The organism is Kitasatospora sp. NPDC085895, assembly GCF_040702125.1.
Classification (GTDB): Bacteria; Actinomycetota; Actinomycetes; order Streptomycetales; family Streptomycetaceae; genus Kitasatospora; species Kitasatospora arboriphila.
The window spans coordinates 1-56,154 of record NZ_JBFBJY010000054.1 but is presented as its reverse complement, the minus strand read 5'-3'; the positions used below and the strand labels follow the sequence as shown (position 1 = coordinate 56,154).

At 74.3% G+C, this 56,154-nt stretch carries 54 protein-coding genes (1 of these 54 only partly in view); 31 read left to right on the top strand and 23 right to left on the bottom strand.

Translation table 11 applies throughout. The features are described from left to right. The 4 genes from AB0442_RS28150 to AB0442_RS28135 all read right to left on the bottom strand — a co-directional run. Positions 1-724: the 5' portion of an NAD(P)-dependent oxidoreductase gene (locus tag AB0442_RS28150; protein WP_263103764.1), read on the bottom strand. The gene continues 215 nt to the left of window position 1, outside the view; only the first 724 of its 939 coding nucleotides appear in the window; its start codon is at positions 722-724; its stop codon lies beyond the left edge, outside the window. Positions 725-805: 81 nt separating this feature from the next. Then, positions 806-1,777 carry a hypothetical protein gene (locus AB0442_RS28145; RefSeq protein WP_366166268.1) on the bottom strand — a complete coding sequence of 324 codons (972 nt, stop codon included), beginning with the start codon at positions 1,775-1,777 and terminating at the stop codon, positions 806-808. Continuing rightward, on the bottom strand, positions 1,774-3,420 hold the full coding sequence (locus AB0442_RS28140) for a DUF3492 domain-containing protein (RefSeq protein WP_366166266.1): 1,647 nt from the start codon (positions 3,418-3,420) through the stop codon (positions 1,774-1,776). Before AB0442_RS28140 ends, AB0442_RS28145 begins: the two co-directional genes overlap by 4 nt. A 382-nt stretch (positions 3,421-3,802) precedes the next feature. Next, positions 3,803-4,714: an alpha/beta hydrolase gene (locus tag AB0442_RS28135; protein ID WP_366166264.1), complete on the bottom strand. Its 912-nt coding sequence runs from the start codon at positions 4,712-4,714 to the stop codon at positions 3,803-3,805. 206 nt (positions 4,715-4,920) lie between these two features. On the opposite strand from AB0442_RS28135, the gene AB0442_RS28130 reads away from it, so the two are divergent. The 3 genes from AB0442_RS28130 (at position 4,921) to AB0442_RS28120 (ending at position 6,425) form a co-directional block, all read left to right on the top strand. Further along, on the top strand, positions 4,921-5,577 hold the full coding sequence (locus tag AB0442_RS28130; protein WP_344628422.1) for a TetR/AcrR family transcriptional regulator: 657 nt from the start codon (positions 4,921-4,923) through the stop codon (positions 5,575-5,577). Positions 5,578-5,701: 124 nt separating this feature from the next. Continuing rightward, a complete protein-coding gene (locus AB0442_RS28125; protein ID WP_263103768.1) occupies positions 5,702-5,929 on the top strand; it encodes a DUF3107 domain-containing protein in 228 nt (75 codons plus the stop codon). A gap of 205 nt (positions 5,930-6,134) precedes the next feature. Then, positions 6,135-6,425, top strand: coding sequence for a hypothetical protein (locus AB0442_RS28120; protein WP_366166262.1), 291 nt, complete (start codon positions 6,135-6,137; stop codon positions 6,423-6,425). Positions 6,426-6,669: 244 nt separating this feature from the next. Here the strand turns inward: AB0442_RS28120 and AB0442_RS28115 are convergent, their stop codons facing one another. Next, complete coding sequence (locus AB0442_RS28115; protein WP_366166260.1) at positions 6,670-7,407, bottom strand: ferritin-like fold-containing protein; 738 nt, start codon at positions 7,405-7,407, stop codon at positions 6,670-6,672. A 584-nt stretch (positions 7,408-7,991) separates the two neighbouring features. Here AB0442_RS28115 and AB0442_RS28110 point away from each other — a divergent pair. The 6 genes from AB0442_RS28110 to AB0442_RS28085 all read left to right on the top strand — a co-directional run bounded on the left by AB0442_RS28110 (position 7,992) and on the right by AB0442_RS28085 (position 13,976). Then, complete coding sequence (locus AB0442_RS28110; RefSeq protein ID WP_366166258.1) at positions 7,992-9,782, top strand: DEAD/DEAH box helicase; 1,791 nt, start codon at positions 7,992-7,994, stop codon at positions 9,780-9,782. Positions 9,783-10,020: 238 nt separating this feature from the next. Beyond that, on the top strand, positions 10,021-10,878 hold the full coding sequence (locus AB0442_RS28105; RefSeq protein ID WP_366166257.1) for an alpha/beta fold hydrolase: 858 nt from the start codon (positions 10,021-10,023) through the stop codon (positions 10,876-10,878). 392 nt (positions 10,879-11,270) lie between these two features. Then, on the top strand, positions 11,271-11,417 hold the full coding sequence (locus AB0442_RS28100) for a hypothetical protein (protein ID WP_263103774.1): 147 nt from the start codon (positions 11,271-11,273) through the stop codon (positions 11,415-11,417). Between the two features lie 237 nt (positions 11,418-11,654). Beyond that, complete coding sequence (locus tag AB0442_RS28095; protein WP_344626746.1) at positions 11,655-12,293, top strand: DUF6758 family protein; 639 nt, start codon at positions 11,655-11,657, stop codon at positions 12,291-12,293. Positions 12,294-12,434: 141 nt separating this feature from the next. Next, on the top strand, positions 12,435-13,283 hold the full coding sequence (locus tag AB0442_RS28090) for a PHP domain-containing protein (RefSeq protein WP_366166255.1): 849 nt from the start codon (positions 12,435-12,437) through the stop codon (positions 13,281-13,283). 87 nt (positions 13,284-13,370) lie between these two features. Next, on the top strand, positions 13,371-13,976 hold the full coding sequence (locus AB0442_RS28085) for a MarC family protein (protein ID WP_366166254.1): 606 nt from the start codon (positions 13,371-13,373) through the stop codon (positions 13,974-13,976). Between the two features lie 22 nt (positions 13,977-13,998). Here the strand turns inward: AB0442_RS28085 and AB0442_RS28080 are convergent, their stop codons facing one another. After that, positions 13,999-14,646, bottom strand: a complete 648-nt coding sequence (locus tag AB0442_RS28080; protein WP_366166252.1) for a suppressor of fused domain protein — start codon at positions 14,644-14,646, stop codon at positions 13,999-14,001. A 405-nt stretch (positions 14,647-15,051) separates the two neighbouring features. Between AB0442_RS28080 and corA the strand changes: the two genes are divergently transcribed. After that, positions 15,052-16,164, top strand: coding sequence for a magnesium/cobalt transporter CorA (gene corA, locus AB0442_RS28075; RefSeq protein ID WP_263103779.1), 1,113 nt, complete (start codon positions 15,052-15,054; stop codon positions 16,162-16,164). A 24-nt stretch (positions 16,165-16,188) separates the two neighbouring features. Here the strand turns inward: corA and AB0442_RS28070 are convergent, their stop codons facing one another. After that, entirely contained in the window at positions 16,189-17,037 is an 849-nt protein-coding gene (locus tag AB0442_RS28070; protein ID WP_366166272.1) for a DMT family transporter, read from the bottom strand. A 232-nt stretch (positions 17,038-17,269) separates the two neighbouring features. On the opposite strand from AB0442_RS28070, the gene AB0442_RS28065 reads away from it, so the two are divergent. The 4 genes from AB0442_RS28065 to AB0442_RS28050 all read left to right on the top strand — a co-directional run bounded on the left by AB0442_RS28065 (position 17,270) and on the right by AB0442_RS28050 (position 21,249). Continuing rightward, on the top strand, positions 17,270-17,809 hold the full coding sequence (locus tag AB0442_RS28065) for a hypothetical protein (protein WP_344626743.1): 540 nt from the start codon (positions 17,270-17,272) through the stop codon (positions 17,807-17,809). A 277-nt stretch (positions 17,810-18,086) separates the two neighbouring features. After that, positions 18,087-19,361: a CBS domain-containing protein gene (locus AB0442_RS28060; protein ID WP_366166250.1), complete on the top strand. Its 1,275-nt coding sequence runs from the start codon at positions 18,087-18,089 to the stop codon at positions 19,359-19,361. Further along, a complete protein-coding gene (locus tag AB0442_RS28055) occupies positions 19,354-19,989 on the top strand; it encodes a DUF1003 domain-containing protein (protein ID WP_366166248.1) in 636 nt (211 codons plus the stop codon). Before AB0442_RS28060 ends, AB0442_RS28055 begins: the two co-directional genes overlap by 8 nt. A gap of 99 nt (positions 19,990-20,088) precedes the next feature. After that, positions 20,089-21,249 carry an Mrp/NBP35 family ATP-binding protein gene (locus AB0442_RS28050; protein WP_363548459.1) on the top strand — a complete coding sequence of 387 codons (1,161 nt, stop codon included), beginning with the start codon at positions 20,089-20,091 and terminating at the stop codon, positions 21,247-21,249. Between the two features lie 110 nt (positions 21,250-21,359). Here AB0442_RS28050 and AB0442_RS28045 read toward each other — a convergent pair whose 3' ends face one another. From AB0442_RS28045 to sigE, 4 genes are all read right to left on the bottom strand, one after another. After that, complete coding sequence (locus AB0442_RS28045) at positions 21,360-22,037, bottom strand: hypothetical protein (protein ID WP_366166246.1); 678 nt, start codon at positions 22,035-22,037, stop codon at positions 21,360-21,362. Positions 22,038-22,273: 236 nt separating this feature from the next. Further along, a complete protein-coding gene (locus AB0442_RS28040) occupies positions 22,274-22,693 on the bottom strand; it encodes a sec-independent translocase (protein ID WP_366166245.1) in 420 nt (139 codons plus the stop codon). A gap of 161 nt (positions 22,694-22,854) precedes the next feature. Further along, on the bottom strand, positions 22,855-23,880 hold the full coding sequence (locus AB0442_RS28035; RefSeq protein ID WP_366166243.1) for a zf-HC2 domain-containing protein: 1,026 nt from the start codon (positions 23,878-23,880) through the stop codon (positions 22,855-22,857). Beyond that, positions 23,877-24,704, bottom strand: a complete 828-nt coding sequence (gene sigE, locus AB0442_RS28030; protein ID WP_363548446.1) for an RNA polymerase sigma factor SigE — start codon at positions 24,702-24,704, stop codon at positions 23,877-23,879. Before sigE ends, AB0442_RS28035 begins: the two co-directional genes overlap by 4 nt. A 185-nt stretch (positions 24,705-24,889) precedes the next feature. Between sigE and AB0442_RS28025 the strand changes: the two genes are divergently transcribed. Then, positions 24,890-25,546, top strand: a complete 657-nt coding sequence (locus tag AB0442_RS28025) for an O-methyltransferase (RefSeq protein ID WP_263107973.1) — start codon at positions 24,890-24,892, stop codon at positions 25,544-25,546. Between the two features lie 174 nt (positions 25,547-25,720). Here AB0442_RS28025 and AB0442_RS28020 read toward each other — a convergent pair whose 3' ends face one another. Continuing rightward, entirely contained in the window at positions 25,721-25,888 is a 168-nt protein-coding gene (locus AB0442_RS28020) for a DUF3117 domain-containing protein (RefSeq protein ID WP_014137929.1), read from the bottom strand. A gap of 324 nt (positions 25,889-26,212) precedes the next feature. Between AB0442_RS28020 and AB0442_RS28015 the strand changes: the two genes are divergently transcribed. After that, complete coding sequence (locus AB0442_RS28015; RefSeq protein ID WP_366166241.1) at positions 26,213-27,013, top strand: enoyl-CoA hydratase-related protein; 801 nt, start codon at positions 26,213-26,215, stop codon at positions 27,011-27,013. Here the strand turns inward: AB0442_RS28015 and AB0442_RS28010 are convergent. Both AB0442_RS28010 and AB0442_RS28005 read right to left on the bottom strand, forming a co-directional pair. Further along, complete coding sequence (locus AB0442_RS28010; RefSeq protein WP_366166240.1) at positions 26,998-27,591, bottom strand: DNA-3-methyladenine glycosylase I; 594 nt, start codon at positions 27,589-27,591, stop codon at positions 26,998-27,000. The genes AB0442_RS28015 and AB0442_RS28010 overlap by 16 nt on opposite strands. Next, positions 27,588-28,103 carry a DivIVA domain-containing protein gene (locus AB0442_RS28005; protein ID WP_366166238.1) on the bottom strand — a complete coding sequence of 172 codons (516 nt, stop codon included), beginning with the start codon at positions 28,101-28,103 and terminating at the stop codon, positions 27,588-27,590. Before AB0442_RS28005 ends, AB0442_RS28010 begins: the two co-directional genes overlap by 4 nt. A 159-nt stretch (positions 28,104-28,262) precedes the next feature. Between AB0442_RS28005 and folP the strand changes: the two genes are divergently transcribed. Continuing rightward, positions 28,263-29,075, top strand: coding sequence for a dihydropteroate synthase (gene folP, locus AB0442_RS28000; protein ID WP_363548473.1), 813 nt, complete (start codon positions 28,263-28,265; stop codon positions 29,073-29,075). A 16-nt stretch (positions 29,076-29,091) separates the two neighbouring features. On the opposite strand, the gene AB0442_RS27995 is transcribed toward folP, so the two are convergent. Both AB0442_RS27995 and dapE read right to left on the bottom strand, forming a co-directional pair. After that, positions 29,092-29,904 (bottom strand): TIGR00730 family Rossman fold protein, encoded by an 813-nt coding sequence (locus AB0442_RS27995; protein WP_363548438.1) that lies wholly within the window; start codon positions 29,902-29,904, stop codon positions 29,092-29,094. Positions 29,905-29,967: 63 nt separating this feature from the next. Then, positions 29,968-31,044: a succinyl-diaminopimelate desuccinylase gene (gene dapE, locus AB0442_RS27990; RefSeq protein ID WP_366166237.1), complete on the bottom strand. Its 1,077-nt coding sequence runs from the start codon at positions 31,042-31,044 to the stop codon at positions 29,968-29,970. 122 nt (positions 31,045-31,166) lie between these two features. Between dapE and AB0442_RS27985 the strand changes: the two genes are divergently transcribed. Together AB0442_RS27985 and AB0442_RS27980 are read left to right on the top strand one after the other, a co-directional pair. Continuing rightward, positions 31,167-32,159, top strand: a complete 993-nt coding sequence (locus AB0442_RS27985; RefSeq protein ID WP_366166270.1) for a hypothetical protein — start codon at positions 31,167-31,169, stop codon at positions 32,157-32,159. Positions 32,160-32,479: 320 nt separating this feature from the next. After that, entirely contained in the window at positions 32,480-33,202 is a 723-nt protein-coding gene (locus AB0442_RS27980; RefSeq protein WP_366166235.1) for a hypothetical protein, read from the top strand. 73 nt (positions 33,203-33,275) lie between these two features. Here the strand turns inward: AB0442_RS27980 and dapC are convergent, their stop codons facing one another. Further along, complete coding sequence (gene dapC, locus AB0442_RS27975; RefSeq protein ID WP_363548432.1) at positions 33,276-34,421, bottom strand: succinyldiaminopimelate transaminase; 1,146 nt, start codon at positions 34,419-34,421, stop codon at positions 33,276-33,278. A gap of 26 nt (positions 34,422-34,447) precedes the next feature. Continuing rightward, positions 34,448-34,774, bottom strand: a complete 327-nt coding sequence (gene fdxA / locus AB0442_RS27970; RefSeq protein WP_030275917.1) for a ferredoxin — start codon at positions 34,772-34,774, stop codon at positions 34,448-34,450. Positions 34,775-34,973: 199 nt separating this feature from the next. On the opposite strand from fdxA, the gene AB0442_RS27965 reads away from it, so the two are divergent. Together AB0442_RS27965 and AB0442_RS27960 are read left to right on the top strand one after the other, a co-directional pair. Beyond that, positions 34,974-35,921: a GNAT family N-acetyltransferase gene (locus tag AB0442_RS27965; protein WP_366166232.1), complete on the top strand. Its 948-nt coding sequence runs from the start codon at positions 34,974-34,976 to the stop codon at positions 35,919-35,921. A gap of 37 nt (positions 35,922-35,958) precedes the next feature. Beyond that, entirely contained in the window at positions 35,959-36,828 is an 870-nt protein-coding gene (locus AB0442_RS27960) for a transglutaminase-like domain-containing protein (RefSeq protein WP_344626727.1), read from the top strand. A 42-nt stretch (positions 36,829-36,870) separates the two neighbouring features. Here AB0442_RS27960 and AB0442_RS27955 read toward each other — a convergent pair whose 3' ends face one another. The 5 genes from AB0442_RS27955 to AB0442_RS27935 form a co-directional block, all read right to left on the bottom strand. Further along, complete coding sequence (locus tag AB0442_RS27955) at positions 36,871-37,476, bottom strand: response regulator transcription factor (RefSeq protein ID WP_366166230.1); 606 nt, start codon at positions 37,474-37,476, stop codon at positions 36,871-36,873. Then, entirely contained in the window at positions 37,473-38,714 is a 1,242-nt protein-coding gene (locus AB0442_RS27950; RefSeq protein ID WP_366166228.1) for a histidine kinase, read from the bottom strand. The genes AB0442_RS27955 and AB0442_RS27950 overlap by 4 nt, the downstream gene beginning before the upstream one ends. An 8-nt stretch (positions 38,715-38,722) precedes the next feature. Next, the gene (locus AB0442_RS27945) at positions 38,723-39,445 is read right to left on the bottom strand and encodes an ABC transporter permease (RefSeq protein WP_344626725.1); all 723 of its coding nucleotides are present in this window, start codon (positions 39,443-39,445) and stop codon (positions 38,723-38,725) included. Beyond that, positions 39,442-40,410, bottom strand: a complete 969-nt coding sequence (locus tag AB0442_RS27940) for an ABC transporter ATP-binding protein (RefSeq protein ID WP_366166226.1) — start codon at positions 40,408-40,410, stop codon at positions 39,442-39,444. Before AB0442_RS27940 ends, AB0442_RS27945 begins: the two co-directional genes overlap by 4 nt. Positions 40,411-40,537: 127 nt before the next feature. Continuing rightward, positions 40,538-42,661, bottom strand: coding sequence for a prolyl oligopeptidase family serine peptidase (locus AB0442_RS27935; RefSeq protein WP_366166224.1), 2,124 nt, complete (start codon positions 42,659-42,661; stop codon positions 40,538-40,540). Between the two features lie 299 nt (positions 42,662-42,960). Between AB0442_RS27935 and AB0442_RS27930 the strand changes: the two genes are divergently transcribed. The 10 genes from AB0442_RS27930 (at position 42,961) to AB0442_RS27885 (ending at position 56,099) form a co-directional block, all read left to right on the top strand. Further along, positions 42,961-43,155, top strand: coding sequence for a DUF2304 family protein (locus tag AB0442_RS27930; protein ID WP_030275935.1), 195 nt, complete (start codon positions 42,961-42,963; stop codon positions 43,153-43,155). A 28-nt stretch (positions 43,156-43,183) separates the two neighbouring features. Beyond that, positions 43,184-44,071: an N-acetyl-1-D-myo-inositol-2-amino-2-deoxy-alpha-D-glucopyranoside deacetylase gene (gene mshB / locus AB0442_RS27925; protein WP_363548420.1), complete on the top strand. Its 888-nt coding sequence runs from the start codon at positions 43,184-43,186 to the stop codon at positions 44,069-44,071. Further along, entirely contained in the window at positions 44,068-44,523 is a 456-nt protein-coding gene (locus AB0442_RS27920) for a DUF6113 family protein (RefSeq protein ID WP_366166221.1), read from the top strand. Before mshB ends, AB0442_RS27920 begins: the two co-directional genes overlap by 4 nt. Before the next feature lie 322 nt (positions 44,524-44,845). Further along, entirely contained in the window at positions 44,846-47,302 is a 2,457-nt protein-coding gene (locus AB0442_RS27915; protein ID WP_366166219.1) for a peptidoglycan binding domain-containing protein, read from the top strand. 308 nt (positions 47,303-47,610) lie between these two features. Then, positions 47,611-49,326: an ABC transporter family substrate-binding protein gene (locus AB0442_RS27910; RefSeq protein ID WP_366166218.1), complete on the top strand. Its 1,716-nt coding sequence runs from the start codon at positions 47,611-47,613 to the stop codon at positions 49,324-49,326. A gap of 489 nt (positions 49,327-49,815) precedes the next feature. Beyond that, a complete protein-coding gene (locus AB0442_RS27905; protein WP_030275945.1) occupies positions 49,816-50,859 on the top strand; it encodes an ABC transporter permease in 1,044 nt (347 codons plus the stop codon). Positions 50,860-50,963: 104 nt separating this feature from the next. Continuing rightward, the gene (locus AB0442_RS27900; protein WP_366166216.1) at positions 50,964-52,733 is read left to right on the top strand and encodes an ABC transporter substrate-binding protein; all 1,770 of its coding nucleotides are present in this window, start codon (positions 50,964-50,966) and stop codon (positions 52,731-52,733) included. A gap of 139 nt (positions 52,734-52,872) precedes the next feature. Beyond that, on the top strand, positions 52,873-53,859 hold the full coding sequence (locus tag AB0442_RS27895) for an ABC transporter permease (protein ID WP_030275949.1): 987 nt from the start codon (positions 52,873-52,875) through the stop codon (positions 53,857-53,859). Positions 53,860-53,923: 64 nt separating this feature from the next. Then, positions 53,924-54,994 (top strand): ABC transporter ATP-binding protein, encoded by a 1,071-nt coding sequence (locus AB0442_RS27890; RefSeq protein WP_366166215.1) that lies wholly within the window; start codon positions 53,924-53,926, stop codon positions 54,992-54,994. A gap of 19 nt (positions 54,995-55,013) precedes the next feature. After that, complete coding sequence (locus AB0442_RS27885) at positions 55,014-56,099, top strand: dipeptide ABC transporter ATP-binding protein (RefSeq protein ID WP_366166213.1); 1,086 nt, start codon at positions 55,014-55,016, stop codon at positions 56,097-56,099. The last annotated feature ends 55 nt before the right edge of the window (positions 56,100-56,154 follow it).

Below are 56,154 nucleotides of genomic sequence, written 5' to 3'. Positions count from 1 at the left end.
AGCCCGAGGCCCGGACGAGCAGGTGCGCCGCGTCCCGGGCCCGCACCGCGTGCCCGCTGCCGATGTTGATCACCCCGGTGGCCGCCGAGACCGCGGCCGCCTGGACGGCCCGCGCGACGTCCCGGACGTCGACGAAATCCCGGTATCCGGACAGGTCCGGCATCCGCACCTGCAGCTCGTCGTGGACGAGCGCCCGCCGCAGGCCGTCCGCCAGCCGTCCGAACAGCGAGGCCGGCGGCGCGCCCGGGCCCACCACGTCGAAGACCCGCAGCACCGCGGCGTCCAGCCCGGAGGCCAGCACCAGCTCGGTGCCGGCCAGCTTGGACACCCCGTACGGCCCGACCGGCCGGGGCTCGGTGCCCTCGCCGATCGGCGCGCCCGGCTGCATGGGCCCGTACTCGGCGGCCGAGCCGATGTGCACCAGCCGGGCGGGCTCGCGGCTGCGCCGGATCGCCTCGCAGACGGTGGCCACCGCCAGGGTGTTGGAGCGGATCAGCGTCCGCGAGCTGCCGTAGGTGGCGCCCGCGCAGTTGATCACCACCTGCGGGGCGACCGCGTCCAGGAACCGGGACAGCGCACCCGGGCTGCCCGCGGTCAGGTCGAACCGGATGTCGGCCGAGTCCCGCCGGCCGAGCACGGTGACCTGCAGGTCGGGCTCGGTGAGCAGGCGGTCGGCGACCCGGCGGCCGATGAAGCCGTCGGCGCCCAGCAGCAGCACCCTCATCGGGGGTGTCCTTCCACGAGGCCCGGCCGCGGGGCCGGGCGGGACTACGGAATGCGTACGGATTGCGTGGGTGGCGGCCCGTCAGTCCTCCGGCGGGCCGCCCGAGGACTCCGTGCAGCCGGTCCTCGGATCGGCGAGGACCAGCCAGGTGTACGGCGCCAGCAGCGCCGTCGCCGCGACGCACACCACCGGCGGCGGCACCGGCCCGGCGGCCGCGAGCAGCGCCAGCACGGCGCCGACCGCGGCCGGGGCGGCCACCGCCACCACCGTCCGGCCGCTGCGCAGCAGCACCGCGGCGAGCAGCAGCAGAACGGCCAGCAGGGCCTGCACCGGCCCGGCGGCGGCCGGCACGTCCGCGGCGAGGGGCAGCACGGCGGCGGCCGTACCCGCAACGGCGAGCTGGACGACGGCCGCGACCGGCAGCAGCGGCCGCATCCGGGCCCGGTACTCGGCCAGCGTCGGCGCGGAGGCGAGGTGCCGGCGGGCCGCGTCGCGCAGCCGCCGGGAGGCGAGGTCGGCGGCGCCGGCGGCGAGCGCGAGCACGGCGGCCGGGCCGAGCCCGCCGGCGGCGGCGGGCGCCATCAGCAGTCCGGCGCCCAGGCCGTAGCCCGCCCGGGCCACCGGACCCGTGGACGGCGCGGCCAGGGTGAGCCAGCCGACCGCGAGCAGCGCCGCGGGGACGGCCGCGACCGGCCCGACCACCTGGGACAGCCAGGGCACCGCGGCCAGCATCCCGGCCGCCGGCAGGTGCAGGGCGGCGGTGCCGAGTGCCCGGGCGGCGTCCGGGGCCCAGGGCGCGGCGGGCGCGGCCGGGGCGGGCGGCTCGGGACGGCGCTCCACCCGGGCGTGCATCTCCTCGGCGAGCGCGAAGAGGTCGGCGTGCCGGTAGCGGGCCGCGGCGCCGTCGGAGAGCCCGGCGTCCTCCAGGCCGGCGGCGATGTCCAGCGGGTCGACGGCCTGTTCGCAGAGCCGGCGGTGCTCGGCCATCAGGGCCCGGACGGGGTCGCCGGGGCGGGTGTCGGGGGGTGCCGGCGGGCGGCCGGGGCGGCTCATCGGCTCGCCTCCGCGAGCGCGCCGGGTTCGGCCCGGCCGCCGTCCGGGGCCGGACCGTCCGGCGCGGCGGCGTCCGCGGCCCCGGACGGGCCGCTCTCCGGCGCCGCCGGGGCCTCCCGGCGGGCCTGCGGGGCGGGCACCGGCGCCCCGGCGACCCAGTACTCGGCCGGGCGGGCGAAGGGCCGCATCCGCTCGGCGGCGGCCGGGAAGGCCGGCCAGCGGGAGACCACTTCCAGGTAGATCTCGCGGAAGGCCGCGGCCTCCGGCTCCAGGGCGAAGCGCTCCTGGGCGCGCAGCCGACCGGCGAGGCCGAGCCGGGCGCGCCGCTCCTCGTCCCCGAGCAGCGCGAGGCAGGCGTCGGCGAGGGCGCGCGGACTGCGCGGCGGGACGACCAGCCCGGCCGGGCCGAGCACCTCGGGGACGATCCCGACCTCGGTGGCGATCACCGCGCGGCCGCTGAGCATGGCGTCGGCGAGCAGCCGGGGGCTGCGCTGGGACAGCGCGGTGAAGACGACGGCGCTGCCGGCCGCCCAGGCGTCGGCGGTGGCGGGCGGCCGGCCGGCGAAGTCGACCGCGGCGTGGACGCCGAGGCGGCGGGCGATGGCGCGGCAGTGCGCCAGGTAACCGGGCGCGGCCTCCTCGCCGTACATCCGCAGCCGGGCCGTGGGCAGTTCGGCGCGGACGCGGGCGAAGGCGTGCAGCATCAGCTCCGGGTCGCGGCCGGGCTCCAGGGCGCCCGCCCAGACCAGGGTGGGGCGTTCGGGCTCGGCGCCGGCCGGCTCGCGGCCGGCCTCGGGGGTCGACTCGTGGACGACCCGGATGCGCTCCGGGTCGGCGCCGCAGCGTTCCTGCCAGCGCCGGTCGTAGCCGCTGCCGGGGGTGAGGACGGCGGCCTGCCGGGAGGTCTCGGCGGTGAGCTGCCGGAAGAAGGCGAGCAGCAGGGCGCGCACCGGCCAGCGGTACGGGGCGGTGCGGTAGCCACGGTACTGCTCGCGCAGGTGCAGGCCGTGCTCGGTGAGCACGAAGGGCACCCCGTGCAGGTGCTTGGCGACCAGGGCGGGCAGGACGGCGGGGCCGCCGCCGGCGACGTGGCAGAGGTCGGCGGAGCCGAGGCCGCTCGGCCCGGTGCCGTACCAGGGGGCGGAGAGCGGGCGGAGCAGCTGCTCCAGCAGGTCGCCGGCGACCAGGACGTCGCGGACCAGCGGCTGGCCGGCGGCGGTCTCGGCGCCGGGGGCCCGCCAGACCCGCTCCAGGGTGCGGTGGGCCCGGCCGGAGCCGAGGAAGGCGGGCAACGCGCCGTCCTCCCGGGCGAGTTCGGCGAGGCGGTAGAGCGCGGGGCCGAAGCGGGCCCGCTCGTCGGGGTGGACCAGGGAGCGGACGAGGTCCTCGTAGGCGGTGGCGTAGCAGCGGCGGCGGTGCGCGGCGGGGCGTCTGCCCGCCGGGCGGCGGCCCCATATCGGCAGCTCGTGGACGGCGAGCAGGCCGCGCGGGGGCGCGCCGGCGAAGTCGGCACCGCCCCCGGAGCCGAGCAGGTAGAGCTGGAACTCGTGCTCGGCCAGCGCGCCGGCGAGCCGGCCGCACCAGCCGCCCCCTGTGCGCTGGGCGACGGAGAGGTTGCCCTCGGTGAGCAGAGCGATGCGCACGACGACCTCCGGAACGGTGCGATGGACCTGGAATTCGACGACGGGACAGGGAGCCTGGTCACCCGGTGACGGCAATGCTCGGAAAGTCGGCTGCGGCACACCCGGCCCGCCGTGCGGCCGGTGGCGGGCCGCTCGGGGCCCGGCGCCGGCGCCTCTCCCCCACACCTGTTCGGTCCGACAGCACGAAGGTAGAGCGGATCGCCGACAACTCCAGGAGTGCCCGCCGCCATGCCACCTGATTGAGTGAAAGGCCGTGACCTGTCGCCGCCCGGCGCGTTGTGCGGGGCGTTCGGAACCGCGCGCCCGCGCGCGACGGGCCCCCCGGGCCGGCCGGAGTCCGGAGGTCGTCGGGGTCCCCGGTGGTCGCCGGGGACCGCGGCCGTCAGGCCTCGGCGAGCAACTCCCGGACGGCCCGGGCGACCTGCGCGGGGTGCTCCATCATCGCGACGTGCCCGGAGTCGGGCAGCACCAGCAGGCGGGCGTCGGGGAAGGCCTCGCAGGCCCGCTTCGCGGAGCGGTACGAGACCAGCTTGTCCTTCATCCCGTACACCAGCAGCACCGGCGCCTTGACGTGGGCGGCCTGCCGCCAGAGCGACTGCTCGCCGCGCTCGGTGTAGGCCGAGACGATGCCGCGGGCCGAGCCGATGCTGGCCTGCAGCGCGTACGGCAGCCCGAGGCGGCGCCGGTACTCGGTGACCGCGCGGTCCCGGCGGTCGGCGGGGATCCCGTCGACGTCGGCGTAGACCAGGCGCAGCAGTTCGTCGGTGGCCTGCTCGGCGTTCTTGCCGTGGGTGGCGGCCCGGCGGCGCAGCAGCGCGGGGACGCCGGGGACGGCGAGCGCGGCGGTCGGCCAGGCGCTGAGCTGCGGGGGCAGCTCGGGCAGGGCCGGGGAGATCAGGGTGAGGCTGCGCACCAGGTCGGGGCGGAGCGCGGCGAGCCGGACGGAGACGGCGCCGCCCAGCGAGTTGCCGAACAGGTGCACGGGCCCGCGGGCGGTCTTCTCCAGGTAGCCGATCACCGCGCGGACGTGGCCGCTGAGGGTGAGGTTGCCGTCCTGCGGCGGTGCCGACCAGCCGAAGCCGGGGAGGTCGATCGCCTCTCCGGAGACCTCGTCGGCCAGTTCGGCCATGAGGTCGGACCAGTTGTCGGCGGAACCGCCGAGGCCGTGCACGAAGAGCGCGGGCGGCAGGCCGTCCGCCGCGGGGACGCGCGGTCCGACCGCGAGCACCGCGCCCGGCACCTCGACCGTGCGGTGGGGCCCGGGCTCGCTCTGCACCTGCTGATCAGCGCTCATGGAGGACGATCGTAGTGAGCGCAGGTGCCGTTTCCCCAGTACCCCGGCCCGTCTCACCCTGTGGACGGGGCGCACGCGGGTCGTATTGTGGGCTCCCGACAAGTCGATTTCTGCGCTTTACTCGGCTTTCCCAGGCGCAGATCCGGTTACCGAAAAGTAGACTCGGGGCCTGCCGGAGACGCCCAGATCGTGAAGTGAGGACCGCCGTGACGGCCATCCAGGAGGCGCAGGAGCGTCCGCGCGGTGCCCGACTGCCGCGAAGCGCCCGCCGTGAACAGCTGCTCGGAGCCGCTCAGGAGGTGTTCGTCGCGCAGGGCTACCACGCCGCCGCGATGGACGACATCGCCGACCGGGCCGGCGTCAGCAAGCCGGTGCTGTACCAGCACTTCCCGGGCAAGCTGGAGCTCTACCTCGCGCTGCTGGACAAGCACTGCGACGCCCTCGTCGACGCCACCCGCACCGCGCTCGAGGCGACCAGCGACAACAAGCACCGCGTCGCCGCCACGATGGAGGCGTACTTCCACTACGTCTCCAGCGAGTCGGGCGCGTTCCGGCTGGTCTTCGAGTCGGACCTGACCAACGAGCCGGCCGTCCGCGAGCGGGTGGAGCGCGCCTCCGACCTGAGCGCGACGCTGGTCAGCAAGGTCATCGCGGAGGACACCGACCTGCCGGAGGCCGAGGCCAAGCTGCTGGCCGCCGGCGTCTGCGGGCTTGCGCAGATCACCGCGCGCTACTGGCTGTCGCAGGGCCGGGAGATCCCGCGCGACGAGGCCGTCCGGCTGGTCGCCAGCCTGGCCTGGCGCGGCCTGAAGGGCTTCCCGATGCACCCCGAGACGGGCGAGCGCCCGGCGGGCGCCGAGTAGCGATCCCACGACCTTCGCCGCACGGCCGGGCCGGTGCTCTAAGGTGAAGCCGTACGGCGCGGCGATCTCGGACGCATGTTCGAACAACGCGCGTGGATGGCTGCAACCCGGAGGGACGGAAGCCGTGGAGGTCAAGATCGGCGTGCAGAACGCGCCCCGAGAGATCGTTCTCGAGAGCCCGCAGACTGCCGACGAGGTCGAGGGTGCCATCGCCAAGGCGCTGGAGGGCACCTCCAAGCTGCTGGTGCTGGCCGACGAGCACGGCCGCCGCGTGATCGTCCCGGCCGAGCGCCTGGCGTACGTGGAGATCGGCGAGCCCAGCGTCCGCAAGGTCGGCTTCGGCACGCTCTGAGCCCGAGGCCCTGCCCGCAGGGCCACCAGCGCCCCGTCCTCCTCCCGAGGACGGGGCGCTTCGCCGTTCCCGGGCCTCGCGGTGGGGCCGGGGCGGGCGCGGGCCGGGGCCGAGCGGGGGAGATCGCCCGCCGAGCGCGTACGCACCGGCGGCCCCGGGTATGGGCCGGGTCAGGCACACGCCGTACGACCCCGGGAGGCCGCCCGTGCTGGTGGAGACGATCGCCTACGCGCTCATCGGCCTGGCAGTGGGGGCCGGCGCCTTGCTCCTGCTGCCCGAGTACTTCCCGGCGGTCCGCACCCTGACGGTCTCGACCGCCGTGGTCTCGGCCCTGCTCGCCGGGCTGATCGCCCGCTTCACGCTGAACGAGCAGGCGCCCGGCGTCTCGTTGGCCCTCAGCGCGGTCTGCTCGGTGCTGCTGGTCTCCGTCCTGGCCCGGCCCGACCTGGTCGACCGGACCGGCGGCCGGCACCCCGGCCGGCACCGGCCGGCCTGAAGGCACCGCCGGACACCCGACGGGGGCCCCGGCGGGGAAACCTGAGGCGCGGGTCCGAAGGCCAGGGGTGCACCACAAGGGGCGGAGGAACTGCGCGATTCGGATGCGGGCCACCGTCCGGACCAGGGGCGCGCCGGATTCGTCAGGAGCAACCCCTCCCGGACTGTGCAGTTCTCCCCCGGCCTTCGGCCGGGAGGTGCCCCACGCGCCCCCGTGTGGCATCCGACGTCTTCGAAGAAACGTCCTAGGACGCGAGGCCGAGGGCCGCCATCCGCCGGGTGTGGGCCTCGGTGATCCTGGTGAACATCTTGCCGACCTCGACCAGGTCGAAGCCCTCCACGCCCGACCCGCCGACCAGCAGGTTCGACAGCGCGTCGCGCTCCGCCACCACCCGCTGGGCCTGGCTGAGCGCCTCGCCCATCAGCCGCCGGCCCCACAGCGCCAGCCGCCCGCCGACCCGCGGGTCCTCCTCGATGGCCTGCCGCACCCGCTCGACCGCGAACTCGGCGTGCCCGGTGTCGGCCATCACCTTCAGCACGAGGTCCCGGGTGTCGTCGTCCAGCCGGACGGCGACCTCGCGGTAGAAGTCGGTGGCGATCGCGTCGCCGACGTACGCCTTGACCAGGCCCTCCAGCCAGTCGGAGGGGGCGGTCAGCCGGTGGAAGGCCTCCAACGGCTCGACGAACGGGGTCATCACCTCGGTCGGGTCCGCCCCGACCTCGGCCAGCCGGTCGTGCAGCTGCTGGTAGTGCTGGAACTCGGCGGACGCCATCCGGGCCAGCGCGGCCTTGTCGACCAGGCCGGGCGCGAACTTCGCGTCCTCCGCCAGCCGCTCGAACGCGCTCAGCTCGCCGTACGCCAGCGCGCCGAGCAGGTCGAGCACCGCGGCCCGGTAGCCCGGGTCGGCCGAGCAGGACGCCCAGTCGCCGATCGAGGTGGTCGCGCCGATCGAGGTGACATCGCCAGATTCCTGAGACTCCATGGCTCGCCACCCTAGCCGGGCCGGTCGGGAACGGAGTAAGGCGCGTCACGTGTTCGAGTCGTCGCGCCCCTGTATGGTGGTAGTGAGGCCTGGTGTGATCGCGCGGCCCGCCACTGGTGGCAGGCCGCGCAGACGTGCACAGCACCGACACGCACCCGGCACTCACGTACGCGGATGCCCGGTCGGAGAGCCGATCGGCTCCGACCTTGGCCCGGACTTCGGGCCCAGGCACCGCATCAGTGGCCGAGCGAGGGCCGCCGCGGACCGCGCCGCCCGGCGCAGGTCCCGCGCCAGCCCCTCACGGGAATCCTCCCCGGCGCCGCCGACGACGCCCCGCGACGGGGCGCCGGCCGGCCGCCCAGGGGCGGGCGCGGTTGTGCGACCCACGCAGTGACGGGCCCGAGGCCCGAACGCGCGGGGCCGCCCGCTGCACCTGACTCGCCCTCGGCCCCCACCATGGAAGAGGCAGCACCCTGTCCACCACCGAGACCCCCAAGACCACCTTCCGGGACCTGGGCATCCTCCCGGAGACCGCCGAGGCCCTCGAGTCCGTCGGCATCGTCCACCCCTTCCCGATCCAGGAGATGACCCTGCCGGTCGCGCTGACCGGCCACGACGTCATCGGCCAGGCGAAGACGGGCACCGGCAAGACCCTCGGCTTCGGCCTCCCGCTCATCGAGCGGGTCGTCGTGCGCGCCGACGTGGACGCCGGCCGCGCCACCGAGGACGACCTGTCCGAGAGCCCGCAGGCCCTCATCGTGGTGCCCACCCGCGAGCTGTGCACCCAGGTCACCAACGACCTGCAGACCGCCGGCAAGGTCCGCGACGTCCGCGTCCTCGCCGTGTACGGCGGCCGCGCCTACGAGCCGCAGGTCGAGGCGCTGCAGAAGGGCGTCGACATCGTCGTCGGCACCCCAGGCCGCCTGCTCGACCTGGCCGGCCAGCGCAAGCTGGACCTCTCCAAGGTCCGCGCCCTGGTCCTCGACGAGGCCGACGAGATGCTCGACCTGGGCTTCCTCCCGGACGTCGAGAAGATCATCACCATGCTGCCGGCCAAGCGGCAGACCCTGCTGTTCTCCGCCACCATGCCGGGCCAGGTGATCAGCCTCGCCCGCCGGTACATGAGCCAGCCGACCCACATCCGCGCGGCCGCGCCGGACGACACCGGTGCCACCGTCGCCAACATCGAGCAGCACATCTTCCGCGCCCACTCGCTCGACAAGGTCGAGCTGGTCTCGCGCATCCTGCAGGCCGACGGCCGCGGGCTGGCCATGATCTTCTGCCGCACCAAGCGCACCGCCGCCGACGTCGCCGAGCAGCTGACCAAGCGGGGCTTCGCCGCCGGCGCCGTCCACGGCGACCTGGGCCAGGGCGCCCGCGAGCAGGCGCTGCGGGCCTTCCGCAACGGCAAGGTCGACGTGCTGGTCTGCACCGACGTCGCCGCCCGCGGCATCGACGTCGAGGGCGTCACCCACGTCATCAACTACCAGTGCACCGACGACGAGAAGACCTACCTGCACCGCATCGGCCGCACCGGCCGGGCCGGCGCCTCCGGCACCGCGGTCACCCTGGTCGACTGGGACGACATCCCGCGCTGGCAGCTGATCAACAAGGCGCTGGACCTGCCGTTCAACGAGCCGGAGGAGACCTACTCCACCTCGGCCCACCTGTACGAGCTGCTCCGCATCGCCCCCGGCACCAAGGGCGTCCTGCCGCGTTCCGAGCGCACCCGCGCCGGCCTGGACGCGGAGGAGGTCGAGGACCTCGGCGAGACCGGCGGCCGCGGCGCCCGCTCGCGCGGCCGCGGTGGCCGTGCGGCCGCCGCCGAGACCGCCGAGCCGGCCGAGAAGCCGGCCCGCCGCCCCCGTGAGCGCCGCCGCACCCGCGGCGGGGCCGGTGCTGCCGTCGAGGCGGCCGCCGAGGCCGTCACGGCCGAGACCGCCGCTCCCGCCCCCGTCGCGAACGGCGAGGGCGACACCGATGCGGCCCCGCGCCGCCGTCGCCGCCGCACCCGCAGCGGTGCCGGCGAGGCCGCCGCGGTCACGGCTCCGGCGGAGGGCGCCGTCGCGACCGCGACCGTCGAGGTTCCGGCCCAGCAGGCCGCCGAGACCGTGCCGGCACCCCGCCGGCGGACCCGTGCCGCGGCCGCCAAGCCGGCGGTCGAGGACGCCGCTGCCGAGGCGACCGACGGCGGACCCGTGGCGACCACCCCGGCCCCGCGTCGGCGGACCCGCAAGGCCGCGGCTCCGGCTGCTGCCGCGGAGGCGGGCACCGAGGCCGCTGCCGAGGCGACCGCGGAGGGCGAGGCCGCGCCGCGCCGCCGTACGCGCACCCGCCGCCCGGCGGCTGCCGCCGAGGCCGTGCAGGAGAGCTGACACGACGCACCGGAGGGCGGGCCCGTTTCGAACGGGCCCGCCCTCGGGCATGTCCGGGGCCGGCGAACGGGCACGACGCTCGGGCCGCCGTACTCGACGGGGCCGGGGCGGTGCGGCGCACGGGTGCGGCCCCGGCCCTCCCGTCCGCGCCGTTCCCCGCGCCCCTGGCGGGGGCGCCGTGGCGGCGGCGCCTAAGCTCGGAGGACGAGATCCGCCGCCCCGTCTGGAGCCCCTTGCGATGAGCACTCCGCCGTTCCTGGCCCTCCCCCGGTGCGCCCGGGCGCTGCGTCTGGCCACGGCCCGCGGCGAGTTCGCCGCGCTGCTGGCCGAGCCGGAGGGGCCGGTGCGCGGCACGGCCCTGCTGGTGCCCGGGTTCACCGGCAGCAAGGAGGACTTCATCGCGTTGCTGGAGCCGCTGGCCGCGGCCGGGTACCGGGTGGCGGCGGTCGACCAGCGCGGCCAGTACGAGACCGGCGGCCCGGCCGACCCGGAGGCGTACCGGATCGGGGAGCTGGCCCGGGACGTGCGGGCGCTCTCGGCGGAGCTCGGCGGCCACGGGCCGCTGCACCTGCTCGGTCACTCGTTCGGCGGACAGGTGGTGCGGGAGGCCGTGCTGGACGCCCGGGGTCCGCTGCCGTGGCGGTCGCTGACCCTGCTGTCGACCGGCCCGGGCGCCATCGACCCGGCCGAGGCGGCCCGCACCAAGCTGCTGCTGGACGCCCTGCCGGTGATGGACCTGGAGGCGATCTGGCAGGTCATGAAGCAGATGGAGGAGGGCAGCGGGGCCGGTCCCGCGCCGCGTCCGGAGATCGCCGGGTTCCTGCACCGCCGGTGGGTGGCGAACGTGCCGCAGGCGCTGTCCGCGATGGGCGGCCATCTGGTGGCGGCCCCGGACCGGGTCGCCGAGCTCGCCGCCGCGCCGCTGCCGGTGCAGGTGGTGTCGGGCGTGCGCGACTACGCGTGGCCGGTCGAGGAGCAGGCGGCGATGGCCCGGCGCCTGGACGCCCCGTACACGGCGGTGCCGGACGCCGGGCACTCCCCCAACGCCGAGCAGCCCGCCGCGACCGCCGCCGCGCTGGCCTCCTTCTGGGGCTGAGACCCAGGCCCCTGAGACCTGGGCCCGACCCGGCCCGACCCCCTGCCCGCCGGGCCCTGCCGCGCCCGGCGGGCAAAATCAGGGACAAAATTGTTTAGTTCGGGTAATATTTGAGTCTGTCCGGGAATCGTTGCGCCACGAGCCCGGTTGCCCCTCACTGCGGCATACGCCGAAACCGGGACTTTACGGACGGGCAACCAGCAGGAATCAGCGGTGCGGGACTGTGAACCCATGAGGCGATGTCGCCTCGGCTGCACAGGCCGCACGGCGCGCGAGGGGGGACGATGCGAGCAGCAGCCGGACGACAGACCCAGCAGGTGCCGGCCGACGACCGGGTGGTCGGCGGCCTGCCGCATCCGCCGCGACCCACGGGGCGGAGAAGGGAGAGGCCCATGCGTTTCGAGATCCTCCGACTGGACGACGCCTCCGGTGTCGCCACCGATCGACTGATCGTCGACGCCGAGACCGTCGGGCAGTACGTGAAGGATGCCGCCGCGACCGGCGAGCGCCTGTACATCCGGCCGTGCAAGAACGTGTGAGCGGAGCCGGACGGGCACCGGCCGCGTCCGACGTTCCGAGACCCGCTGACGCCCCGTCATCCCGAACAGGGACGACGGGGCGTCAGTGCGCCCCCGGACACCCGGTGCGACCAGGGTGGTGTTTGCCGCCGCCCGGGACGGGACATTTCCCAACGGGGCCGAGCGCCCCGACGCGAGGCACCCCGTACGGGTGATCGTCCTTGACGCGGCGGTCCGGAGGGAGGAGCGTTGTCGGCTATGAGGGGCGAACCCAGCTGCCCGAGGTGCGCCGGTCGGGTCCGCGCCCCCGGGCTCTTCTCCGACACCTGGCAGTGCGACCAGCACGGTGCGGTCCACCCGATGCAGCCGGTGCTGCCGCCCAGCGTCGAGGCCCTGAACGTCGCGGTGGCCCGCTCGCAGGTGCCGGTCTGGCTGCCCTGGCCGCTGCCGGTCGGCTGGCTGTTCACCGGGATCGCGCACGTCGGTGACGACCTCTCGGGTGCCCGCGCGACGGCGGTCGCCTGCGCCGGCCCGGCCCCGCTGGGCGGCTTCGGCGAGCTGGTGCTCGTCGCGGAGGAGCTCGGCGTGGGCCTCGGCGCCCGCTACGCCGGCCTGGACGGGCCGGACCCGGGCGAGAGCGTCTCGCTCTACAAGCCGGCCGACGCCAAGCTGATGGCGGCCGGCCGGCCGACGCCGATGTTCCACGTGCCCGACGCCCCGGTCGACCGCGCGGTGTACGTCGGCGAGGCACGCGGTCTGTGGCTCTGGGCGGTCGCCTGGCCCGAGCAGTCGGCGCTGCTGATGCACGACGAGCTCGTCCTCACCGACCTGAGGGACGCCGGCGCGGAGCTGGGCCTGCTGCCCTGCGGCGCGCTGACCCCGCGACTGCTGGGCTGACGCACGGGCGGCCACGCGGCCGGCCGTCGGGCCGGTCCGCGGTTCGCCGCCCGGCCCCCGGCGCGCCCGCCGGGCGCACTAGGCTGGGCCGGGCCAGCAACACGCACCACCACGCCCCACCGGCCTCCTGGAGCCCCTCCCGTGCGCATCGACCTGCACGCCCACAGCAACGCCTCCGACGGCACCGACAGCCCGGCCGAGCTGGTCGCCGCGGCCGTCGCCGCCGGGCTGGACGTGGTGGCCCTGACCGACCACGACACGGTCGCCGGGCACGCCGAGGCCGCGGAGGCCGTCCGGGGCACCGGTCTGACCCTGGTGCCGGGCGCCGAACTCTCGTGCCACGTCGACGGCATCAGCATGCATCTGCTGGCCTACCTGTTCGACCCCGCCGAGCCCGCCTTCGCCGCCGAGCGGGAGCTGGTGCGCACCGACCGGTTCCGGCGCGGGCGGGCGATCGTCGAGCGCTGCCGCGAGCTCGGGGCGCCGATCGACTGGGAGCAGGTGGAGCGGATCGCCGGGGCGGGCTCGGTGGGCCGTCCGCACATCGCCAGCGCCCTGGTCGAGGCGGGCGTGGTGGCCACGGTCTCCGACGCGTTCACCGCCGAGTGGCTGGCCAACGGCGGGCGGGCGGACGTCCGCAAGCACGAGACGGACCCGGTCACCGCCGTCCGGCTGGTGCGGGCGGCGGGCGGCGTCCCGGTGTTCGCGCACCCGGGCGCGGTCAAGCGCGGCCGGACGGTCTCCGACGAGGTGATCGCCGACCTGACCGCCGCGGGCCTGGGCGGCCTGGAGGTCGACCACACCGACCACGACGGGCCGACCCGGGAGCACCTGCGCGGCCTGGCGGCCGAACTCGGCCTGTTCACCACCGGCTCCTCGGACTACCACGGGCACCGCAAGACCGTCCGGCTCGGCGAGTACACCACCGACCCGGCCGCCTACGAGCAGCTCGTCGACCAGGCCGCCGGGGCCGCACCGATCCGCGGCTGACCCCGGGCACCCCGGGGCCGGCGGCCCGACCCGCCGTCAGGCGCGCCGAACCGGGGGCACGACACCCCGGAACCGGACAATTCACCCATGGATGCCAGGGTGTTCGGGTCGCTCTTCGTGACCCTCTTCGTGATCATGGACCCGCCGGGCACCATCCCGATCTTCCTGGCGCTCACCTCGGGGCGGGCGCACCGGGTGCAGCGACGGATGGCCTGGCAGGCGGCGCTGGTCGCGCTGGGGGTGATCACCTGCTTCGGGCTGTTCGGCCGGCAGATCCTGGACTACCTGCACGTGTCGATCCCGGCGCTGCAGGTCTCCGGCGGCATCCTGCTGCTGCTCATCGCGCTGGACCTGCTGACCGGCAAGATCGAGGAGCCGACCCAGACCAAGGAGGTCAACGTCGCGCTGGTGCCGCTGGGGACGCCGCTGCTGGCCGGGCCCGGCGCGATCGTCGCGGTGATCCTGGCGGTGCAGAAGGCGGACGGCGCCGCGCAGTACGCGGCGGTCTGGGCGGCCATCGTGGCGATCCACGTGGTGCTGTGGCTGACGATGCGTTTCTCGCTGGTGATCATCCGCATCATCAAGGACGGCGGTGTGGTTCTCATCACACGCCTGTCCGGCCTGCTGCTGTCGGCGATCGCGGTGCAACTGGTGGCGAACGGCGTGTTCGCCTTCGTCGACCAGGCCACCTGACCGCCCGTCGGACGGCCCCCGGTCAGTCGAGCGGGACGGCCCGCCGGTTCGGGTCGCGCAGGTCGGTGCCGTGCCGCAGCCACCGCTCCTGGAGCTCGGCGGCGCCGTGCACGCGCTTGTGGCCGGCCTCGTTCGGGGTCATCGGGAGCAGCGGCAGGAAGCGCACCGGCTCGGCCGGTCCGGCGAGTTCGACGTCCTCGACGAGGCCGCCCGGCTCGGCCACCAGGACGGAGGTGAAGGGCGCGCCCTCCCACAGCGGGGCACCCAGGTCGAGGGAGCCGCCGGGAGCCACCACCAGGCCCTCGACCTGCGGCGTTGCGGCGAAGGTGGCCAGCGCGCGGAGCACGTCGTCGCGCCCTCCGCGGACGGTGAGCACCAACTCGGCGCGGGGGCCGCGCACCGGGTCGGCGACCACCGCGGTGGGGTCGGCCATCGGGCTCGCGGCCATGCCGAGGGTGGCGTAGCGGACGAGCCCCTCGGCGTCCGGGCCGAAGCGCAGCACCTCGATCCGCTCGGTGCCGAGGAAGGTGACCGAGGCCCGGCCGCTGCTCTCGCCGAAGGTGGTGAGCAGGCGCGCCTCGACGGCCGCCAGCACGGCCGTGCGGGTGAGTTCCGCGGAGCCGCCGGAGGGATCGGAGAAGTCGCCGAACAGCGGGAAGTCGTGGGCCATGCACGCGACCTTAGCGCCCGGGGGGTTGTCGCTTCGCGCACACCCCAGCGGCGGCACGCCGACAACTGTTAGTGTGGGGGGCTGGCTACCGGGGATGCTGACCCTTGGGGCCGCGGCATGAAGGAGGTGGTTGCGGTGGATACCAGCCGACCATGCAGTACCGGCAGCTCTGCCCGGCCTGTCCTTCTCCGCCGCACCCACCCCTGACGAGGTAGTTGAGGCGGCGTCACACCCGGCCGGGAGAGCACCTTCCCGGGGGCCGGGGCACCCAAACCGAAGTCTTGCCGATTCTTTGGCGATTTCTTGGTGAGCCCCGTCCGACCTGGGCGTCCATCGGTGTTCCTCGCCGTCGCACCACGGCCGTCACCGCCTGCCGTGCGGCGGCTCCTGCCCCAGGAGCCTGCCATGTCGATGATCAACAACCTGCGTGCGGCCGTCCGCCCGCACCGCCGCCGCGACACCTCCTTCGACACCCTCCGTCCGGGCCACGCCCCTTCGGCCGTGGTCGACTGCGCCGTCTACCAGGACGGCAAGCGGGTCGGCGAGAGCTGCAGCCCGCGCGAGGCCGTGGCCCGGGTCAAGCTGTGCCGCCAGCAGGACGCCGGCTCGTTCAGCTGGATCGGCCTGCACGAGCCCACCGAGGCCGAGTTCGAGGGCATCGCCCAGCGCTTCGGCCTGCACCCGCTGGCCGTCGAGGACGCGGTGCACGCGCACCAGCGTCCCAAGGTCGAGCGGTACGACGACGTGCTGTTCGCCGTCTTCAAGACGATCCGCTACGTCGAGCACGACCAGCTCACGCCGACCAGCGAGGTCGTGGAGACGGGCGAGCTCATGGTCTTCGTCGGCCAGGACTTCGTCATCACCGTGCGGCACGGCGGGCACGGTTCGCTGCGCGAGCTGCGGCGCCGGCTGGAGGGCGACGCCGACGGCTCCGGCCTGCTCGCCAAGGGCCCGTCCGCGGTGCTGCACGCCATCGCCGACCACGTGGTCGACAACTACCTGCTGGTCGCCGAGCGGCTGCAGACCGACGTGGACGAGGTCGAGTTCGACGTCTTCGCCGGCAAGGCGGGCCGCGGCGCCGACGTCGGCCGGGTCTACCAGCTCAAGCGCGAGGTGCTGGAGTTCAAGCGGGCGGTGGCGCCGCTGCTGCGTCCGATGCAGCTGCTCTCCGAGCCGATCCAGCGACTGATCGACCCGGACATCCAGAAGTACTTCCGGGACGTCGCCGACCACCTGGCCCGGGTCACCGAGCAGGTGCACGGCTTCGACGAGCTGCTGAACTCGCTGCTCCAGGCCAACCTGGCGCAGGTGTCGGTGGCGCAGAACGAGGACATGCGCAAGATCACCGCCTGGGCGGCGATCTTCGCGGTGCCGACCATGATCACCGGCATCTACGGCATGAACTTCGACTACATGCCCGAGCTGCACCACAAGTACGGCTATCCGATGGTGCTGGGCAGCGTCGTGGTGATCTGCATCGCCATGTACCGCGGGTTCCGGCGCAACGGGTGGCTCTGACGACCGGTCACGCCGGGCGGCCCGTCAGCCGCCCTTCCGGCCGCCCCGGGCGACCAGCACCAGTCCGAGCAGGATCAGGCCGACCGCCGGGTACGCGGCCACCGGCGGCCACTGGCCGAGCCACACGGCCGCGATCAGGGCCGCACCCGGGGTCTCCAGCAGGATCGCCGTCGAGGTGACCGAGGGGCCCAGGGTGCGGACCACCCGGTTGCTCAGCGAGTGCCCGAGCAGCTGGGCGGCCACCATCAGCAGCACGATCTGCCACCACACCCCGGCCGGCCAGCCCGACAGCGGGGAGCCCGCCACCAGGCAGACGCCGAACAGCGCCGTGGCCGTGGTGGTGTAGCAGACCAGCGTGTACGCGGTGGTGCTGACGGTCCGCCGGACCTCGGCGCCGAGCAGCACGTAGCCCGCGGCCGCCGCCCCCGCGCCCAGCGCGAGCGCGTCGCCGAGCAGGGCCCGCGGGGAGAGCGACAGGTCGACGCCGGTGAGCACCAGCACGCCCGCGAAGGCGACCGCCACGCCGATCCGCACCGGCCGCGGCGCCCGCTCGCCCATCAGCCGCAACAGCAGGATCGTCCACAGCGGGGTGGTGGTGACCAGCGCGGTCGCCGAGGCCACCGAGGTCATCCGCAGGCTGGGCATCCACAGCGCGAAGTGCACCGCGAGCAGCACGCCGGCGGCGACCGCGAGCAGCAGCGCCCGGCGCCCGATGCCGCGCAGTTCGGCGCGGTGCCGCAGCAGCGCGTACGGGCCGAGCACGCCGACCGACATGAAGTTGCGCCAGAAGGCGATGGCCAGCGGCGGCGCGGCGGTGGCGCTGATCAGCGGGGCGGAGAGCGAGATGCCCGCGATGGAGACGGCGAGCAGCATCAGGTCGACCTGCGGCAGCGCCGGCCGGCCCGGTGCGGGGGCGGCGGGCCGGAGGTCCGCGGGGGCGGCGGTGGCGGCGGGCCGGGCGGGCACGGCTCTCCTTCGAACGGGTCGGGTGCGACCGTCCTACGGTAAGGCCTCAAATGCACTGACGGCGCTGTCGTCCCGGGTGGTGGGACGAAGCGCCGAGCGGCCTCGGGCCGACGGCCCGCCAGGCCGTACGCTGTGGGCCATGGAGCGTACGACGACCCCCGCCGAGGACTTCCTGGACCGCGCCCTGTTGGAGGAGGCGGCGAAGAAGTCCGGACTGCTCTGGGTCCGCCCGGAGGGCGTGCCGAACGGCCGGGCGCTGTGGCACGCCTGGCACGACGGGGCCGTGGTGGTGGTCGGCGACGGCGGCGAGCAGCCGCTGCACGGGCTGGCCGCGGGCGGCCGGGCCGAGGTGACCGTCCGCAGCAAGGACAAGGGGGGACGGCTCACCGGCTGGCTCGCCGACGTCACCGAGCTCGCCCCGCGGAGCGAGGCCTGGCAGGGCGCCGTCGAGGAGCTCAAGTCCAAGCGGCTCAACGCCCCCGACACCGACACCATCGGCGACCGCTGGGCCCGCGAGTGCCGGGTGCTCCGGCTGGAGCCCGCCGGCGCCCTCACCGAGCGCCCCGGCGCCATGCCGGACGGCTCCCACGCGGCCGTGCCGATGCCGACCGGGGCCACCACCCGCCGCCCGATCCCGGCCGGCCTGCCCAAGCTGCTGCTGGGCCGCCGCAAGGGCTGACGCGCCGACGGCCGGCCGGTCCGACCGCCCACGGGGTCCGCGGACCGCCGGGCGGGGCGGACGCGCCGGGCTGCGGCGGGCCACCGCGGGCTCCGGCCCACTCCCGCAGGTATCTTTGGCGCCGGAGGACGCGCCGGGCGCAGCCGTGCGGACGCGGTCGTACGGGCGACGGCGCGACGGACCGCGACCCGTACCGCGACCGCAGGCCCTACGCGGCCGCACCGTCACCAGCGCACCGGCCCGCACCTCGCGGGCCCCGTCCGGAGAGAGGGAGCCGATGGCAGGCGCAGGCAGCCGGGTCTTCATCTCGCACCTCTCCGGGCTCCCGGTCTTCGACCCCAACGGCGACCAGGTGGGCCGCGTCCGCGACGTGGTCGTCTCGCTGCGGATCGGCGGGCGCCCGCCCCGGGTGCTCGGCCTGGTGGTCGAGGTGATCGGCCGCCGGCGGATCTTCCTGCCGATGACCCGGGTGACCAGCCTGGAGTCCGGCCAGGTGCTCGCCACCGGCGTGATCAACCTGCGGCGCTTCGAGCAGCGCCCCTCCGAGACCCTCGTCCTCGCCGAACTGCTGGACCGCACCGTCGTCCGGACGAAGACCGGCGAGGAGGTCACCGTCCTCGACGTGGCCATGGTGCAGGCCCGGCTGCGCGAGTGGGAGATCCGCAAGGTCTTCGTGCAGGTCGGCCGGGTCGGCCGGCTGCGCAAGGCGCGCGGCGAGACGCTCACCCTCGACTGGTCCGAACTCACCGGCTTCTCCCTCACCGAGGAGGGCCAGGGCGCCGCCAACCTGCTCGCCACCTTCGAGCAGCTCCGCCCGGCCGACCTCGCCAACGTGATGCACCACCTGTCGGCGAAGCGCCGGGCCGAGGTCGCCGCCGCCCTCGACGACGACCGGCTCGCCGACGTCCTGGAGGAGCTGCCCGAGGACGACCAGGTCGAGATCATCGGCAAGCTCAAGGAGGAGCGGGCCGCGGACGTCCTGGAGGCGATGGACCCGGACGACGCCGCCGACCTGCTCTCCGACCTCCCCGAGGAGGACGCCGAGCGGCTGCTGCGGCTGATGGAGCCGGAGGACGCGGCCTCGGTGCGCCGCCTGCTCTCCTACGAGGAGGACACCGCCGGCGGTCTGATGACGACCGAGCCGATCGTGCTGGAGCCGGACGCGACCGTCGCCGAGGCGCTCGCCCGGGTGCGGATCGCCGAGAACAAGCCGGCCCTCGCCGCGCAGGTCTACGTCTGCCGTCCGCCGAACGAGACCCCGACCGGCAAGTACCTGGGCACGGTGCACTTCCAGCGGCTGCTGCGCGAGCCGCCGTTCACCCTGGTCGGCTCGCTGGTCGACGACGACCTCGACCCGCTGCCGCCGGACACCCCGCTGCCGCTGGTCACCAGCTACCTGGCCGCCTACAACCTGGTCGCCGCGCCGGTCGTGGACGAGGCCGACCACCTGGTCGGCGCGGTCACCGTCGACGACGTCCTGGACCACCTGCTGCCGGACGACTGGCGCGAGGCGTCCCTGCACGCGGCCGAGAGCGAGACCGTCCATGGATGACCGCAAGCGGGAGGACCGCAAGGGCCGCCGCGACGACAGTCCCCGCCAGCGCATCCAGGGCGAGCTGCGGGAGCTGCGGCAGCTGCGCGAGCTGCGGGCCCGCGAGGGCGTCCGCCCGCAGCGGCCCGAGGGCACCGCCGGACGCAGCCGGCTGGACCAGCCGCGCACCGGCCGCCGCGCCCTCATCCCGATGCCGACCTACGACCCGGAGGCCTTCGGCAAGCTCTCCGAGCGGATCGCCCGCTTCCTGGGCACCGGGCGCTTCATCGTCTGGATGTCCGTCGTCATCGTCGCCTGGGTGGTCTGGAACACCCTGCTGCCGCCGACCGTCCGCTTCGACGAGTACCCCTTCATCTTCCTGACCCTGATGCTCTCGCTGCAGGCCTCCTACGCGGCGCCGCTGATCCTGCTCGCGCAGAACCGCCAGGACGACCGGGACCGCGTCAACATGGAGCAGGACCGCGCCCGCAGCGACCGCAACATCGCCGACACCGAGTACCTGACCCGGGAGGTCGCCGCGCTGCGGCAGGGCCTCGGCGAGGTCGCCACCCGCGACTTCGTGCGCTCCGAGCTGATGGCGCTGCTCAAGGAGCTCGACGACCGGCGGGAGAGCCGCGACCTGGTGTGAGGCCCGGGCGCCGGGTGCCGGCGCCTGCCGTGACCTCGTGTGACGGGCAGCACGCTACCGGCGAGTCGGGGTCCGTCCGCGGCGCCGTACCATCAAGGCATGGCCAACGAGACCGAGATTGCCGCAGGCGTGACGGAGGAGTCCGTCCGCAAGGCGCTGGCGACCGTCAACGACCCGGAGATCAACCGCCCGATCACCGAGATCGGCATGGTGAAATCCGTCGAGATCGCCGAGGGCGGCGCCGTGAAGGTCGGCGTGTACCTCACCGTCTCGGGCTGTCCGATGCGCGAGACGATCACCAACCGGGTGACCGACGCGGTCGCGAAGGTGCCCGGTGTCACCGGTGTCGAGGTCGAGCTCGACGTGATGAGCGACGAGCAGCGCAAGGAGCTCTCGCAGCTGCTGCGCGGCGGCGCGCCCGAGCGCGAGATCCCCTTCGCCAAGCCGGGCACGCTCACCCGGGTCTACGCGGTGGCCTCCGGCAAGGGCGGCGTCGGCAAGTCCTCCGTCACGGTCAACCTGGCGGCGGCGATGGCCGCGGACGGCCTCAAGGTCGCCGTGGTCGACGCCGACATCTACGGCCACAGCGTGCCCCGCATGCTCGGGGTCGAGGGCCGGCCCACCCAGGTCCAGGACATGATCATGCCGCCGTCGGCGAACGGCGTGAAGGTCATCTCGATCGGCATGTTCACCCCGGGCAACGCCCCGGTGGTGTGGCGCGGCCCCATGCTGCACCGCGCGCTGCAGCAGTTCCTGGCCGACGTGTACTGGGGCGACCTCGACGTCCTGCTGCTGGACCTGCCGCCCGGCACCGGCGACATCGCGATCTCGGTGGCCCAGCTGGTGCCCAACGCCGAGATCCTCATCGTCACCACCCCGCAGATGGCCGCCGCGGAGGTCGCCGAGCGGGCCGGCACCATCGCGCTGCAGACCCACCAGAAGATCGTCGGCGTCATCGAGAACATGTCGGGCATGCCCTGCCCGCACTGCGACGAGATGATCGACGTCTTCGGCACCGGCGGCGGCCAGACCGTCGCGGACGCCCTCACCCGGAGCGTCGGCGCCACCGTTCCGGTGCTCGGCTCGATCCCGATCGACGTCCGCCTGCGCGAGGGCGGCGACGACGGCCGCCCGGTCGTCCTGTCGAACCCCGAGTCCCCGGCCGGCGCCGCCCTGCGGTCCGTCGCGGGCAAGCTCGGCGGCCGTCAGCGCGGCCTGTCCGGCCTGTCCCTGGGTCTCACCCCCAAGAACAAGTTCTAGCGGACGCGCAGGGGCGCGGGGCCGCACCGCGGGAGGCACACCGTGCCGTCCCGTCGTGCGGACCCCGCGCCCTGCGTGCTGCCCGGATGCCTCGGCCGGCCGGTGGCCGGTCAGCGGCCGTCGTAGGCGGTGAGGTCGGGGACGACGGCGAAGCCGACCCCGTAGGCGCTGATGCCGCGGCCGTAGGCGCCGAGCAGGACGCCCGGGGCCTCGCCGGCCAGCACCCAGCCGTACTCGGACTCGCGGTAGCGGAAGGGCTGCGGCAGGCCGTTCACCGGCAGGGTGAGGGAGGACCAGCCGGGGCCCTCCAGGTCGTCCGCGAGGTCCCAGGCGAGCCCGGTCTGCTGGTCGAGCCAGTCCTGCCGCAGCGAGCGGTCGAGCTGGCCCGGCGGCACGGTGGCGATCAGGCCGGAGCCGGCCAGCCAGGCGGCGGAGGAGGCGGAGGTCGCCTCCAGCGTGCCGGTGTTGTCGGCGCTGCGGCGGCCGGGGCGGCGGGCGACGGTCACCACCACGGCGAAGCGGCCGGCCTCCCGCGACCCGTACGGTCTGGCGGGCTCGTCGCCGTGGCCGAGCGAGCCGTAGTCGGTGCCGGCGCCCTGGCCGGCGCGGCCCGCGCCGACCGGGAACGGCCAGCGGCGGCCCGTCCAGCCCTCGTCGAGCCCGTACCAGGGGAAGTCGGCCTCCAGGTAAGGCCTCAGCGGGTCGGCGGATCCGGCCCGGGCGCCCACCACGGGCGCCGTCCGCCCGCCCTGGGCGACCGTCCCGCCCGCTCGGCTCGTCACGTCCATCGCCGGCCTCCTCCGTGCACCTGTCTCCTGCGGCGGCGTTCCATGGTGGCGCACCGGGCGCGCCGCCGGGGTGCGGTCGGCCGCCGACACGTCGTGGCGTGACCGACGGCACAGTGGATCCGGCGTGCGGTCAACCTGAACACCATAGCGGCGCGGACGCCGACGCCCCGCCCGGCGAAGCGGCCCGGGCGGGGCGTGGGAAGGTGCGCGGCGGCGCGCGGCCGCACCGGGTCGTGTCAGGTGGCGTCCAGGTCGAACGGCGGGCGCTCACCGGCGGCGAGCGGCGCACTCGTCTCGGCGGGGGCGCTCTTGGTGAGGTCCGGGGTGGTGGCGACCCGCCGCGGCGCCTCGTCGTTGAGGGCGGACTTGAAGTCGAGGCCGTCCTTGAGCTCCTTGAAGCCCAGCGGGTCCTCGTTGCCGCCCATCAGCTGCTTGCGGACGAAGGTCTTCGGGTGCAGGTCGGTGAACTCGAAGTCCTGGAACTCCGGGCCCAGCTCGCTGCGGATGTCGTCCTTGGCGCTGTCCGCGAAGGACCGGACCTTGCGGATGAAGCCCATGGTGTCCTGGATGAGCTTCGGCAGCTTGTCCGGCCCGAAGATCACGATGGCCATGACGGCCAGCGCGACGACCTCCAGTGGGCCTATGTCACTGAACACGTACGCTCCCAGCTCCTGATGGACAACCCGACGAGCTCGGCGGCAGCCGTCGCCACCAGGGTAATGGCCGCCGGCCGGTCTGTGACCCCGCCACCTGCGGATCGCGGTCCAGACCACCCGGCGGCCCGGTGCGTGCGCCCCGACGGAGCAGCGCGCGTGCCCTAACGGAGCAGGTTGTGCGGGCCGAGGCGGTTCACGCCGGCGTCGGCCGGGCCGGGCTGGGGGAGGTAGCCGGGCGGCGCCGAGGCCATGGCGGGGACCGGGAAGTCGGCCGGAAGCTGCGCGTTGACCGGGACGGCGGCACCGCCCGGGTTGCTCACCGGGCTGACCCGGGTGCCGTGCTGGTCCTCGCCGCCGACGGCCGAGGGGCCGCCCACACCGGCCAGGGTGACCGCGGCCACCGAGAAGGCACCGGCCGCGGCGAACACGAAGCGGCGCCCGAACGGCGTCGGGCCGGGCCGGGCCGCCGCCGCGGCGGGCTCGGGCAGCACACCCGCACGTCCGCGGGAGGGCTGCTCGGCGCGGCGTCCGCGCGGCTCGGTGAGGCTGCGCAGCGCGGCCGCCGGACGGGCGGCGGAGGGCACCAGGGAGAGCCGGTTGCCCGGCGTCGGCAGCACCGGTCGGCCGGCCCGCGGGTCGACCCCGGGGATCGGCGTCTCGGCGCCGAGCGCACCCGAGCCGAAGGAGGCGCCGGCGCCGCGGCCGAAGGAGCCGCCGGTGAGCCGGCTGCCGCCGAGGGTGCCGGGGACGGCCGGCATGCCGCCGCCCGGGCCGGAGCCGTCCTCGTCCTCGGGCAGGGCGGCGACGGCGAGCAGCCGCGCCATCAGCGTCGAGGAGGGGCCCGGGTTGTCGGTGCGGGTCAGCAGGTGCTTGACCGCGCGGCCCTCGTCGGCCTCGGCGAGGCAGTCGGGGCAGGTGGCGAGGTGCGCCTGGACGCGCTCGCGGGAGTCGTGGCCGAGTTCGCCGTCGAGGTAGGCGGAGAGGCGGTCGCCGAGATGGTGCTCCTCCGCGGGCTCTGCGGGGCGCACGGCGACGGCCCACGGTGCGGCGGGCTCGGCGGCGGGGTGCTCCGCCGGGACGGCGGGGGCCTGCGGGTGGTCGGCCCGGCGGCCGAGCTGGGCCCAGGAGGGGCCGCGCCGGGACCGGCCGGTCGGCTCGGGCCCGCCCTGGTGGGCGCCGGCGTTCACGAGCCCCTCCGGTCCAGGCCGCCCGGGGAGCCGGGATCGGCGCCGACCGGGACGGGCTCGGCGGAGCCGCCGCGGCGCAGCCGGCCCGGGGCGACGCCCGGCGCCCGGTGCTTGAGGGCGGCGCGCAGGTGCGAGCGGCCGCGGTGGATCCGGCTGCGGACCGTCCCGAGCTTGACCCCGAGGGTGGCCGCGATCTCCTCGTAGGAGAGGCCCTCGATGTCGCACAGCACCACGGCGGCGCGGAACTCGGGGGCGAGGGTGTCGAGCGCCTGCTGGACGTCGGCGTCGAAGTGGGTGTCGCTGAAGTGCTGGGCCGGGCTGGGCTCGCGGCTGGGGAGACGCTCGGCGGCGTCCTCGGCGAGGGCGTCGAAGCGGATCCGCTGGCGGCGGCGCACCATGTCCAGGAACAGGTTGGTGGTGATGCGGTGCAGCCAGCCCTCGAAGGTGCCGGGGGTGTAGGTGGAGAGCGAGCGGAAGACCCGGACGAAGACCTCCTGCGTGAGGTCCTCGGCGTCGTGCTGATTGCCCGTCAGCCGGTAGGCCAGGCGGTAGACCCGGGCGCTGTGCGCCTCGACGATCTCCTCCCAGGTCGGCGGGGTCCAGCTCTGCGCGTCGGGGCCCTCGGCGAAGGTCGCGAGCGCGGCCGGCTCGGCCGCGGCCCGGGCCGCCTCGGTGGTCGCGTCCTGGGGGGAGTGCGCGGGCTGGTTCATCACGGGCTTCGGCGTACGGGCCGACGAGGTGCGGCGTGGATCGCGCTGCACGGGGACGTCGCCCTCGGCCACACCTCCTCGGTCGGCTCTTCTGCCCAGCAGGGCCACCACCATATCCACCTCGCCCGTCAGATCCGGATAAAGTGCACGACCCCCTCCGCCGCCGCCCCCTCGGGGCCGCGCGGACGGCGTCGTGCGCACCCCGATCGCCAAGTCCTGTTCCCATCAACGGCCCGCCGTCGAACGCGGTTCCCGGTCGGCCAGTAATCTGTGGCTGAAAATGTCGACATCGGGTCGGCATCAGGCGCTCCGGAGAGGCAGCCATCACCGAGTTCGGGCCCGAGCGGGCGGCTCTCGCCGACACCTACGTCGGCGAGGACGCGGTGCTGACCTACGCCCGGGCCCAGTCGGCGCGGGCCGGAATACGCGCGATCGGGCCGAGCGGCGGAGCCTTCCTGCGGCTGCTGGCGGCCGCGCTGGACGCCAAGTCGGTCGCCGAGATCGGCACCGGCACCGGCGTCTCGGGGGTCTACCTGCTGCGCGGGATGCGGCCGGACGGCGTGCTGACGACCGTCGACACCGAGCCGGTGCGCCAGCAGTGCGCGCGGGAGGCGTACCTCGCGGCCGGCTTCGCCCCCAACCGGGCGCGGTTCATCCCGGGCCGGGCGCTGGACGTGCTGCCGCGGCTCGCGGACGGCCAGTACGACCTGGTGTTCTGCGACGGTGACCCGGCCGAGTCCCGCGCCTACCTCGCAGAATCGTTGCGGCTGCTGCGGCCGGGCGGGATCGTCTGCTTCGAGGGGGTCTTCCAGGAGGGCCGGTTGGCCGAACCGGACCTCGACGACCCGCAGACCCACGCGGTGCGCGAGCTCGTCCGGGACGTCCGGGAGAGCGACCGGCTGCTGCCCGCGCTGCTGCCGGTCAGCGACGGGCTGCTCTGCGCCGTCAAGCGCTGACAGGGCGTCCGGCGGGCGTGTCGGCCGGATCCCGCAGGTCGGTCCCGCAGGGTCGGCCGCCGGGCCGTCCGCCGCGGGCCGCGCAGGTGTCCGGGCACGGCACAGGGCCCGGATTCTGGCGCGAATCCGGGCCCTGTCGGCATCTCCAGGAGATGAGGGGAGCACCCGCTGCGGTCAGCCGCAGGCCTTCTTCAGGGCCTCGCCCAGGGCATCCGCCTCATCGGGCGTCAGCTCCACCACCAGGCGACCGCCGCCCTCGAGCGGAACTCGCATGATGATGCCCCGCCCCTCTTTGGTGACCTCGAGCGGGCCGTCACCCGTCCGCGGCTTCATGGCCGCCATGCTCGTTCCCCTTCCTGCAACCGCTCAGCTACGTACCGGAGGTCCGTCCACCACCGGTATCGAACGCATTGATCGGAAGCCATTATCCCGCATCCCGCACCCCGATGACCAACATCACTCTCCGCGCAACCGTGCCCGCACCCGCCCAAACCGTCCGACAACCTGCCCGAAGCCCCATTTCGCCGGTGCCCGGCACGACATTCGAAGGTGCGGTACCTCACACTCCCCAGCCGGCCCCGCGCTCCGTCATGCTGAGTCCGTGGCCGAGGCCACGAGCCGCGGCGCCGCCGTGCCACCCACCACGACCAGGGGAGCCCTCACCCGATGTCCGACTCCGTGCTGTACGAGCTCGACGGCGGCCTGGCCGTCATCACCATCAACCGCCCGGACGCGATGAACGCGCTCGACACGGCGACCAAGGTGGCGCTGCGCGACACCGTCACCGAGGCCGCGAACGACCCGGCGGTGCGGGCCGTGCTGCTGACCGGCGCCGGGGACCGGGCGTTCTGCGTCGGGCAGGACCTCAAGGAGCACCTGGGCCTGCTCAAGCGGGCCGAGGAGACCGGTGAGGGCGCGCTGAAGACCGTCTCCGAGCACTACAACCCGCTGCTGCGGGCGCTCGCCGGGATGGCCAAGCCGACCGTGGCCGCGGTGAACGGGGTGGCGGCCGGTGCGGGCGCCGGGCTGGCCTTCGCCTGCGACTTCCGGATCGTCGCCGACACCGCCGGCTTCAACACCTCCTTCGTCGGCGTCGCGCTGACCGCCGACTCGGGCGTCTCCTGGACGCTGCCGCGGCTGGTCGGCCACGCCCGCGCCACCGAGCTGCTGATGCTCCCCCGCACGGTGAAGTCGGACGAGGCGCTCGGCCTGGGCCTCGCCACCAGGGTGGTGCCGACCGCCGAACTCGCCGCCACCGCACGGGCCTTCGCCGCGGAGCTGGCGGCCGGCCCGACGGTGGCCTACGCCGCCGTCAAGGAGTCGCTGGCGTACGGCGCCTCGCACTCCTTCGGCGAGCTGCTGGAGAAGGAGGACGAGCTGCAGACCCGGGCCGGCGAGAGCGAGGACCACCGGATCGCCGTCCGGGCCTTCGTCGCCAAGGAGAAGCCGGCCTACGTCGGACGCTGACCGGCGGCCGCCCCGCGCGCGTGACAGTCCGCCAGGTGGTCGTCGACCAGGCCGCAGGCCTGCATCAGCGCGTAGGCGGTGGTCGGGCCGACGAAGCGGAAGCCGCGCTTCTTGAGCTCCTTGGCCAGTGCGGCGGACTCCGGGGTCACGGCCGGCACCTCGGCCAGCGTGCGGGGGGCCGGCCGGGCCGGGTCGGCGGCGAACCGCCAGACCAGCTCGTCCAGGCCGCCGTCCAGGTCGAGGGCGGCGCGGGCGTTGGCCACCGTCGCCTCGATCTTGGCCCGGTTGCGGATGATGCCGGTGTCCTGCAGCAGCCGCTCGGTGTCGGCCGGGCCGTACGCGGCGACCGCGGCGATGTCGAAGCCCGCGAACGCGGCCCGGAAGCCCTCCCGGCGGCGCAGGATGGTGATCCAGGACAGCCCGGACTGGAAGGCCTCCAGACTGATCCGCTCGAACAGGGCGGCGTCGCCGTGCACCGGCCGGCCCCACTCGGTGTCGTGGTAGAGGCGGTAGTCGTCCGCGGACTCGCCCCAGCCGCAGCGCAGCAGCCCGTCCGGGCCGAGGACGGCGCCGGTCACGACTGCTCCGGTCCGTGCTTCTTGAACAGGTCGGCGCGCGGGTCCGCGGGCCGCTCGTCGGCCGTCCGCTCGTCGGCCGCCTGCTCCGGCAGCGGCTCGTCCTGCGGCTGCGCGGCCGCCGCCGTCCGGGGCTCGGCGGGCCCGGCGGGCTCGACCACCGCGGCGAAGGCCTCCAGCCCCGGCAGCGGCTCCTCCTGCGGCTGCCCGGGCGCCGGCTCCACCGCGCCCCGGACGACCGCGGCGGCCTCCAGCTCGGCGATCCGCGCGTCCCGCAGCGAGAGCTCCGCGCCGAGCCGGTCGAGCACGTTGTCGACCTCGTCCATGCGGTAACCGCGCAGCGCCATCGGCAGCCGCAGCTCGTCCACGTCGTGCCGGCCGAGCGGCCGGTCCTGCGGCAGCCGGGCGGTGATCCGGTCGGGCAGCGCCTCCGGAAGCGTGCCGCCGCCACCGAGCGCCACCAGCGCCGCACCGCCGACCACCACGGCCATCGCCGCCACGATCACCCAGAACACGAGCCGCCTCCGTCAGTCACCGGCCCGTCTCCGGCAATGGTGGGATCATGGTCCCCGGACAGGCCGGGGCCCATCATTGCACCCGGGCGAGCTGTGGAGGAGATTCCGGTGGCACTGCGCCTTGGCCCGCGCGAGTTCGGCGACGACGAGCTGGTGATCATGGCGATCGTCAACCGCACCCCGGACTCCTTCTTCGACCGCGGTGCGACCTTCGCCGACGAGGCCGCCTTCGCCGCCGCCGACCGCGCGATGGCCGAGGGTGCGGCGATCCTGGACATCGGCGGGGTGAAGGCCGGACCCGGCGAGGAGGTCACCGTCGAGGAGGAGCTGCGCCGCACCGTGCCGTTCGTCGCCGAGCTGCGCAAGCGCCACCCGGACGCGGTGATCAGCGTGGACACCTGGCGGCACGAGGTCGGCGAGGCGGTCTGCGAGGCCGGCGCCGACCTGCTGAACGACGCCTGGGGCGGCGTGGACCCGAAGCTCGCCGAGGTCGCCGCCCGGTACGACGCCGGCCTGGTCTGCACCCACGCGGGCGGCGCCGAGCCGCGCACCCGGCCGCACCGGGTCGGCTACGAGGACGTGATGGCCGACATCCTGGCGGTCACCCTGGGCCTCGCGGAACGCGCGGTGGAGCTCGGCGTGCGGCGGGACGCCGTGGTCATCGACCCGGGCCACGACTTCGGCAAGAACACCCGGCACTCGCTGGAGGCCACCCGGCGGCTGCCGGAGATGACCGCGACCGGCTTCCCGGTGCTGGTCTCGCTCTCCAACAAGGACTTCGTCGGGGAGACCCTGGACCGGCCGGTCGACGAGCGGCTGCTCGGCACCCTCGCCACCACCGCGGTCTCGGCCTGGCTGGGCGCGCAGGTCTACCGGGTGCACCAGGTCGCCGAGACCCGGCAGGTGCTGGACATGGTGGCCTCGATCCGCGGCACCCGGCCCCCGGCGGTGGCCCGCCGGGGGCTCGCGTAGGGCCTCGGCCCGGCCGTCAGATCCGGGTGCCGTTCGGGCGGCGGGTCTCCGCCAGGATCTTGAGGACGTCGTCGACGTCGTCCACCACGTGGAAGAGGTCGAGGTCCTGGGGCGAGGCCTTGCCCTCGGCGATGAGCGTGTTCTTCAGCCAGTCGACCAGGCCGCCCCAGTAGGCGGTGCCGAAGAGGATCACCGGGAACCTGGTGACCTTGCGGGTCTGGACGAGGGTGAGCGCCTCGAACAGCTCGTCCAGGGTGCCGAGCCCGCCGGGCAGCACCACGAAGCCCTGCGCGTACTTCACGAACATCGTCTTGCGGACGAAGAAGTACCGGAAGTTCAGGCCCAGGTCGACGAACTCGTTGAGGCCCTGCTCGAAGGGCAGCTCGATGCCGAGTCCGACGGAGAGGCCGCCCGCCTCGGAGGCGCCGCGGTTGGCCGCCTCCATGGCGCCGGGGCCGCCGCCGGTGATGACGGCGTAGCCGGCCTCGGCCAGGGCCCTGCCGATGGCCACGCCCGCGGCGTACTCGGTGGAGTCGACCGGGGTCCGGGCGGAGCCGAAGACGCTGACGGCGGCCGGGAGTTCGGCGAGCGCGCCGAAGCCCTCGACGAACTCCGAGGTGATCCGCAGCACCCGCCAGGGGTCGGTGTGCAGCCAGTCGGTCGGGCCGGTGGTGTCCAGCAGACGCTGGTCCGTGGTGCTGGTGCCGACCTGGTCGCGGCGGAGCAGCACCGGGCCCTTCTGCTTCTCGGGCCAGGGCTTCTTGGGCGCGGGCGCGTCGACTTCTTCGGGACCGTGCCCGTAGTGCTTTACGTCTCCAGTGCCTGTCATGGCGAAACCCTACGCCCGCCGTCCACCGAATACGGCGAACGGCGGGTGGCGGCAGGGTGGACGTCAGGCGCCGGTCAGCCAGGCCGCGAGGCGTCGTTCGACCTCGGCGATCGCGCTCAGCGAGCAGTGCTCGTCGCGCTTGTGGGCGAGGTTCGGGTCGCCCGGCCCGTAGTTGACGGCGGGCACGCCGAGGGCGCTGAACCGGGCGACGTCCGTCCAGCCGAACTTGGCCCGGGCCTCACCGCCGACCGCGGCCAGGAAGGCCCGCGCGGCGGGGCGGTCGAGGCCGGGCAGCGCGCCGGGGGCGGTGTCGGTGACGCGGAGCTCGTGACCCGCGAAGACCTCGCGGACGTGGTCGGCCGCCTGCTGCTCGCTGCGGTCGGGCGCGTAGCGGAAGTTGACCTGCACGGTGCACTCGTCGGGGATGACGTTGCCCGCGACGCCGCCGTCGATCCGGGTGGCGTTGAGGCCCTCGCGGTACTCCAGACCGTCGATCAGCACCCGCCGCGGCTCGTACTCGGCGAGCCGGCGCAGCACCTCGACGGCCTTGTGGACGGCGTTGTCGCCGAGCCAGCTGCGGGCCGAGTGGGCGCGGGTGCCGGTGAGCACGATCTCGGCGCGCAGGGTGCCCTGGCAGCCGCCCTCGACGACGGCGCCGCTGGGCTCCATGAGCACCGCGAAGTCGGCGGCCAGCCAGTCGGGGTGCTCCTTGGCGAGGTGGCCGAGGCCGTTGCGGGTGGCCTCGACCTCCTCGCAGTCGTAGAAGACGAAGGTGAGGTCGTGGTTCGGCTCGGTGAGGGTGGCGGCGAGCCGCAGCTGCACGGCGACGCCGGACTTCATGTCGGAGGTGCCGCAGCCGTACAGCAGGTCGCCCTCGACGCGGGAGGGCAGGTTGTCGGCGATCGGCACGGTGTCCAGGTGGCCGGCGAGCAGCACCCGCTCGGCGCGGCCGAGGTTCGTCCGGGCGACGACGTTGTTGCCGTGGCGGTCGACCGTGAGGTGGGGCAGCGCCCGCAGCGCGTTCTCGACGGCGTCGGCCAGCGCCTGCTCGTCGCCGCTGACGGACGGGAAGTCGACCAGCTGCGCGGTCAGCGCACCGCCGTCGAGGGACAGGTCGAGGGGCGTGTTCGGGCTGCTCATGGTGGTTTAGCGTATCGGTGCCGCGGCCCGCCACGGCGGGTGGCGCAACCGCCCGGGGCCGGTGGGCCGTCGGAGTGGGTACGGTGTGCGCACAGCGATCGAGAGGGGCACTGGTGGCCGGAATGGCGGAGGGCGGGGCGGACGGTTCCACGGCGTCGGGACGGCGCCGCCGGCCGCGGCTGCTGCGCCGGGTGCTGATCGGCCTGGTGGCGGTGGCGCTGGTCGCGGGCCTGGTGCTGTACCTCAACCGGGACCGGCTGATCGTGCCGCCGGAGGGCTGCCGGATCACCACCGCGGCGGGCACCGGGACGCTGGACCTGGCACAGGCCGCCAACGCCTCGACGATCACCGCGGTGGCGATGTCCCGCGGCCTGCCGGAGCGGGCGGTGACGATCGCGCTGGCCACCGCGATGCAGGAGTCCAAGATCCACAACCTCACCGGCGGCGACCGCGACTCGATCGGCCTGTTCCAGCAGCGCCCGTCCCAGGGCTGGGGCACCGCGGAGCAGATCAAGGACCCGGTGTACGCCACCAACAAGTTCCTGGACGGCCTGGTGAAGGTGCCCGGGTACGCCCGGATGCCGCTGACCGACGCCGCGCAGCAGGTGCAGAAGAGCGGCTTCCCGCAGGCGTACGCCAAGCACGAGTCCAACGCGATGCTGGTGACCTCGGCGCTGACCGGCCGCGAGCCGGCCGCGCTCGACTGCGTGGTGCACGACCTGGCCGAGCCGGTCGCCGCGGTCGCCTCCGCCTCCGGTTCGCCCTCGGCCCCGCCGTCGGGCGGGCCGCGCCCGGCGGACGTCGGCGAGAAGGTCCGCCGCGAGTTCGGGCGGATGGTGGCGGTGTCGGACGCGCCGAAGGCGCCCAAGGACGCGCGGGCGGTGCTGGCGCTGAGCCCGCAGGGCTCGGCCTCGACCGACTCCGGTGCGGAGGGCCAGAAGCAGTCGGGCTGGGCGGTGGCCCAGTGGGCGGTGGCGCACGCGCAGGAGCTCGGCATCGGCGCGGTCTCCTACGACGGGCGGGTGTGGCGCTTCGACCGGCCCACGGACGGCTGGCAGGCGAAGGGCGCGGACGACCGGGCGGACCGGGTGCTGGTCACCCTCGGGGCGCCGTGACCGCGGTGACGGTGCGTTGACGAACCCGTGAGCGGGTGTCGACCCGGCGGGTGACAGCGGTCAACGGCGGTGGACCGCCCGGCGCTCGGCCGCGGGCCGCGGCGCGGGGCCGGTCGGAGTGGTGCCGGCACCCGCCGCGACAAGGGAAGTGACGGTTCTTCACTCACCTCCGCGGGGGACGGGTGCCGGGTGCGACGCAAAGACGATCGTCCGATCTTTGCCTGCCCTTTACCTTCGGCGGGCGAAACCTTCCCGACTCCCGAGCGGTATTCACGTCGTCCGCCCGACGGACGGCCATGTCCTCTCGTCTTAGGAGCACCATGTCTCACCCCCTCACGCGCCGGATCGCCCAGGCCGCACTGCTCGTCGCGGCCGGCGCGACGCCCCTGATCGCGGCCGGCTCCGCCTCGGCCGCCGACCTGGTGCCGCAGGGGACCGACCTGGGATCCGGCCTCACCCAGCTCGACTCCCCCTCCGGCACCGTGCAGGGCGCCGCCCACGAGCTCGGCCAGTCCGCGGGCACCACCGGCGCCGCCACGGTCGCCACCGGTGTCCCGGCCGCGGGCGACGCCGCCGGCCACACCGTCGCCTCCGCACTGCCGGACGCCGACACGGCCCTCGGCCCGGTGACCAACACGGCCGGCAAGACCACCGCCGCCACCGGCGCGCTCACCACCGTGGCCGGCAGGGTCGCCCCCGCGCTGGTCGACCGGGCGGGCCCGGCGGTCGCCGAGAAGGTGCTGCCCGCGGTGCCCGGCACCCGCAGCGCGCGCGCCGGCGGCCCGCTCGGCACCGTCACCGGCGCGCTGCCCACCAGCGGCCTGCCCACCGGCACCCTGACCAGCGCACTGCCCACCGGCGGCATCCCTCAGGCGCTGCCCGGCGCGGACGCCCTCGGCACCCTGACCGGCTCGCCGGCCGCGGCCAACCGCCTGGGCGGCGTGCCCTCGCTCGGCTCCAACCCGACCGACCTGCTGGGCGGCGTGCTCGGCGGCACCCCGCTCGGCGGCCTGCTCGGCGGCATCGGCGGCATCGGCGGCTGACCGCACCACCCGCCGCACGCCGAAGGGCCGGCCCCCGAGCGGGGGCCGGCCCTTCGTCCGTCGGTCGCCGGCGTCAGCCGCCGAGCCGGGCCACGGCCGCGCGGACCCGCTCGTCGGTGGCGGTGAACGCCACCCGCACGTGCCGGTCACCGGCCGGCCCGTAGAAGTCGCCGGGTGCCACCAGGATGCCCAGCTCGGCGAGCTCCGCCACCGTCTCCCAGCACGGCCGGCCCCGGGTCGCCCACAGGTAGAGGCTGGCCTCCGAGTGCTCGATGGTGAAGCCGTGCGCCTCCAGGGCGCCGCGCAGCGCCGTGCGCCGGGCCGCGTAGCGGGCCCGCTGCTCGGCCACGTGCGCGTCGTCCGCGAGCGCCGCGGCGGTCGCCGCCTGCACCGGGGCGGGCACGATCATGCCGCCGTGCTTGCGGACCTCCAGCAGCTCCCGGACGACGACCTCGTCGCCGGCCACGAAGGAGGCCCGGTAGCCGGCCAGGTTGGACCGCTTGGAGAGCGAGTGGACGGCCAGCAGACCCTCGTGGGAGCCGCCGCACACCTCGGGGTGCAGCACCGACACCGGCTCGGCCTCCCAGCCGAGCTCCAGGTAGCACTCGTCGCTGACCAGCAGCGCACCGTGCTCGCGGGCCCAGGCGACCGCACGGCGCAGCTCGTCCGCGGCGAGCACCCGGCCGGTCGGGTTGGACGGCGAGTTCAGCCAGAGCAGCCGCACCCGGGAGCCGTCGAGCTCGTCGACGTCCTCGTACGCCACCGGTTCGGCGCCGCACAGCCGGGCACCCACCTCGTACGTCGGATAGGCCAGCCGCGGGTACGCCACCTGGTCGCCCGGGCCGAGGCCGAGCTGGCCGGGCAGCCAGGCCACCAGCTCCTTGGAGCCGACGGTCGGCAGGACGGCCTTCGGGCCGATCTCGGCGCCGCAGCGGCGGTTCAGCCAGCCGGCGATCGCCTCGCGCAGCTCCGACGGGCCCCAGACGGTCGGATAGCCGGGGGTGTCCGTGCTGGCGGCCAGCGCCTTCTGGATCACCTCGGGCACCGGGTCGACCGGGGTGCCGACGGAGAAGTCGCACAGCCCGTCCGGGTGTGCGAGGGCGGTCCGCTTGTACGGCTCCAGCCGGTCCCACGGGAAGACCGGAAGCAGCTCGGAAACGCGGCGCGCCGCCCCCGGGTGGCCCGGGAACGGCGCGCGCGCGGTGTGATGGGTGCTCACGACTCAGTTGTCACCGATCAGTGTCGTCAGTGGTCGGCGTTCTGCGGCGGCAGGGCCGCGATGAACGGGTGGTCCTTCTCGATCAGGCCGAGCTTCGAGGCACCACCGGGCGAACCGAGGTCGTCGAAGAACTCGACGTTCGCCTTGTAGTAGTCCTTCCACTCCTCCGGAGTGTCGTCCTCGTAGAAGATCGCCTCGACCGGGCAGACCGGCTCGCATGCGCCGCAGTCGACACACTCATCCGGGTGGATGTAGAGGGAGCGCTCGCCCTCGTAGATGCAGTCAACCGGGCACTCTTCGATGCACGCCTTGTCCTTGACGTCGACACAAGGCTGCGCGATGACGTAGGTCACGCTGTCGTTCCTCCTCGGCAGGGCCGGCGGCCCAAACTGTTTGCTTGCGTGCGCGGGTGAGCGCGGCGTCGTCGATGCCCGCCCCTAGTATCGCGGGTCGGAGACCGCAAATGCACAGGAGGTGCCCTCGATGGCGGACAGAGCCCCCGCGACAGGCCGTCCGGAGGTCCGTCTGAACCCCTCTGACGTGGGACGACGGGTGTCCGTACGGCGCATCGCGGAGCTGGTCGACGGACGGCCGGTGTTCCGCGATGTGATCGGGGTGCTCGCATCCTGGGACGAGAACGGCCTCGCGGTGGTGCCCCGCAGCGGCGAGCCGGTGGTCTTCCCCGAGGAACTGCTCGTCGCGGGCAAGCCGGTGCCGCCCTTCCCGGCCCGCCGGGCGCCTCAGCCGGCCGCCGACCCCGTCGAGCTGCAGCGGACGGCCGCCCGCGGCTGGCCGGCGGTCGAGCAGGAGCGGCTCGGCGCCTGGGTGCTGCGCGCCTCCGCCGGATTCACCCGGCGGGCCAACTCCGTCCAGGCCCTCGGCGACCCCGGCCGCCCGCTCGCACGGGCGCTGGACGAGGTCCGCGCCTGGTACGCGGCCCGTTCGCTGCCGGCGTACGTCGAGGTGCTCGAACCCGGCTCGCCCGGCGACCTCGCCGCCGAACTCGCCCGGCTCGGCGCCGGGCAGGCCGAGACGCTGTTCCGCACCGCGCCGCTCGCCCCGCTCGCCCGGGCCGCCGCCGCGTCGCACGGCCGGGTCCGGCTCTCCCGGACGGCCGACGCCCGCTGGATGTCCCGCTACCGCCGGGTGAGCGCCGACACCGCGGTGGAGCGGGCCGCCGCCGAGGTGCTGCACGGCGGCCCCTCGGTCTGGTTCGCGACCGTCCCCGACCCGGACGGCGGCGCCCCGCTGGCGATCGGCCGGGCCGTCGTCGACGGCCCGTGGGCCGGCTTCTCCGCGATCGAGGTCGACCCGTCGGCCCGCCGCTCCGGGCTCGGCACCGCGGTGATGGCCGTGCTCGCGGCCCGCGCCGCCGAGGAGGGGGCGAGCGGCGCGTACCTGCAGGTGGAGGCCGAGAACGCCGGCGCGATCGCGCTCTACGACCGGCTGGGCTTCACCACAAGTCACACTTACCACTACGCCCGGCTCCCCGAGCGGTAGCGTTCACCCCGCCACCTCAGTACCGACGAAGGCTGCTGTGACCGAGCAGAGCAGATCCCGCTTCCGCGCCGAGGCCCGGGCCGAACGCCCCGATCCCGTGCTGCTGTGCCTGCTCGCGGCCGCCGAGCACACCTTCGGCACGCCCGGGGACCCGGCGCCGCCGCCCACCCTGGACGAGCTGCTGACGGCCTGCGGCGCCGCACTGGACCGGCACGCGGCCGCCGTCCGCCGGGCGGTCGCCGAGCGGCGGCCGGCCGGTCCCGAGGAGACGGCGGCCCTGCTCGCCGCGGTGCTCGGCGGCCGCGAGCGCTTCCACGGCCGCAAGGCGGACTACCGGCGGGTGGAGTCCTCGCTGCTGCCCGAGGTGCTGCGGCGCCGGCGCGGACTGCCGATCACGCTCTCGCTGGTGTGGATGGGCGTGGCCGCCCGGGCCGGCCTGGTCGTGCACGGCATCGCGCTGCCCGGCCACTTCATCGTCGCGGTGGCCGGCCCGTCCGGCGGCAACGACTACGTCCTCGCCGACCCCTTCCACGGCGGTCGGCTGCTCGACCTGTCGGACGCGGCGCAGCTGGTGACCGCCGCCGGGCACCAGTTCGGCACCGAACTCCTCACCCCCGCACAGCCGTTGGACATCGTGCTGCGGGTGCTCGGCAACATCCGGGCCTGGGCCGCGGACCGCCCCGAGCACGCCCGCACCCAGCTGTGGGCCACCGAGCTCGCCCTGCTGCTCCCCCGGCACCCCGCCCAGCTGCGCCTGGAGCGCGCCGAACTCCTCGTCCGCACCGGCGACTTCCTGGCCGGAGCGCTCGAAATGGAGGAGTACGCGCGGATCCTGGACGCCTTCGACCCGGAGGCCGCGGCGAAGGCCCGGCAGGACGCCCGGGCGGCCCGGCACCGGCTCAACTGACGCGGTGCGCCCGCTGCGTGTGCCGGGCGGGCCGGCGGGCGTTCACAGCCAGCCCTTCTCCTTCGCGACCCGCACCGCCTCGGCCCGGTTGCGGGCACCGGTCTTCTGGATCGCCATCGACAGGTAGTTGCGGACGGTGCCCTCGGAGAGGTGCAGCCGGCGGGCGATGTCCGCGTTGACCGAGCCGTCGGCGGCGGCCGCCAGCACGTCCAGCTCCCGCCCGGTCAGCGGGTTGGCGCCCTCGGCGAGCGCGGCGGCGGCCAGCGTCGGGTCGATCACCCGCTCACCGCGCAGCACCCGGCGGATCGCCTCGGCCAGTTCGGCCGCCGGGGCGTCCTTGACCAGGAAGGCGTCCGCCCCGGACTCCATCGCCCGGCGCAGGTAGCCCGGCCGGCCGAAGGTGGTGGCGATCACCACCTTGGTGCCGGGGCGGCGCCGGCGCAGCTCCCCCGCCGCCTCGATGCCGGTCATCCCGGGCATCTCGATGTCCAGCACGGCCACCTCCACGTCGTGGGTGACGGCCGCGTCCACGACCTCGTCCCCCCGCCCGACCTGGGCGACCACGTCGATGTCCCCTTCGAGTCCCAGCAGGGCGGCGAGGGCCTCCCGCACCATCCCCTGGTCCTCGGCCAGCAGCACGCGAATCATTCGCGCACACTATCGGTCGCCGCGGCCGCCGGGACGGCCCTCAGCGGCACGTGCGCGCGCAGTCTGAAGCCCCGGCCGTGCGGGCCCGGGCCGGTCTCCAGCCGGCCGTCGACCAGCGCGAGGCGCTCGCCGAGGCCGGACAGCCCGTTGCCGGGGCCGGACTTGCCGGGGCCGCGGCCGTTGTCGGTGACCTCCAGCACGGCGTATCGCCGGCCGTCGTCCTCCCAGGTCTCGTCCATGGCGACGGTGCAGACGGTGGCGTCGGCGCCGTGCCGGACGATGTTGGTGACCGCCTCGCGCAGCGCCCAGGCGAGCGCGCCGGCCTCCTCGCCGTCCAGGCCGGGGCGGGCGTCGGTGAGGCCGGGGGCGGCGTCCAGGGTGATCCGGGCGGTGGTGAGCGCGGTGCGGGCCGCGGCGAGCTCGACCGGCAGGGTGGGCCGGCGGAAGCCGCTGACCGCCTCCCGGACGTCGACCAGCGACTGCCGGGCGACGCTCTCGATGTCGGCGACCTGGCTGCGGGCCTGCTCCTGCTTGCCGGCGTCCATGAAGCGTCCGGCGAGCTCGCTCTTGATGGTGATCAGCGAGAGCGAGTGGCCGAGCAGGTCGTGCAGGTCGCGGGCGAGCCGCAGCCGCTCCTCGGACGCGGCGAGGTGGGCCACCGCGGCCCGGGCCTCGCGCAGCTCCTGCATGGTGGAGATCAGCCGCTGCAGGCCGGTCATGGCGAGGCCGGAGAGGAAGCACGGCACCACGATCGCGACCAGGGTGTCCTTGTCGGCGTCGACCAGCAGGCCCACCAGCAGGGCGGCCGCGGTGGCCGCGCCGACCCCGGCGACGCTGTACCTGCTCGGCACCACCACGGCGATGCAGACCGAGGCGTAGGTGAACAGGGTCAGCCAGGCCTCCCCCAGCACGAAGGGGGTGACGAGGGCCAGCGCGACCATCACCACGACCAGCGCGTAGTGCCCGGACCAGGTGCCCGGCCGGATCGAGCGGAAGGCCACCAGCGACAGGTAGCAGGCGAGGTACACGCCGAGCGCCGCCCAGCCGAACACCGTCGCCGCGGTGCCGTGGTGCCCGTCCACCAGGTCCTTCACCGGATAGGCCAGGTAGACCGCCCACAGCGACATCCAGCAGAGCTTCACCAGCAGCTGCCGGCGGCTCTCCACCTTCGCGCCGGGGATGTTCCGGAAGGAGGTGCCGGGCTCCGCCGGGCCTGCGTGCCTGTCCTGGTCGACCATGCCGGCCATCATGCCGCCCGGGTGTCCCGGCGGTACAGGAAGGCCGCCGCCGCGACGAACAGCGCCAGGAATCCGGCCATGCCGGCCACCGCGACGCCGTCCAGTCCCTGGCCGGGCTGCACGAAGGCGGCCAGCCGGTTGTACAGGTAGACGGGGTCGAACCGGGCGAAGGCCACCAGCGAGTCGCCGACCGGGAACCAGGTGCCGCCGAACAGCGCCATCAGCATGTAGACGATCATCACGATCGGCTGCACCGCGTCGGGCGCCGCCGCGTAGCCGAGCGCCACGCCCAGCGCGGCGAAGACGAAGCTGCCGAGCCACAGCACCGCCGCGAGGCCCAGCCAGCGGCCCGCCGACAGCTGCACGCCCTCGACCGCGCCGATCGCGAAGACCACCAGGATCGCCGGCAGCGTGGTCACCGCACAGGCGGCGATCTTGCCGACCGTGTACGCCCGCCCGGGCAGCGCGGTCAGCCGCAGCTGCCGCACCCAGCCGCTGCGCCGCTCCAGCGAGATCCGCTGCGCCGAGCCGGTGAGCACCGCGCCGACCGCGCCGAAGGTGGCCATCGAGACCATGAAGTACGACTTCGCCGGGACGCCGCCGGCCACGTCGCCGCCGCTGTAGGCGCTGATGAAGAAGACGTACAGCAGCGCCGGGTAGAGCACCGTGAACATCAGGTACCGCTTGTTGCGCAGGGTGCGCAGGATCTCCAGTCGGATCAGGGTGGTCATCGCACGGTCTCCTTCGCGGGAGCCGAGGCCGCCTCGTCGGCGGCGGCCTGCTCGGTGATGGTCAGGAAGGCCTGCTCCAGGCCGAGGCCGGTGACCTCCAGGCCGCGCGGGTACAGTCCGGCGCGGTAGAGGGCGGCGACGCAGGCGTCCGCGTCGGTGGCGCGGATCCGCACGGTGCGCACCCCGCCGGCCCGCCCGCCGACCTCCAGGCCGGCGACGCCGGGCAGGGCGCGCAGCAGGGCCTCGTCGGCCTCGCCGTCGCCGGGGTGCAGTTCGAAGCCGACCCGGCGGGCGCCCGCCCGGGCCTTGATCTCGGCGGAGGTGCCGTCGGCGATCAGCCGCCCCTTGTGCAGCACCAGCACCCGGTCGGCGACCGAGTCCGCCTCCTCCAGGTAGTGGGTGGCGAAGAGCACGGTGCGGCCGGCCGCGGCCTGGGCCCGCATGGCGGCCCAGAAGACCTGCCGGACGGAGACGTCCATGCCGGTGGTGGGCTCGTCGAGGACGATCAGGTCGTTGGCGCCGGCCACCGCGAGGGCGAAGCGGACGCGCTGCTCCTGGCCGCCGGACAGCTTGTCGACCCGGCGGTCGGCGATCTCGGCGATGCCGGCCTCGGCGAGCACCGCGTCGACGGTGTGCCCGCGGGGGTGGATGCCGCAGGCGAGGGCCACCAGTTCGCGGACCTTGACCTCGGTCATCAGGCCGCCGCTCTGCAGCATGGCGCCGACCCGGCCGGCCTCGATCGCGGCCCGCGGCGGGCCGCCGAACAGTTCGACGCTGCCCGTGTCCGGTTCGCGCAGGCCGAGCAGCAGGTCGAGGCTGCTGGACTTGCCCGCTCCGTTCGGCCCGAGCAGCGCGACCGTCTCGCCCGGCCGCAGGACGAGGTCCAGCCCGTCCACCGCCGTGACGCGGCCGTAGCGCTTGCTGACGTTCCGGAAGGCCGCGACCTCCCCCGTGCCCGTACCCATCTGCCCGCCGTCCCTCCGACGCCCTCTTCGCTGACTCCACCAGGCTCGCGCGGAGCGGGGGCGGGCGGCAGTGCGGGCCGTCGTGTCCTCGGCATGACGGATGTCATGCCGAGGACACCGGTGCGGGTCAGAGCCCCAGCGAGCGCTTCAGGAAGTCGACCTGGAGCAGCAGCAGGTTCTCCGCGACCTGCTCCTGCGGAGTCATGTGGGTGACCCCGGAGAGCGGCAGCACGGTGTGCGGGCGGCCGGCGGCGAGCAGCGCGGAGGAGAGCCGCAGGGTGTGCGCGGCGACGACGTTGTCGTCGGCCAGCCCGTGCACGATCATCAGCGGCCGTTCCAGCTTGGCCGCGTCCGCGGTCAGCGAGTTGGCGTCGTACACCTCGGGGTGCTGTTCGGGGTGGCCGAGGTACCGCTCGGTGTAGTGGGTGTCGTAGAGCCGCCAGTCGGTGACGGGGGCGCCGGCGACGGCCGCGTGGAAGACGTCCGGGCGGCGCAGCACGGCGAGGGCGGAGAGGTAGCCGCCGTAGGACCAGCCGCGGATGGCGACCCGGCCGAGGTCGAGCGGGAACTCCTCGGCGAGTGCGTGCAGGGCGTGCACCTGGTCGTCGAGGGTGATGCCGGCGAAGTCGTGCCGGATCGACTTCTCCCAGGCGGGGCTGCGGCCGGGGGTGCCGCGGCCGTCGGCGACCACCACGGCGAAGCCCTGGTCGGCGAACCACTGCGAGGTCAGGTGCGGGTTGTGCGCCTGCACGACGCGCTGGCCGTGCGGTCCGCCGTACGGGTCCATGAGGACGGGCAGCGGGCCGTCCCGCTCGGGGTCGTGGCCGGTGGGCAGCAGGACGGCGGCGGGGATCCGCCGGGTGCCGGCGAAGCGGAAGGCGGGGCGGGCGGTGAGCAGCGGCGTCTCGGCGTACGAGGCGACGGTGGCCACGGCGGTGCCGTCCCGCAGCACCTGGACGAGGGTGCCGGGGCGGTCCGGGGAGGCGCTGGAGAGCACGGTGGTGCCGCCGGCGTGGACGGCGGCCGCGGCGCCGTCGCCGTCCGGCCCGAACGGGGCGACGCCGTCCGCACCGGCCCGGAACAGGCCCGTCCAGCCGGGCGGGCGGCCGCTGCCCGCCTCGCCCTCGGAGGCGGTGAAGAGCACCTCGTCGTCGCTCACGGCGAGGACGGAACGGACGTGCAGCGCGGCGTCGGTGACGGTCCGTTCGCCGATCAGCAGGGCGCGGGCACCGCTCTCGTCGGAGATCCGCACCAGCCGGCCGTCCGGGGTCCAGGCGGGGACGCCGCCGAAGAGCTCCAGCCAGGCGCCGTCCTGCTCCTCGACGAGGGGGGCGGTGCTGCCGTCGGCGGTGTCGACGGTGCGGATCTGCTGGCTGCGCTGGTCGCGGGCCTGGACGAGCAGCAGCGGGGCGCCGCCGGCCGACCAGTGCACCCGGGCCAGGTACGGGAAGGCCGCACGGTCCCAGACCACCTCGGTGCGGGCGCCGCCGTCCAGGTCGACGAGCCAGAGCCCGACCTCGGCGTTGGGGGTGCCGGCGGCCGGGTAGGCGACCTCGGCGGGGGCGGCGGAGGGGTTGGCCGGGTCGGCGATCCACCAGCGCCGGACGGGGGTGTCGTCGACCCGGGCGACGAGCAGCCGGCGGCTGTCCGGCGACCACCAGTGGCCGCGGTCGCGGCCCATCTCCTCCTGGGCGGCGAACTCGGCCTGGCCCCAGGTGACCCCGTCGGTCTCGGGCTCGGCGAGGGCGCGGTCGCCGCCGCCGTCGGTGCGGGTGACGCGCAGTGCGCCGGCGGTGGTGGCGTAGGCGACGTGGCTGCCGTCGGGGGCCGGCCGCGGGTCCAGCAGCGGGCCCTCGGCGGGCAGTTCGCGGGCGGTGCCGGCGGCGAGGTCGGCGGCGAAGAGCCGGCCGGAGAGGGCGAAGGCGGCGAGCGAGCCGGTGGCGTCGAGGGCGTAGCCGACGATGCCGGCGGAGCCCTCGCGGCTGCGCTCGCGGCGGGCCCTCTCGGCGGCCGAGAGGTGTTCCTCGCCGCCGCCGAGCAGGGCGGCGGGGTCGGCGGCGACCCGCTCCTCGCCGGTGGCGGGGTCGAGGGTCCAGAGGCTGTTGGCGCGGTCGCGGCCGGAGCCGGAGCGCAGGAAGACGACCCGGCCGCCGTCGGGTGCGACGGCGAAGGAGCGGGGCGCGCCGACGGTGTAGCGCAGGGTCCGCGCGTACTGCCGGGGGAAGGTGTCCGCAGGGTTCTCGGTGGTCATGGCACCCGACCCTACGGCCTGCCCCCGCCGGTGATCACTCGTTCGGAGCAGCCCCGGGCAACGGCCCGCGGCGGGCCCACGGGCCGTGTGCCACCGGCCGTTCGGCCGTCCGGAGCACCCCCGCGCCACGCTCGCCCACCTCACGGTACGTAATACCGGGGTCACCGATCGGGTATGTGTTGCTCATCGCGATACGGAGCCGGACCGTCCCGTTCCTTCCCGGTTCCGGATCGAGAGCCCGTCCCGCACGACCCGCCGCCCGCCCCGGGCGGCGCACCCGAGAAGGGGTGTGAGCCCTCATGGCTTTGTCCGTCTCCGCAGCCGTGCTGATGCTGGTCATCGTGGTGGTCCTGGTCCGCCGGTCCGGCCTGAAACTGGCGCACGCGATCATCTGCGCGCTCCTCGGCTTCTACCTCGCCTCCACCTCGATCGCACCGTCGATCCAGGAGGTCACCAGCAACGTGGCAGGGATGATCAATGGCCTGAAGCTCTGACGGACCGGCGGTCGCTAGGCTGACGGCCATGACCGCAGCCTCCGACCGCCCGCCCCGCCGCCTGCTCCTGGTGCACGCGCACCCCGACGACGAATCGATCGGCAACGGAGCCACCATGGCGCGGTACGCCGCCGAGGGTGCCCTGGTCACGCTGGTGACCTGCACCCTCGGCGAGGGCGGTGAGGTGATCCCGCCCGAGTCGGCCCACCTGACGGCCGATCGGGACGACACCCTGGGCGAGCACCGGATCGGCGAGCTGTCCGCGGCGATGCGCGCGGTCGGCGTCGCCGACTTCCGCTTCCTCGGGGGCCCGGGCCGCTACCGCGACTCCGGGATGATGGGCGTCGCCGAGAACGACCGTCCGGACTGCTTCTGGCAGGCCGACCCGGACGAGGCCGCCGACCACCTGGTCGCGGTGGTCCGCGAGGTCCGGCCGCAGGTGCTGGTCACCTACGACGAGAACGGCGGCTACGGCCACCCCGACCACGTCCAGGCGCACCGGGTGGCGCTGCGGGCGTACGAGCTGGCCGCGGACCCGGCGCACCGCCCGGAGCTGGGCGAGGCCTGGCGGATCGCCAAGGTCTACTACAACCGGATGCCGCGCTCGGTGATCGAGCAGGGGCTGAAGGAGACGGCCGACGCCGCGGTCTTCCCCGGCACCGCCGCCACCGGCGACGTGCCCGGCGTGGTGGACGACGCGGTGGTGACGACGGTGCTGGACGGGACGGCGTACGCCGGGGCGAAGGCGGCCGCGATGCGGGCGCACGCGACGCAGATCACCGTGGCCGGCCGGTACTTCGCGCTCAGCAACGACCTGGGGCAGCCGCTGCTGGCCACCGAGTACTACGAGTTGGTGCACGGCGAGCCGGGCGGGGAACTGCCGGAGACGGACCTCTTCGCCGGGGTGGCGCCGTGAAGGCGCTGCAGGTGGTGCTGGGGACCCGCTCGGAGCGCATGGCCGAGCCGCTGCCGCCGCGCGGCTTCCGGGTGGCGGCCTACGTGGCGCTGTTCCTCGTGGGGGCCGCGGTCTCGTTGTGCGGAGCGTTCGTGCAGGCCCTGTGGCCCCCGTTCGGCGTGCTGCTGGCGCTGGGCGCGACCGGCGGGGTGTTCTACGGCGGGCTCCGGCTGACGGGCACGAAGCTCGGCGCGGGCATCCCGCTGGCCGGCTGGTTCGCCGTGCTGATGGTGATGATGGCGCCCCGCCCGGAGGGCGATTTCGTCCTGGCGGCCGGTCTGACCTCGTACCTCTACCTGTTCGCGGGCGCGGTCGCCGGGGTGGTCTGCGCGACGCTGCCGACCCGGACGCCCCTCGGTTCCGGCGCGGCCGGCGCCGATCGGCAACGGCCCGTCAAGGGCCCCTACGCATAGCCCGATAGCGGAATTATCGGACATATCGGCTTCTTTCCGATCCGGACCGGCTCCCGGCGCTTCCCAGTATGGTGGTGCCGGTGCGGGTGCCTCCGGTCCGATCGGCCGGGGAACGACAGCCCCGGATGCCTCGGACGCAGGGCGGGAAGGTACCTTCGCCCCAGTCGCGTGGCGGCGGCGCCGTCTCAGCCAACACGTGAAGAAGCTGGTGTCGGAGGGTCCGTCCGGTCCGCAGCGCGGTGCCGCACCGCACGCGGAGGGACGTCCCACAACCCGCGGCCGCCGCCCGTCGGCGCGGCCGCGAACCCGGAGCAGAGCAGCATTGAGCAGCCGCGAATCTGACAGCGCGTACCCGTCGCCCCGTGGGGCCAACCCCGGCCGCCGCACCGCGGACGGGGCGGACGCCTACCCTTCCGGCACCCCGCCGTACGGCACCGGACTGCCGGGCGCCGCCGCGTTCGCGCACGGCCGCAACGACGACCCCTTCGGCACCGCCGCCCAGGGGGGCCCCGGCGCCCCGGAGGCCGCGGCCGACGAGGTGCCGAAGACCGAGACCACCCTGACCACCCGGATCCGGATCAACATCCCCGGCTCCCGGCCGATCCCGCCGGTCGTGGTGCGCAGCCCCGTCAAGAACGAGGAGCCCGCGGCCGGGGCGGGTGCGCCCGGGCCGCGCTCCGAGGGCACCGGCTCCCCCGTCCTCGGCCTCGTCGACGCCGGCACCGCCGACGCCCCGGCGAACCTGCCGCCGGAGTGGCAGGAGGGCGGCCCCCAGGGCGGCCCGGCCGGCGCCACCGGCGGCCAGGGCCGCCCCGACGGCGCCGGCGAGTCGGAGTCCACCGGCGCCTGGTTCCGCCCCCGCCAGAAGGGCCGCCAGGACGCCGGGCCCGCCCCCGTGCCGGCCGGCGCCCCGGGCGGGGCACCGCAGCCGGGCCCGCAGGCCGCTGCGGCTGCCGCCCAGGCCACCCCGCAGGCCGCTCCCCCGGGCGCTCCGCGTCCCGCCGCGGGCGCGCCCCGGCCGGCCGCCCAGGGCGGGCCGCAGACGGCCCCTCCCGGTCCGCGCGGACCGGTGCCCGGCGAGCGGCGTAGCGCGCCGCGGCCGGGCGGCGCCCCCGCCTCGCCGTTCGCCGGCGGCCCCGAGGGTGCTCCGCAGGACCCGTTCGCCGCGCCGGCCGCCGATCCGTTCGCCGCGCCCGCGCAGGGCCGTCCGGACGGCGGCGGGCAGCGCCCGGCCGGGCGCTTCGCCGCGGACCCGTTCGCCGGGCCCGCGCAGGGCCGCCCGACGGCCGCCCCCGGCGCGCCGGGCGGCGAGCCGCGCCGTGCACCCGCCGATCCGTTCGGTCCCGCCCCGGTGCAGGAGAACCCGTTCCGCACCGGCCCGGCCGACCCGTTCGCCGCGGGCCGGGCGGCCGGCGCCGCCCAGCCGGAGCCCGAGGACACCCAGGTCGGCGGGTTCGAGCCGATCCGCGACGAGAGCCGCCCGGGCGGCTCGATACCCGGTGTGCCGACCGCCAGCCTGTTCGGCTCGGCTCCCCCGGCGGCCGATCCCTTCGCCGGTCCGGCGGACCCGTTCGGCGGGGCGCCCGCGCAGCCCGACCCGTTCGCCGCGCCCGCGGACCCGTTCGCACCCGGCCCCGCCCCGGCCGCCGCCGACCCGTTCGCCGATCCGTTCGGCGGGGCGCCCGCGCAGGCCGACCCGTTCGGCGGCCCGTTCGGCGCCGCCGCTCCGGACCGGGGACGTCCGGCCCCCGCCGCCGCGGAGGCCGCGCCCGCACCGGCCCCGGCGCCCAAGCCGGCGCCCCCGAAGGCCGAGTCCGCCGAACCCGCACCCAAGAAGCGGGGCAAGGCCCGCAAGCTGGCCGGCTACGCCGTCGGCGGTGTGCTCTTCGCCGGCGCCGCCGCGTACGGCACCGGTCTGATGCTCAACCAGGCCGACATCCCCAAGGGCACCACCGTGCTCGGCACCGACATCGGCGGCGACACCCGCGACCAGGCGGTGAGCGCGCTCGACGACTCGGTGGCCAAGACCGGCAAGGAGCCGATCAAGCTCAAGCTGGGCGGTCAGGCGCTGAGCCTGGACCCGGCGACCGCCGGTCTGAGCTTCGACACCACGGGCACCGTGGACGGCCTGACCAAGCACAGCTACAACCCGGTCGAGGTGATCGGCTCGCTGGCGGGCGGCACCAAGGCGGTCGCGCCGGAGGTCAAGGTCGACCAGTCGAAGCTGAAGGCCGCGCTGGACGAGCTGGCCGCGAGGTCCGGCCAGGGCGTCAAGGAGGGCTTCGTCCGCTTCACCGAGACCGGCCAGACCGAGGTCGTCCCCGGCAAGGCGGGCCAGGGCCTGGACTCCGCGGCGGCCGCGGCCCAGGTCGAACAGGCGTACCGCAACCGCGCGGCCGGGCAGCCCGAGGGCGAGGTCGCGCTGACGCTCACCGCGGCCCAGCCGAAGGTCGGCGAGGACGCCCTCAAGGCGGCCGCGGCCTCGCTCGGCAAGCAGGTCCTCAACGGCAACGTGACGCTGAAGGCCGGCAAGCTGAAGTGGGACTTCGGCAAGCTGACGGCCAGCAGGGCGCTGACCCTCGCCCCGGACGCCTCCGGCAAGGTCGTCCTCACCTGGGACCTGGACAAGCTAGACACCGCGCTGAACGGCGTCTTCGACAAGGCCAAGACCCGCAAGAACGGGGCGCTCGCCCCGATCACCCCGCAGGACGTCGCCGACGGCATCGCCTCGGTGCTCGACAAGTCCGGCAGGGACCGGGTCTTCACCTTCCCCGCCTGATCCCCGCAGGTCCTCGTGGACCGGCCGCTCCCGGCCGGTCCGCCCCGTGCACGGCCCCCGGAGGCCGGGCCCGCCGGCACCCGCCGGTCCGGGCCCGGCCTCCGCGGCGTTCTGGCGGTTACTCGCCAGTGGCGGGGCAAAACCGGGCAAGACACCCGTCCGGGCCGCCTCCCGCGCCGCGTTACCAATCCTTGATCGGGACCCGGTCGACAATGCGCGCGCCCGGTCAGCAGGATGTGCCCCCAGCCGAGCCGCCCCAACCCGCGCAGACGGCCGCCCCCGCCGCACCGCCCCGCTGGGAGACCCTCGTGACCAGACCCCGGTTCCCGCTCGCCCTGACCGCGTCGGCGGCCGCCCTGGCGCTCGCCCTCTGCTCCTGCGCGAGCAGCGGCGAACCGCCGGCCGGATCCGACGGCGGCGCCCGCATGGACGGCGGGACGCAGCGGATGACGCTGTCCGCCACCAACCCCCGGCCGCGGACGTCGCTGAAGCGGGGCGGCACCCTGCAGTGGGCGGTGGACCGCCTGCCGACCCAGTGGAACCCGCTGCACGTCGACGGTGCCGAGCCGGCTACCACGGCGGTCATGAAGGCCCTGCTGCCGAGCTTCTGGCACTCCGACGCGGGCGGCACCCAGACGCCCAACAAGGCGTTCCTGCTGGACGCGGCGAGCGGCACCGAGAACGCCCGGCAGACGGTCACCTGGACCCTCAACCCCAAGGCGCACTGGTCCGACGGCACCCCGGTCACCTGGCGGGACCTGGCCGCCACCTGGCGCGCGCTGAACGGCACCGACCCGGCCTACCGGACGGCGACCGCCGCGGGCTTCGACCGGGTCGAGTCGGTCACCCGCGGCAAGGACGACTTCCAGGCCGTGATGGTCTTCCGCACCCGGTTCTCCGAGTGGCAGTCGATGTTCAACAACGCGGCGGACACCCCGCTGCTGCCCGCCGCGCACGCGGGCACCCCCGAGCAGTTCAACACCGGCTGGGCGGACCGCATCCCGGCCACCGCGGGCCCCTTCCGGCCGGCCGGGATCGACCGCACCACCGGCACGGTCACCCTGGAGGCCGACCCGGGCTGGTGGGGCGAGAAGCCGCTGCTGGACCGGATCGTCTTCCGCGCGATGGACCCGGGCGCCATGGCGGACGCCTTCGCCCGGGGCAGCGTGGACTACTTCGACATCGGCCCGGACGCCACGGCCTACCACCGCGCCGCGGAGGTCGGCACCGGCGAGATCCGCAAGGCCGGCGGCTCGAACGTCCGCGCACTGGTGCTGAACGGCCGCAGCCCGCAGCTGACCGATCCGGCCGTGCGGCGGGCCGTGCTGCGGGCGATCGACCGGGAGTCCATCGCCCGCACCGGCCTCAAGGGCCTGGACTGGGCGTACACCCCGATGAACAACCACTTCCTGGTGCCGGGGCAGAACGGCTACCGCGACAACTCGGCCGGACTCAGCCAGTACGACGTGGACACCGCGGACGCCGAGCTCGACAAGGCGGGCTGGGACCGGCCGGGCTTCGGAATGCGCAGCAAGGACGGCAAGCCGCTGACGCTCCGTCTGGTCGTGCCGCAGACCGGCCAGGTGGCGGCCGCCGAGAGCACCCAGGTGCTGGAGATGCTGGCCCTCGCGGGCATCCAGGTCACCGTGCAGAAGGTGCCGAACGCCGATTTCCTCGCCACGTACGTGAACCGGCACGACTTCGACCTCACGTTGCTCGACATCACCGGAACCCCTTTCCCTGCAACCTCGTTGGCCAGTACCTTCCAGCAGGGGGCGGGCGGGAACGTCTCCCAGGTGGGCAGCCAGGCGCTCGACGAGGCCCTCGCTGAGGCCGCGTCGGGCGAGACCGCCAAGGAGGGCTACGAGGCCATCAACCGGGCCGACGAACAGGCGTGGCAGGTGGCCGGCCTCATCCCGCTGTACCAGCGGCCGGCGATCTACGCCGTGCGGCGGGCGGTCGCCAACCTGGGCGCGCCCGGCATGTCCGACCCGGTCTACGAGGACATCGGCTTCCAGAAGTAGCCGCAGAAGAATGCACGGCGAATACTCGCCAGTGGCGTGAATTTGCCATCCAAGAGCGGGAGCGAATTGCTCGGCGACACACCCCGGGGATGCCCAAATATTCGACCCGCCTACCGCAAAACACTAGTGTCCGATTATCGGACGGTGCAACACCGTCGACAATTCGCCCGGAAATACCCAAAACGGACAACTAGTCTACGCGCATCGACCGTTGGCGCCGACGGATTCGGCGTCCACATAGCGGATGCCACCCCGGCACGTTACGGACGCGTGAACACGCTATACAGTCGTATGTCCGCTTTTGACCGTCTCACAGAGGGCATGTCAAGCGATTCCACACTACGAAGTGGTTGACATTGCAGCACGAAGCAAGAAATGGGCGTCCGCGAAGTGAGGAACTCTTGACGTTCGATTAACGACTTGCAAGAGTCCGTGCATCCAACTTTTTCTCCTTGCTGCACACAGACCACGGTCGGGAGCTTTAGCACCATGACGACGCCAACCGGGGCCACGACGGACGACGACAGCGTTCTGGTCGGGTCCACGTCGGACCTCGACGCCACCAGCACGGCCGACGCTCCGTCAGATCCTGGCTTCCGGGGCCTCTCCCCGGGCAAGCTCATGTGGCGGCGCTTCCTGCGCGACCGCACCGGCGTGGTCAGCGGCGTGATCGTGCTGGCCTTCGTGGTGATCGCCCTCCTCGCCCCCGTCATCTCGATGGTCTACGGCAAGGACCCGGTCACCCACTACGGCCAGAACACGCCCGACCTGCTGACCGACTCCGGTCTGCCGACGGGCCCCAACGGCGGTATGAGCGGCGACTTCTGGTTCGGCCTCGAGCCCGGCCTGGGCCGCGACCTGTTCACCCTGCTGATCTACGGCATCCGCACCTCGCTGCTGATCGCCTTCGCGGTCTCCCTGCTCACCACCGTCATCGGTGTGGCGCTGGGCATCGCGGCCGGCTACCTCGGCGGCAAGACGGACTACCTGATCGGCCGGGTCATCGACGTCCTGATGTCCTTCCCGTCGCAGATCTTCCTGATCGCCACCATGCCGGTGGTCAGCGGCCTGCTGGTCGCCAACAACGAGGCGCAGCCGACCTGGCTGTCCTTCACCGCGGTGACGATCGTCCTCTCGCTGCTCGGCTGGATGTCGCTGGCCCGCATCCTGCGCGCCACCACCCTGTCGCTGCGCGAGCGGGAGTTCGTCGAGGCGGCGAAGGTGACCGGTGCCTCGCCGGCGCGGATCATCTTCAAGGAGCTCCTCCCCAACCTGTGGACGCCGATCCTGGTGCAGTCGACGCTGGCGCTCCCCGCCTTCGTCACGGCCGAGGCCGGCCTGTCCTACCTGGGCGTCGGTGTCACCGAGCCCACCCCCGACTGGGGCCGCATGATCGCCGACGCGGCCCAGTACCTGCGAACCGACATCACCTTCCTGATCTTCCCGGGTCTGGCGATGGTGCTGTTCGTCCTCGCGTTCAACCTGCTCGGCGACTCCGTCCGGGACGCATTCGACCCGAAGGCCAACCGCTGACCCCACCAGCGGGCACCGAGCAGCCCCAAAGACTCCGGGGGGATGGGCACCCCAGCCCCGGGCACCCAACTGAAATGCAGACACCTTCCACAGGCAGGATGAAGATGAACGCTCGCAAGTCGCGGCGGCTCGCCGCCGCCATCATGGTGGCCGGGGCCCTGACCGTCACCACCGCGTGCTCCAGCGGCCACTCCAACGGCGACGGTGCCGGCTCCGGTGCCTCCAAGGAGCCGGTGAAGGCCGCCAGCATCTCGGTCGGCACTGCCGAGGACTCCAAGGGCCCGGCGGCTGCGGAGCCGAACGCGAAGAAGGGCGGCACGGTCAACATGATCGACCGCGACGACTTCTCGCACCTCGACCCGGCGCAGATCTACCTGAACTACAACAGCGAGGTCTCGCTGCTGCTCACCCGTCAGCTGACGGGCTACAAGTACCTGCCGGACGGCACCCAGAAGCTGGTCGGCGACCTCGCCACCGACACGGGCACCACCACCGACGGCGGCAAGACCTGGAAGTTCACGCTGAAGGACGGCGTGAAGTGGCAGGACGGCACCCCGATCACCTCGGCCGACGTCAAGTACTCGATCGAGCGCACCTTCGCCTCCTTCGTGAAGTCGGGCCCGACCTACGTCCAGACCTGGCTCGCCGGTGACAAGTACCGCGAGGCGTACGCCGGTCCGTACGACGGCAAGAGCCTGGACGCGGTGCAGGCGCCCGACGCCAAGACCGTCGTCTTCACCTTCAAGGACGCCCACCCGGACGCCAACTTCACCCTGGCGATGACCGGCTACGGTGTCGTGCCGAAGGCCCAGGACACCAAGGACGCCTACGACAAGAAGCCGTTCTCGTCCGGCCCGTACCAGATCGTCGAGCACGTCACCGACAAGTCGCTCGACCTGGTCCGCAACCCCAACTGGGACCCGGCCACCGACCCGATCCGGAACGCCTACCCGGACAAGTGGCACATGGAGTTCGGCGTCCAGGCGCAGCAGTCCACCGAGCGCTTCATGGCGGACAACGGTGCCGACAAGCTCGCCTTCAGCTTCCACAACCAGGTCCACCCCAGCTTCATCGACCAGGTGAAGGCCGACGCGAAGCTCAAGCCCCGCACGCTCGAGGGCCTGTCGCCGTACGTCGACTACTACTTCATCAACAACACCCGCATCAAGGACCAGAAGGTCCGCGAGGCGCTCATCCGGGCCTTCCCGCACCAGCAGACCCGTCAGCTCCAGGGCGGCACCAGCTACGGCGACTACGCCACCACCTACATGAGCCCGACCGTCCTGGGCTACGAGAAGAGCGACGTCTACGACACGCTCAAGAAGCCGCAGGGTGACCCGGAGGCGGCCAAGAAGCTGCTGACCGAGGCCAACGCGATGGGCCAGACCATCGTCTACGCCTACAACAACACCCCGCTGCAGCAGAAGGTCACCGAGGCGATCCGCGTCGCCCTGGAGGCGGCCGGCTTCAAGTTCGTTCCGAAGCCGCTCGACGCCAAGACCTACTACGACGCCATCGGCCTCGTGAACAACGAGTACGACCTGTACTGGGGCGGCTGGGGCGCCGACTGGCCGACCGGCTACACCTCGCTGCAGCCGGTGTGGGACGGCCGCGCGATCGCGGACGGTGCCTCCAACTACGCGCACCTGAACGACCCGGAGGTCAACTCCGCGATCGACGCCGCGGTCAAGATCGCCGACCCGGTCGAGCAGGGCAAGGCGTGGGCGGCCCTGGACAAGAAGCTCCAGCAGAAGGCCGTGTCCATCCCGGACGTCTACCAGCGCTCGCTGAGCCTGTACGGCTCCGGCCTGGGCGGCGTGAAGTACGACACGCTGTTCGGTCTGCAGTCGCCGCTGAACATCTACGTCAAGTAGTCACCGGCACCACGCAGTAGCCACGGTGGGGCACCGGCCGAACGGTCGGTGCCCCACCGGTCGGCCCCCCTCAGCCCTACCCCGCCCCTGCAAGCCACCGCACCCGCAGCCGGCGCCCCGATCAGGAGAGCCCGACCCCATGCTCCGATTCCTAGTCCGCCGATCCCTCGGCGCCCTCGTCATCCTGCTGATCATCAGCATGATCACCTTCGCGCTCTTCTTCGCCATTCCGGCGGACCCGGCGCGGCTGTACTGCGGCAAGGTCTGTTCGCCCGAGAACCTCGTCCTGATCAAGCACAGCATGGGACTGGACCAGTCCGTCCCCATGCAGTACTGGAACTGGCTGTCGGGCATCTTCGTGGGCCACACGTACCCCGGCGGTGACGTCCCGCACTGTGACGCGCCGTGCTTCGGCTGGTCCTTCGTCAAGAAGGACATGGTCCTCGACACCCTGATGGACCGCTTCCCGACCACGCTGTCGCTGACCGTCGGCTCGGCCGTGGTCTTCCTGGTCTTCGGCATCGGCACCGGCATGCTGGCCGCCCACAAGCAGGGCAAGGCGGCGGACAAGATCGCCAGTGCCGCTTCGCTGGTGGCCACCTCGATGCAGATCTACGTCGCAGGCCCGCTGGCCCTCTGGGCGCTGGTCTACAGCACCGACCTGCTGGACCTGCCCACCTACGTGCCGATCACCGAGGACCCGATCGGCTGGTTCACCGGCCTGCTCGTCCCGTGGATCGTGCTCTCGCTGATCTGGACGGCCAACTACACCCGTATGACCCGCTCCTCGATGGTGGAGCAGCTCACCGAGGACTACGTCCGCACCGCCCGGGCCAAGGGCATGTCGGGCACCTCGGTCTTCATGCGGTACGCCTGGCGCGGCGCGATGGGCACCATCGTCACCGTCTTCGGCATCGACCTGGGCGTCCTGCTCGGCGGCGCGATCATCACGGAGAGCACGTTCGGCCTGCACGGCCTCGGTGAGCTCGCGATCCGGTCGTTCATCGACTCCGACCTGTCGATGCTGGTCGGCGTGACCATGGTGGCCGCCACCTTCATCGTGATCTTCAACATCGTGGTCGACGCCGTCTACGCCCTGATCGACCCGCGCATCCGTCTGGCCTGACGGCCGCACCCCCTGGCCGCAACCGCAGTTCCCACCTCACGTACCGCACCGAGGAGCCCAGTCCATGACCACCCAGGCCAAGCCCGAGGAGGCGGCCGCCGGCGGCGGCAGCAGCACCGCCTTCCTCTCAGTCCGCGACCTCTCGGTCCGCTTCAGCACCGAGGACGGCGTGGTCCGGGCCGTGGACAACCTCTCCTTCGACGTGGAGCCGGGCACCACCCTCGGCATCGTCGGTGAGTCCGGGTCCGGCAAGTCCGTCACCAACCTGGCGATCCTCGGCCTCCACAACCCCGAGAAGACCGACATCAGCGGCTCGATCAAGCTGGCCGGCCAGGAGCTGGTGGGCGCGCCCACCAAGGAGCTGGAGAAGCTCCGCGGCAAGACGATGTCGATGATCTTCCAGGACCCGCTGACCGCCCTGTCGCCGTTCCACACGATCGGCAAGCAGATCGGCGAGACCTTCCGCAAGCACACCGGCGCCTCCAAGAAGGAGGCCCGGGACCGGGCCATCGAGATGCTGACCAAGGTCGGCATCCCGCAGCCGAACGTGCGCGTGGACGACTACCCGCACCAGTTCTCCGGCGGCATGCGCCAGCGCGCGATGATCGCGATGTCGCTGGTCTGCAACCCGAAGCTGGTCATCGCGGACGAGCCGACCACCGCGCTGGACGTCACCGTGCAGGCGCAGATCCTCGACCTGCTGAAGGACCTGCAGCAGGAGATGGGCACCGCCATCATCCTGATCACCCACGACCTCGGCGTGGTCGCCAACACCGCGCAGAAGATCATGGTGATGTACGCGGGCCGCGCGGTGGAGCGGGGCACGGTGCGCGAGGTCCTCAAGACCCCGCAGCACCCGTACACCTGGGGCCTGCTCTCCTCGATGCCGAACCTCTCCGGCCCGGTCGACGTTCCGCTGCGGCCGGTCCGCGGCACCCCGCCGAGCCTGATCCACCTGCCGTCCGGTTGCCCGTTCAACCCGCGCTGCGACTTCCGCGAGAAGGTCGTCGGCGGCGGCTGCACCACCGAGCGCCCGGCCCTCCTCCCGGAGGCCGGCCACGCGACCGCCTGCCACCTGACGGCGGCCCAGAAGCAGGACATCTTCATCGATCAGATCCAGCCGCGGCTCGGCTGACAGGACGGGCAGAGACACCATGAGCAACGAGCTGACCCTCGACAAGTCCGCGTCGGGCACCCCGGCCTCGACCGACCCGCTGCTGACCATCACCGGGCTGCAGAAGCACTTCCCGGTGATGGACGGCTTCCTGTTCAAGCGCAAGGTGGGCGCCGTCCACGCGGTCGACGGCGTCGACCTGACCGTGCACGCCGGCGAGTCGGTCGGCCTGGTCGGCGAGTCCGGCTGCGGCAAGTCGACCACCGGCCGGCTGGTCACCCGCCTGCTGGAGCCCACCGCCGGTTCGATCTCCTACGCGGGCCGCGACATCACGCACGCCTCGCGCAAGGAGCTCGCGCCGATCCGGTCCGAGATCCAGATGATCTTCCAGGACCCGTACTCCTCGCTGAACCCGCGGCACACCGTCGGTTCGATCATCTCCGCGCCGATGGAGATCAACGGGATCAACCCGCCCGGCGGCGTCCAGCGGCGCGTCCAGGAGCTGCTGGAGACGGTCGGCCTCAACCCGGAGCACTACAACCGCTTCCCGCACGAGTTCTCCGGCGGCCAGCGCCAGCGCATCGGCGTCGCCCGCGCACTGTCGCTGAACCCGAAGCTGATCGTGGCCGACGAGCCGGTCTCCGCGCTGGACGTCTCCATCCAGGCCCAGGTCGTCAACCTGCTGCAGCAGCTGCAGAAGGACCTCGGCATCGCGTTCCTGTTCATCGCCCACGACCTCGCCGTCGTGCGGCACTTCTCGCAGCGCGTCGCGGTGATGTACCTCGGCAAGATCGTCGAGATCGCCGACCGCCAGTCGCTCTACGAGGCCCCCCGGCACCCGTACACGCACGCGCTGCTCTCCGCCGTTCCGGAGCCGGACCCGGACGACGCCCGTGAGCGGATCCGCCTGGTCGGCGACGTCCCGTCGCCGATCAACCCGCCGTCGGGCTGCCGCTTCCGCACCCGGTGCTGGAAGGCGCAGGACAAGTGCGCGACGGAGGAGCCGCCGCTGGTGCAGCTCTCCGGCAGCCGCGAGGGCCACCTGACGGCCTGCCACTTCCCGGAGGAGGGCACCATCCTCGCCGCCGACGTCCCGGCGCAGCGGGAGACGGCCAAGGAGCTCTGACCCGGCCGCACGGCCTCGGACCGACGGCGAAGGGCCCCTCCACCCGCGGGTGGAG

Bases quoted from the DNA above. Each gene is read 5' to 3' on its own strand.
- AB0442_RS28145 (WP_366166268.1), bottom strand. From the start codon at position 1,777: ATGAGCCGCCCCGGCCGCCCGCCGGCACCCCCCGACACCCGCCCCGGC.
- AB0442_RS28135 (WP_366166264.1), bottom strand. From the start codon at position 4,714: ATGAGCGCTGATCAGCAGGTGCAGAGCGAGCCCGGGCCCCACCGCACG.
- AB0442_RS28115 (WP_366166260.1), bottom strand. From the start codon at position 7,407: ATGGAGTCTCAGGAATCTGGCGATGTCACCTCGATCGGCGCGACCACC.
- AB0442_RS28110 (WP_366166258.1), top strand. From the start codon at position 7,992: ATGACCCTGCCGGTCGCGCTGACCGGCCACGACGTCATCGGCCAGGCG.
- AB0442_RS28105 (WP_366166257.1), top strand. From the start codon at position 10,021: ATGAGCACTCCGCCGTTCCTGGCCCTCCCCCGGTGCGCCCGGGCGCTG.
- AB0442_RS28100 (WP_263103774.1), top strand. From the start codon at position 11,271: ATGCGTTTCGAGATCCTCCGACTGGACGACGCCTCCGGTGTCGCCACC.
- AB0442_RS28095 (WP_344626746.1), top strand. From the start codon at position 11,655: ATGAGGGGCGAACCCAGCTGCCCGAGGTGCGCCGGTCGGGTCCGCGCC.
- AB0442_RS28085 (WP_366166254.1), top strand. From the start codon at position 13,371: ATGGATGCCAGGGTGTTCGGGTCGCTCTTCGTGACCCTCTTCGTGATC.
- AB0442_RS28080 (WP_366166252.1), bottom strand. From the start codon at position 14,646: ATGGCCCACGACTTCCCGCTGTTCGGCGACTTCTCCGATCCCTCCGGC.
- corA (WP_263103779.1), top strand. From the start codon at position 15,052: ATGTCGATGATCAACAACCTGCGTGCGGCCGTCCGCCCGCACCGCCGC.
- AB0442_RS28070 (WP_366166272.1), bottom strand. From the start codon at position 17,037: ATGCTGCTCGCCGTCTCCATCGCGGGCATCTCGCTCTCCGCCCCGCTG.
- AB0442_RS28065 (WP_344626743.1), top strand. From the start codon at position 17,270: ATGGAGCGTACGACGACCCCCGCCGAGGACTTCCTGGACCGCGCCCTG.
- AB0442_RS28060 (WP_366166250.1), top strand. From the start codon at position 18,087: ATGGCAGGCGCAGGCAGCCGGGTCTTCATCTCGCACCTCTCCGGGCTC.
- AB0442_RS28055 (WP_366166248.1), top strand. From the start codon at position 19,354: ATGGATGACCGCAAGCGGGAGGACCGCAAGGGCCGCCGCGACGACAGT.
- AB0442_RS28050 (WP_363548459.1), top strand. From the start codon at position 20,089: ATGGCCAACGAGACCGAGATTGCCGCAGGCGTGACGGAGGAGTCCGTC.
- AB0442_RS28045 (WP_366166246.1), bottom strand. From the start codon at position 22,037: ATGGACGTGACGAGCCGAGCGGGCGGGACGGTCGCCCAGGGCGGGCGG.
- sigE (WP_363548446.1), bottom strand. From the start codon at position 24,704: ATGGTGGTGGCCCTGCTGGGCAGAAGAGCCGACCGAGGAGGTGTGGCC.
- AB0442_RS28020 (WP_014137929.1), bottom strand. From the start codon at position 25,888: ATGGCGGCCATGAAGCCGCGGACGGGTGACGGCCCGCTCGAGGTCACC.
- AB0442_RS28015 (WP_366166241.1), top strand. From the start codon at position 26,213: ATGTCCGACTCCGTGCTGTACGAGCTCGACGGCGGCCTGGCCGTCATC.
- folP (WP_363548473.1), top strand. From the start codon at position 28,263: ATGGCGATCGTCAACCGCACCCCGGACTCCTTCTTCGACCGCGGTGCG.
- AB0442_RS27995 (WP_363548438.1), bottom strand. From the start codon at position 29,904: ATGACAGGCACTGGAGACGTAAAGCACTACGGGCACGGTCCCGAAGAA.
- dapE (WP_366166237.1), bottom strand. From the start codon at position 31,044: ATGAGCAGCCCGAACACGCCCCTCGACCTGTCCCTCGACGGCGGTGCG.
- AB0442_RS27985 (WP_366166270.1), top strand. From the start codon at position 31,167: ATGGCGGAGGGCGGGGCGGACGGTTCCACGGCGTCGGGACGGCGCCGC.
- AB0442_RS27980 (WP_366166235.1), top strand. From the start codon at position 32,480: ATGTCTCACCCCCTCACGCGCCGGATCGCCCAGGCCGCACTGCTCGTC.
- AB0442_RS27955 (WP_366166230.1), bottom strand. From the start codon at position 37,476: ATGATTCGCGTGCTGCTGGCCGAGGACCAGGGGATGGTGCGGGAGGCC.
- AB0442_RS27950 (WP_366166228.1), bottom strand. From the start codon at position 38,714: ATGGTCGACCAGGACAGGCACGCAGGCCCGGCGGAGCCCGGCACCTCC.
- AB0442_RS27945 (WP_344626725.1), bottom strand. From the start codon at position 39,445: ATGACCACCCTGATCCGACTGGAGATCCTGCGCACCCTGCGCAACAAG.
- AB0442_RS27940 (WP_366166226.1), bottom strand. From the start codon at position 40,410: ATGGGTACGGGCACGGGGGAGGTCGCGGCCTTCCGGAACGTCAGCAAG.
- AB0442_RS27935 (WP_366166224.1), bottom strand. From the start codon at position 42,661: ATGACCACCGAGAACCCTGCGGACACCTTCCCCCGGCAGTACGCGCGG.
- AB0442_RS27930 (WP_030275935.1), top strand. From the start codon at position 42,961: ATGGCTTTGTCCGTCTCCGCAGCCGTGCTGATGCTGGTCATCGTGGTG.
- mshB (WP_363548420.1), top strand. From the start codon at position 43,184: ATGACCGCAGCCTCCGACCGCCCGCCCCGCCGCCTGCTCCTGGTGCAC.
- AB0442_RS27905 (WP_030275945.1), top strand. From the start codon at position 49,816: ATGACGACGCCAACCGGGGCCACGACGGACGACGACAGCGTTCTGGTC.
- AB0442_RS27900 (WP_366166216.1), top strand. From the start codon at position 50,964: ATGAACGCTCGCAAGTCGCGGCGGCTCGCCGCCGCCATCATGGTGGCC.
- AB0442_RS27895 (WP_030275949.1), top strand. From the start codon at position 52,873: ATGCTCCGATTCCTAGTCCGCCGATCCCTCGGCGCCCTCGTCATCCTG.
- AB0442_RS27890 (WP_366166215.1), top strand. From the start codon at position 53,924: ATGACCACCCAGGCCAAGCCCGAGGAGGCGGCCGCCGGCGGCGGCAGC.
- AB0442_RS27885 (WP_366166213.1), top strand. From the start codon at position 55,014: ATGAGCAACGAGCTGACCCTCGACAAGTCCGCGTCGGGCACCCCGGCC.